A 57,049-nucleotide genomic window follows, 5' to 3' on the forward strand; every position below is an offset into this window, starting at 1 on the left:
CTTGCCAGGTACAGGCTTCGCCTTTCCGCAGACAGCCCGCCGGTTCGCGTTCGCCTTCGCATCGCTGGTGAGTCGGCGCAGCGGGTGCCCGGAGCCGGGCTTGCCGTAGTGCCCGCCCTTGCCCTGGATCCTGCGGATGTTCTTCGCGATGTCGGGCAGGGTGCTCATGGTCGTCAGGGTGGGTTTGTACTTCGGGAAGACGCAGCCGGGGCTCAGGATGCGGCGGGTGTTGGCCGCGTTCCAGAAGGAGTCGTCGCAGCGGAATCCCAGTGAGGAATACGAGAAACTTCCCAGGGTGTAGCCGGGCTTGCTGAACGTGAAGGTGTACTTGGCCGCGCTGCTGTGGATCTTGTTCTTCTTGACCCCGTCGCTGTAGTCGACCTTGCCCGAGAAGGCAGCCCCCAGCGTGTGGCTGGAGACGTGGCTGGTCGCCTTGCACGGGCTGCCGCAGGAGACCGATGTCGCCATCCGGATACCGCTGGCACTACCGGCGATCGCCGCCTTGCTGACGCGTGTGGTCTCCGACCACTTCAGCGACTTCTTGTTGAGCGTCATCTCGTGGCTGATCGTGAACGTCGCCCGCCCGACCTCCTTGCCGTTACGCAGCACCTGGACACTCGCCTGAGAGGTCTGGCACGCCACGCTCCGGTTGTAGACAACCGCGTTGACCCTGCACGTGGCGCCGGCGGCCGCGCCGGCACTGGCAGCCATGGCCGCCGGGCTCTGCGTCACCTTCAGCTCATTGTGGGCCGGGTCGGCCTGAGCCGCCCCCATACATGTACCCGCAACAGCCAGCGCCACGGCAGCGGTCACAGCCGTACGCATTCGTCCGAACAACAAAGTACTTCCCCCTCGCCGTCGTACCACTCAGGCACCCTGTGCACCCGTCATGACGACAGCGCGACGAAACTACGGCCGATCACTCCACCACACCCTGCCCATCCCGCCCAAACGACGAAATACCGCACGGGAATGGCCGATTCCTCTCACCTGCAGCAGAACGCACTCACCGCTCCCGAACGGGAGAGCACCCGGATCGCGAGACTCATTTCCGTTGTACAGCTACCGGCTCAAACTCAGGCCGGCGATAGGCCGCTAGTGTCCAGGTCCAGGTTGAACGGGTCCGGCAGTCGTACCACCGCACCGAACGGGTGCGGGCCGTCAACGCGGGTGTAGCCCAGGTGTCCGGGCTCGGAGAACAGGGTGATGCTGCCCTCGATCCGGTCGACGAGGAGGTAGAGCGGGGCCCGGTACTCGGCATACCGGCGCCGCTTCACGATCCGGTCGGATTCAGCGTTCGACTCCGACGTCACTTCCACGACGAGGAAAGTCTGATCGGGGAGCAGCGCCCCGCCGCCCCTGGCAAGTTCCTCAGGAACGACGGCGATATCGGGCACGTACCAGTTCGACGACCCGGGCAAGTCCAGGTTCCCGGACCCTTCAACACATCCGAGTTCGTCAACACGGTCCTCGAGCTGGCGGCGTACTACTCGGGCGGCCCGCTCGTGGTCCCAGGTCGGTGACACGGGCTCAATGATCCCCTCGATGATCTGGACACGGTCCCCGCGGATGTGCTGGACGGCGTATTTGAGCGCGCGTTCGGAATCGATGCCGTACGTGTAGTCGGGTGCGCTCGTCATCCCGCGTCTCCTCCTACTCAGCCAGTCCTGACAACTCAGGGTAGCGGCCAAGCACCCGTATCTGGGTTCAACCTCTACAAGGGCCGTGACGCGCACCGCCCCATCGCAACATACCGAGCGCCAGACCAGCCTGTGCGAGACCGTTGGTGGTGGTCGCCGCGGCGCAGCGACCACGCGGTGCGAGGCGAGCCGCGCGACGGTAGCCCTCGCACCCGGTCTCTCTGGTCTTGCTGGAGCGGCGGGGCCGGTCTGCCGCTCCAGCGTCGTCGAGTTCCGCCGCCAGCGCGGGTCGTAGTAATGGCGATCGCGTTGCGATACCGGCTAAGACCTGTCCCGTAAATGATCTCTGCCTGGTGTGGGCGTGGACGGTGACCAGCCCGACCGCTCGTCTATCCGGCGAGGTTGAGGTTGTGCAGGCGGGCGATTCCGAGCATGGCGTGGTGGATGCCATCGCCCTTGAGGCGGCAGTCGCGGAGGATCTTCCAGGTCTTCATACGGGCGAAGACGTGCTCGACGCGGGCGCGGACCTGTTTGTGGGACTTGTTGTGGGCGTGTTTCCAGTCGGGCAGTTCCTCGCCCTTGCGGCGCCGGTGTGGCATCACCAGCCCGGTGCCCGGATAGCCACCGTCGGCGATCGTCATGGTCTTACCGACGGCGGCCTTCGCGCCGGACTCCTCCCACGCCTTGCAGTCGTTGCGGTTGCCGGGCAGAGGCCGGCCGACCACCACAACGAGCCGAGTGTTAGCGTCGATAACGACCTGGTGGTTCGTGGAGTACCGGTAGTTCTTGGACTGCTCGGCGATGGTGTGGTCGCGGGTGGGCACCAGGGTGCCGTCCACGATGAGCACGGTGTTCTTACGGAACCGCTTGCGGGGCCGCAGCGCGAGCGACGACCGAGGTGATCGATGATGCGGTCAGCCGCGGACTTCGAAATACCGAAGAGCGGGGCAAGCTGGCGCAACGTCAAGTTCGTTCGCCAGTACGCCGCTACCAGCAGCACCCGGTCCTCCAGCGGAAGAGACCACGGGCGGCCCTTGCGCACCGGATCCGCACCCTCGCGGCGCAGCGCAGTCACCAACTTGCCGAAGATACGCGGGCTCAGCCCCGTGAACGGGGCTATCCAAGACGGCTCCGACGCCGTGATCACACCAGCCACAGCAAGATCATCTCACCTGTGACCAGCAGTTACGGGACAGGTCTTAGGACTTGTCCCGCCGCCGTAGGGTGCGCGCATGACACACGAGACCCAGCGGCTCGTTCAGGGCGGCGATTGCCGCGGAGGTGCTACTCCTCGACCCTGACGTGCGTGCTTCGCCAGCTCTGGTCTCGGAGCTTCCGGACCCGAAGTTCACCGAAATCGCAGCGTCGGGACGACGCTGGGACGCAACATCGATTCTCACGGTGACGCTGGTTCGGTGGTCCCGGAGTCCCCTGTGGCGGCCAACGAGATGGTCGGTGCTGAGCACGGCCCCGACGATGCGGGTGCTGGGCCACCCGCCAGGCTTCCGTCACGAGCTTGGCTGCCGGCCCATCCGTTCATCGCCGGGGAACGCACAGGTGTACCCACCCACGTCGGCCGCCCGGCAGGTGGCCGACGGCCGCCTGGCCGCCCGGATACGGGCGGTGCACCAGGAATCGGACGGCACCTACGGAGCCCCCGAGGATCACCGTCGAGCTCCGCGAGACGAACGGTGAGGCGGTCAACCACAAGCGGGTCGCCAGGATCATGCGGGAGTCCGGGATCGAAGGGGTCCGGTTGCGCCGCCGGCACCGCACCACCGTCAACGCCGCCGGCCCGGGACCATCCCCGCGGGCGCGGGGAGCAGCGCAGCGGTGCGGGCTGCTCGTTGATGTGCTGGGGACCATCCCCGCGGGCGCGGGGAGCAGTCACCTCCGGATCAGGGCCTGAGACCGAACCCGGGACCATCCCCGCGGGCGCGGGGAGCAGACGGCGGCGGCGATGCCGAGAGCTGGGATGAGGGGACCATCCCCGTGGGCGCGGGGAGCAGATCTTCGGCGGGAGCGCCTTGACCTTGGCGTCGGGACCATCCCCGCGGGCGCGGGGAGCAGTGGTTGAGCGGGACGGGGACGCGTGGACGCTGGGGACCATCCCCGCGGGCGCGGGGAGCAGCGCGCGGGGTTCTTCAGTTCGCTGCCGACCGGGGGACCATCCCCGCGGGCGCGGGGAGCAGTATCCCCCCTTGATCTGGTCGAACTCATCGACGGGACCATCCCCGCGGGCGCGGGGAGCAGACTGCGCGACCTGCGGTTTAGCCAGCCGCAGCGCTTCTTTCCGAGTAGTTTGACCGACTCCGACATACCGGGATGGAGTTGCAAAACTTCTCATCTAGCACCGAATCGCCTCCGTTTTGCGATCTTGCTCCATGTTTTCGGTCCTGGGGAGGGCGATTTGGCTTGAGCGCCCGGGCGGTGGATCAGTGTCAGGCCCTCATGGTCAGTCGGACGCCATGCGTGGTCGTGCGTACGAAAGGTGAAGCCTTGTTCATTGTTCGAGGTGTGGGCGAGTAGGGCTCGGCCTTGGCCCGCGTATTGCTGGACTTCGTTCCAAAGCACGTCGCGGATGCGGGCTGAGGGGTTGCCGATGAAGACACCCGCCGAGATTTCGAGGAGCCAGCGGGTGAGGAATCCCCGAAGCCCGGGCGGGCAGTTGGTGAGGACGATGACGGTCACCAGGTGACCGTTTCATCGGTTCCGTAGTTGACACCGGCTGCTACCTGGTGGCCTTGGTCGCTCTGGAGCGTGACTCGGTCGAGTTCGTCTTCTCCTGCGCTTGGTCTGTCGGGCAACAGCAGCTGTTTGATGTCGTTCACGCAGCGATCCAGGAGTCCGGTCGAATGGATGCGGTCGCGCAGTCCGCGGCGAGTGCGCTGGCCGACGTCCTGCTCGTCCTCGGCTGCGATGTCGAACGCGAGGGGAATACCGATTTCGGTTTTGTAGAGGTCGGCAACGTCCAGGACGAAGGACAGTTCGTGACCGGAGTGGACGAAGCCGAGTCCGGGGCTGCATCCGAGGGAGGCGACAACAGCGTGAGCGATGCCGTACATGCACTGCGCCGCAGCGGTGATCGCCTGGTTGACGGGATCACCGCTGCTGAAGTCGCCGGGTGTGTACTTTCTTCCCCGCCAACGGACTCCGGTACGCGCGGCCTGGGTTCGATAGCAGTCTTTGACACGGTCCCCTTCGCGGCCGAGGAACTGGTGGCGGGTCAGGCCTGCGGGGTCTTCGTCGGGGAAGCGGAGGCGGTACATGGCGCGGGCCACAGCGAGGCGGCTGCGCATGTTGGCCCACTGAGTGGCCTGGGCTTCGACGAGCGTGGCTGAGCGGCTCAGGGCTCTGCCGCCGGCGTAGTAGCGGACGCCGTGTTCTCCGACCCAGGCAACCGCGGCTCCGCTCTCCCCGAGGACGCTCATCGCCTGGTGGGTGATGCGGGTGCCGGGGCCGAGCAGGAGAGTTCCGATGGTGGCGGAGGGGATGTGTGTGGTGCCGTCGGCATCCTCGGCGGTGATCGCGTTGGAGTCGCGGTGGATGGTGCAGCGTTCCAGGTAGATGAAGGAGACGCGTTCCGCGGTGCGGGTGAGATGCCGCGGCGTGAGAGCGCCCCGTTTACCGACCGTTGTCACCTGTCCTCTCCCCTGACCCGGGGGGATGTCTGAACGGGGGCGAGAGTCATGAGCCCGCAGCCGTAGGCCTTGGCGCGGCCGAGGCCCTGGGTGAGGGTGCGGCGCAGTGCCTCGGGGTCGGTGACTTCGAGGCGCCCGTCGAAGGTCACGGTCACGACTTTCACCTGGTGGGCCGACCTGCTGTCGCGGGACTTGTTGAACGACAGTGCCCGTTCGTCTCGTACGGCCAGCTCGTAGCGGTCGCCGTGATGCGGATGGTTCTTGTGGGTGGTGCCGCCGGGCAGGAGCCGCTGGGTCTGAGGCTTTTCGACGACACGGAACCCGGCTCGTTCCTGGCGTTCGGGGTCGAGGAGCCAGCCCCTCTGGTGGACGGGTGTGATGTGGGCGGTGCGTTTGGTCGGCTCGCCGTCCTTGCGGCGGATGTGGTGCACCGGGTTGGCCGTGAGCCTGAACTCCCAGAGTCCGCCCGGCGTGAGGCGGTCGAGGAGGGGTGCGTACGGGCGGCTCTCCCAGCCGGGTGTGGCTGGGTCAAGGGCGGCAGCCGGCCACCCCGCCTGTTCCACGAGGTGGGTCAGGTCGGGCCGCCCCGGGCTGACGACGTAGAGGAAGACTTCGGCCCGCGCGTTGTGATCGAGGCGCCACAGCACCCGCGGGCCGGCTTCGGTGCCGCTGGTCGGCAGCAGGCCGGGAAAGGAAGCCATGACCGCCGCGTGCAGCGACTGCGGTGACGACAGGAGCCGGCGGGCTCCGGGGCGCGCGGTATTCACGCGGAAGCGAGTCAGATACATCAGTGGGTTTCCTCCTCCACCGCATCGAACGGATCATGCCGAGGCACACAGCGCGCGGCGGCCCAGCCCCGGTGCGCCGCTGCATACGGATTGGGGACCTGAACCGTCGCCGTGATCACGGAGCGCAGCGCGTGCCGCCGATGCGCGGCAGCGAAACTGAGGGGCTGGTCCCTCAGCGTGTCGCCGTGCTGCTCGTCCGCTTGTGGCTCGCGCAGCACGGTCAGGGACACGGCGTCATCGCGGCGGCGCGCCTTCTGATACCAGCTGGACGCGTGCCAGGGTTCGTCGCTCAGGGCCTCGTGGAGGCCGGTGTCGCGGATGCCGAGCTCTACGGGGAGGGCCGGTGGGCAGGAGCGCCGGCCGAGGAAGAGCGGATACACCGGGGCGCGCAGTGCGCTGTACAGGTCGTCCAGGAGGACTGGGTCTCCTTCGAGAGCTGCGACGAACACGGCGTCGGCGAGGTAGAAGCGCTCGGAGAGCGGCATCGATTTACCGGTCACCGCGTGATGGGCGGTCTGGAAGTCCCTGATCCGGGTGCCTGGTTGGTCCAGGCGCACGCCGAAGCGCAGGGCGGCCAGCTGGGCCAGCCTCGTGTCGTCGTCGCGGTCCAGGCCTCGGGCGGCGGCGAGCATGCCGATGACGCCGCTCTTGGTGGGGGCGGACTCGGTGGTGCGGCGCACGAAGCGCGCTGAGGCCCCCCACGCCTGCAGGGGGCCGGCCAGCCGCAGGAGCAGGACGCTCATGCGGGCTTGTCGAGACGCTCGGCAACGGTGCGGCCGACCGACTCGACCAGGTCCCCCAGACGCTCCGCCTCCGTGCCGAGCCCGGAGAGCTTCTCCGTGTTCGGGCCGACCCGCAGAACCCAGGTGACGGTGGACTCGTCGTCCCCGTAGGCGCGCTCCACGTCCGGGATGTACTCGGCCAGGCGCGCGACAGCCTCCCGAAGGTGACCGCTCTCGCCGGTGACGGGGTCCTCGAACGCTGCGACGTAGCTGATGGGCCGGGTGGAGCGGAGTTTGACGACCACCGCGTCGGGCAGGGTGTGGTGCCCGAACGTGTTGATCTTCCCGGTCGGCAAGGACTCGAGGAAGCTCCGCACGAACGCTTCGACCGCCCGCCGTACCGGCGTGGTGCGCTCCTCATCGTCGCGCAGCCCCTCACCGAGGTTCTCGGCGAGCTGGTGGACGCTGAGCGCCGCATAGCGGTAGAGGGTGGCCGAGTTGAAGTCGACGGTCCCGATCATCCCGGCCCCCGTCTCCGCCTCGGTGTTCTCGTCATCGACAGCGGTGTAGTAGTCGGATTCGTTTTCGACGCGGTGAACGCTGATGGCGTGCGCTACCTGAACGGCGGCGTCGACGTTGAAGTCCGCGGAGTCTGCAACCATGCGCCCGAACAGGGCGATATCGACCGAATGGCGGGTGTCAGCGATCTCCTTCGCGCGGGCCTTGTTGCCCTTGTCCTTGAAGAATCCCTTGATGTCCGCGGCACCTTCGATGGCCAGGGAAGCGAGGCCGTCGAGCTGACGGGCGCTGAGGAACATCAGATACTTCGACTCCGGCGCGGGCTGTTCAGCCGTGTCCTTGGCCGCATCCGCCTTCCTCTGGGGCACCACCATCTTGGAGCCCGTGGCCCCCTGGATGACTTCCGCCGCCAGCTGCAGCACCTCAGCCCCCTCAAGGTCAGGGGAAAGGGCCGTGATCCGAGCGGCGAGTACCTCGGCAACCTTCTTCGTACGCACACCGAGCTCGTTGGGGTTCAGAAGATTCTCGGCACTGAAGTACGTCCTGGTGGCCCGCTTCCATGCCTGGCTCGAGACGCGGGCACGGGGCACTCCCCCATAGACAGCAGACTTCGGCGCACCGGTGTCGTCCCGGTTGAGATTGCTGGGCGGCACCGTCTGCAGTGCGTGCACGTCGAGGAAAATACGGTTCACGAGGCGTCCTTGTCCGTGAGGTCGGTGAGGTGATCTGAGGCCGGTGTGCCGGTGCCGGCTTTCTGGGACGGCCGGTAGGAGTGGAACGACCGGCCCCATTCGCGGCGTACGGCATCGCGGCCGCCCGGCTCCTGCCACTGGTAGAGCTGTCCGGCCAACAGGGCGTAGTCAAGGGGGATGTCCCCGCCGTGCAGCAGCACGACGATGTCCCGCAGGCGCTGCGACAGCACGGTCAGGCCGGGCGCGGTCCCAGCGCGCACGAGCCTTTTGCGGACCGCCTCTCCTGCTTCGTTCGTGTCGCCGGCCCTCGTCGGGGGCATCAGCGCGCGCACACCAGCCCCCAGCCCCCGAGGCGAACCGGGGGCCTGCGCCCGGTGCATGGCCGTGCCGCGGGACTGCTGGTGCAGCGCCCACAGCGTCACAGCCACGTGCAGTGCGTCCTCCGCGCGAGTCAACTCTGCCTCGCTCAGCGGCCACAGCCCCTCCCCCGGCGTGGTGTGGAGGCCGCCGGTGTCAACAAGGCCCCAGAGGTCCGGTACCTGGGAAAATTCCTTGCCCGCACCGCGGCGCAGCCGTGCCAGCGCCCCGACAGTGAAGGACTGGTCGCCCAGGTAGCCGCGTTGCAGCGGGACAATGAGTTCCCCGGTCAGAGCTTCGACGCGCTGACGAGGAGTGGACAGGGCCTGGGTGGTCATACGGGCACCTTCGAAGAAGAGGCGGACCCCGGCGCGGGGCCGGCGCCCGGCTGCGGGCCGGCACTGAACGGGCTGCTGAGTGCCTTGTCAAGACGGAAGCGGAACCGTTGGTCGGCGAGGGCTGAGTTGAGCCATTCGGGGCCGTTCTTCGCTTCCACCACCCGGCCCTCCCAGGCAGCGTCGCCCGCCTGAGCGATGAGTTCCTCACTCAGATGGCGAAGGATCCGCAAGGTGCTCTTCTGCCATTGGGTCCGGTGGGCTGTGGGATCCTCGGCGGTCGCGAGTTCTGTCAGCCAGGTGCGGTAGGGGGCGTCGAGGGCGTCGAAGCCAAGAGCGCGTGCGGCAGACCGTCGCCCCTCAGTCTCACTGCCCGCTGCACGGGCAAGATCGGTGGCCAGGTCACCCAGTGCTGTAACGGCACGCTCCGCGTCGGATACCGCGTCGATGGCTTCACGTGCGTACTCGCGGTCCTCCCGGTGCAGGAGAACAACGGACATGACCAGGCGGTCGTCAACAATCTCGTCCACCACAGACTGCTGGGTCCCGTAGACACACCCCACGACCCGGGTACGGATGAGGTATCCGCGCGGCAACTCGCCTACGCTCACCAGCTTCGCGATCCACTCCAGGACCCCCGGCCTCAGCACCTTCGCGGCCTCGCCGCTATGCCCCGCCTCAGCACGCCCCACGACCAGAGCCTCGAGACCGCGCCACGCGGAGCGGCTCGGATCATGCTCGCGCGGCATGTAGACGAGCGCCTCACCCCGCTTCTTCTCCTGAGCGGCACTCCGACGCCAGGCGGTCATCGGCTCGTCGGTGTGCATGTTGTGCGGCCCAAGCGGATCGCCGTAGCCCAGGACAACGCCGTGCACCCCACCGGCATCGAAGTGAAACCGCACCCGACGCGTCTGCCAGGTGTACAAGTCCCGCACACCCGAAGGGCGCCGATGCACTCCGGGGCCCGGGCAGCACGGCTCGCGCCGCCAGGCCGGCAGGTCACCCTCACCGAACCGGACCCCGGCAGTGTCCCAGGCCACCAGATTCAGCAGCAGCGTCTCCCGAAGCGTCTGCCCCTCCGCGTACACCCCGCCCAGCGTCCCGGCCCACCCGACCCCGAGCGGATACACCTTGCCGCCCTTGACCCGCTCGTCGCCCTCGATGCCCGTCTTGATCCCGGAAGTGTCATACGCATGCGCGTGGACAACCCAGCGGGCCGCCTCCGCGAACCCGAGCCGGTCCACTGCCGGCATCCGGGAGGTGAAGAACGGCTCATTGTTCGGAACGTCCGCGACGATCCGGTTGAGAGAGAAAACCTCACCGCTCGGCGTGCGCAGCCCTGCGACCTGGAAGAACGGTGCGCTGGGGTGGAGCAGATCGAATCGGTCAAGGTACTCATCGAGGTAGCCCGCCACCGGCTCAAAGCAGTCACCGTCTTCCCATAACCGCGCCCAGTGCTCGGTATCACGTGGACCGTCCAGCGCATCGTGCGCGAGCGCGAGCAGCAGACGGACGAGGGCGAACTCCTGCGTGGGCAGGTCACCCACGACACTGCGGAGCTGACCGGCTTGCTCGAACACCTCCCGCAGGGACAGCTCCTCCTCGACACCATCCATCCGCAGCACCGGCACCCACGGCCGGGCCGTCAGATCGAAAGATAACTCCCCCACAGGGGTGGGCTGTTCGTCCATGTCAGTCACGGATCACCTCAAGACCGTCGCTCTGGCTGTATGTGAGTGAGAAGCCTGCCAGGCGGGTCTGACAATCCATGTCGAGCGCCAGAATGAGCTGTCCGGCAAGCCATGGACAGTCCTTGTTCTGCCACGCCGGCACATACAGCTCCTCGAGTTCCGTGATCGCCCGGTCCATGACCTCCGGCGACGAAAACTGCATCGGCAGACGTAACCCGCAGCCCGCCGCAGCCCGCGCCGCACTCGGATCCGGGACCCGCTCCTGCGGCAGCTCCAGGCCACCCTTGCCACCGGCAAGCCAGGGCAGCGTGCCCAACGACCCGTCCGCACGACGCTGAACGACCACGACCTCCAGGCTCTCCCTGCTGTCACGGACCTGAGCCCGCCCGGCCCGGGTGTCATCCGCATCCCCCGCACCCGCCGCGACCCACCCCACGATCGGATGCCCCACGGGGCCCACCGGCCCCAGCCGGAACACCTCCGCCCGCCCGGCCTGGTCAGCCTGGTGCTTCTCATGACGCCCCAACGCCACATCGAGCGCCGGCGCCCACGCCTCAGGGCCCACCGGCCCCTCCCCGTAAGCGCCCTGGACCAGCGGGCTGATGTCCCCGGGCAGCCGGACCGGCCGGCGCCCGGGACCCTCAAGGTGCGGGAGCAGGACAGCCGCCGCGCGTAGCAGCGCGTACGCCCCGTAGACCGCCACCGACCCCCGCACCGGCACGGGCACAACCCCACTCCAGTCCACACCGGTGACCAAGCACTGCGCCGCACGCAGCCGGGGAGGGCGCTGCGACTGACCTGCACCCCGGTGATGGCGGTGCAACCGCCCCATCCGCTGCAACATCAGATCCACAGGGCACAGATCAGTGACGAGCAGATCGAAATCCACATCCAGTGACTGCTCGGCGACCTGACTGGCGACCACAATGTGCCGCCCCACCGGCCGCCGGCCTGCCGCCTTCTCCGGCGGCCCGAAACGGTCCAGCAGGTCAGCATCCTTCGCCGCACGGTCCACATCCACGAAACACGAATGGGCGACCGTCACCGCCTCGGGACCGAACCGCTCCCGCAAGAACCGCCCCGTCTCCAGGACCCGCCGAACCGTGTTCCGCACGACCAGCACACAGCCACCACCAGCAAGCTCAGCCTCCAGCCGCCCGGCCAGAACCTCCTCACCGTCCTCCAGCGACTCCAACCGCACCTCGCCACCACGCGACGACGCCTGCGGACTCTCCACGACCGGACTTGTCTGCCCCGCAGCAACAGCAGTGATCAGCGGATACTCAACAGCCTCGGACAACACCTCAAAACCAGCAGCACCATCGACGCCGGCGTACGCCTGAGCCAACTCCCTACGACGGGCCGCGGGAAGCGTCGCCGACAACACCACCACCGGAACCCGGTACGCACCCAGCCACGACAGGACCCGGTCCAGATACACGCTCATATACGTGTCGTAAGCATGCGCTTCGTCAATCACCAAGACCTTCCCCGCCACCGCAAGATGACGCAACGCCAAGTGGCGACTCTTGAGCCCCGCGAAAAGCAACTGATCCACGGTCCCGGCAACGAACGACGACAGCATCGCCTTCTTACGCCCCCGCAGCCACGCATGAGCAACCAACTCCGCCGGAGCGCTCCCCTTCGCCTCACCCGGCCGCCACTGCTGCTCCCCACCGTCCACATCGACGGCGGCGACCGTCTGCCGGCCGGCACGCATCAAGCCGGCAAAAAGATCATTGAGCGCTGCTTTCGAGTGCGCGAGCAGAACAGAGCGCCGAACACCCTGCTCCTCCCCCGGAAGACAATCCAGCCAGTGCAGCAGCCGCGGGAACATCGCGTTGCCTGTCGCCATCGTCGGCAACGCGAAGAACACACCACCCGCACCCGAACGAGCCGCGAAAATCTCCGCAACCGCAAGCGCCGCTTCCGTCTTCCCCTCCCCCATCGGCGCCTCGATCACCAGCAGGCCGGCCTCGGGCATATCGGCCGCCACTCGCGCCGCAGCCTCCTGCACCGGCCTCACCTTCGCCCCCGCCGGCAGCTCAAAACGCGACACGAACAACTCCTGCACATCCCCTGGAGGATCCTGAGCACGCCACGGCGGCGGCAACCTCAACCCCCGCCAGGCCGCCGCCACCCTCTCCTCGCCGCTACGGGATTCCTGCGGAAAATACGGAAACAGATCCGGATTACTGGCAACCCAGTCAGCAACGATCACTATCGCGGTCAACAACACCTGCACCGGCTGGGGCAATACCACCGCCCGCCACACGCCCAGGCGCTCCCGCACCGCGTACTCGTCCGCGCAGGCATCCAGCAACTCCTCCTGCACCCGACGCCACAACGCCCGGCTCGGACCAGGCGTCCGCAACAGGTAAGGCCGGTCGAACAGGTCGTTCAACTGGCCATACTCGGGCGCCACTCCGTGATGGCCACCCGGCACCACCGCGAACTGCCCCGACTGCTTGACAGCCCAGCCGTGCCGCTCCTCCAGCCACTCCGCCAACAGCACCTGCCCGGCCAGGCCATGAGGAGCTATCCGACGATCTGGCCCGAACTGCCGATGGGTCCGCATCTCCAGGCCCTGGTCCCGCATACGATCGGCAAGCTGGTCCACCTGGCAGGCAAACGCCGGCGTCGCCTTCCCGATGTCATGAACCGCGGTCAGCCACACCACCAACCGGCGGGCATCCGCCAACCCACCCGGTAGAGCCTCCGCCACCAGCCCCCGCACATTCGCAGGCAACCAGTGGTCCCACAACAACCCAGCCACAGCGCCGCTGTCTGCCATGTGCCGCCACAGCGGCAGCCATCCCTCCGCATCCCGGTCATGCTTAGCCCACACCGAACGCGCCGGTCCCGTGAGCCGACCCCCAAGCCCCGCCCCGGGCTCCCCCTCAGCCGTCATGAGAGATAGATAGCAGGTAAATCAGACGTCAATACGGCCTTATGCAGAAAACGACCCAGCAAACGACACCGGACCTCGCTCACGAAGGCCGTATCATCCGGCCCTGAACGGCCCCACAACACAACAGATTAGCAACAAATGATCGTAATATACGCTATGCCGGAATTCTTGAAACTGCTCAAGAACAGCACCTCGCGAAGATAACGTCGCACGTCAGACAGTCTGCTCCCCGCGCCCGCGGGGATGGTCCCATACGGGCACCCAGCCGGTCCTCACATCCACGCTGCTCCCCGCGCCCGCGGGGATGGTCCCGCAACAGGCCCCGCCTCATGGCGGGGCCCGCACTGCTCCCCGCGCCCGCGGGGATGGTCCTACCAGCCGCAGAGAGCTGCTTTTGCAGCTCAGCTGCTCCCCGCGCCCGCGGGGATGGTCCCCTGGTGCCAGGCGGATATGTGCCATCGCTGATCTGCTCCCCGCGCCCGCGGGGATGGTCCCCTCGATATGGCCTACTGGCTGGGACTCCTCGTCTGCTCCCCGCGCCCGCGGGGATGGTCCCCAGCGGTCACGGTCTGCACGGAGGCGACGGTGCTGCTCCCCGCGCCCGCGGGGATGGTCCCGCCGAAACCGTCACCGTCGCCTCCGTGCAGACCTGCTCCCCGCGCCCGCGGGGATGGCCCCACACCCGCGACGCAGAGCGCCGTCACGACGATCTGCTCCCCGCGCCCGCGGGGATGGCCCCGATGCTTCTTCACCCTGGACGGCGGGATGGGACTGCTCCCCGCGCCCGCGGGGATGGCCCCTCCCACAACTGGCGGTAGTCCGCTGCTGCGGTCTGCTCCCCGCGCCCGCGGGGATGGCCCTCGCCGGTTTCTGCTGTACCCCCGGCGCTGGCCGGGCATCCCCGCGCCTGCGGGGATGCCCCCCGCGGCTGTGAAGCCCGCTGGCCGTGAAACTCACGTTCCCCGTGCCCGCAGGGGACGGTCGTTTCGGTGGCTGCCTGGCGCCATGAACGTAGGACTGCGAGCCGTATCGCTGGGGACATGAGAAGGGCGTCTGCTCAGGGGATCATGTGCTGGGGCCCGCCAGCGGAGCTTGGTCTATCGTCCGGTGTCTCTCGCCGCGCAGTAGATTGGACGGACTGCTCCTCGCACCGCGGGGATGGTCCCGTCCCGCGCTCGGGCGGCCTCGCACGGCGGCCCTGCTCCCCGCGCCCGCGGGGGTGATCCCGAGCAATACGTCGAAGTTCACCGTGCACAAGGCTGCTTCGCCGCGCCTGCGGGGACGGTCCCTTCGAGCGGACTCCCTCGGGTCCCCCGAAATCCCTGCTCCGTGCGCCCGCGGGGATGGCCCCACTGGCCGCGCGGGAAGACGATCCGCCGGAGGCAGGGCTGCTCGGCGTATTGCGTGCCAGTGCGCCGCTTGGGCTTCTTCGCCTGGGTGGCGTCGTTCTTCTTCGCGGCCTCCCGGGCTGAGAGCAGGGCCTGGCGTGCGAGGTCGACGCTGCTCACGCGATCACCATCCCCGTGACTTCGCCGTTCAGTTGCCGGGTGGCGAACTCGGGCAGCCGGTCCATCCACGGCGCGGACCGGGCCTGCTCGCGCAGCTGCCCCAGCCGCGTCGCCAGCAGGTACTGCGCGGTGCGCTCCCGGGCCGCGTCGGCGACCTTCGTCGCCGCCGCGATGGCGTCCGCGCCGTTCGGGTTGTGCTGAAACCAGCGTCGCCCCTGCTCGGTCCGGTACGCCCGGCGGGCCTCCGCCTCGGCTTCCTCGGTCCGGCACAGCCGCCCCAGCACGTTGCTGCGGTACTCCGGCAGCGCCGCTTCCACGGTCTGGAGGGCGGCGAAGGCGAACGCGGCCGCCGCAGCGACCGGGTCCGCGTCCAGCTCGCCCGGTTCCACCAGGTCGAGGAACTCCCGCCGGGTGCGCTCGATGTCGGCCTCCAGCGATGCCCGGACGTGGGCGGTGACGGCGTCGATGTCGGCCGGATCGTCCAGCACGGCCGACCAGGTCGCGGTGACCAGCCCGGCCTCCACGATCGCCGCCTCGGTCCGGCGCCGGTAGCCGCACGTCTCGCACAGCCCACTGGCCTGCTGCTGCCCGCAGTCCTCGCACGCCAACTCCTGACGGGCCACGTCGGCGGCCGCCGCGGCCTCTTGCTCGCGCTCCGCCCGCTCTGCCGCTGCCGCACGGGTCGCATCGCGCCGGGCCTTCTCCACGCGGGCCTGCTCTTGCCGCCACACGAGGTCCTCCGCCCTGACGGCCGCCTGCTCGCGCAGCCGCTCCTCGAGGACGCGCCAGCGCTCATCGTCGGACAGGCCGGGCAACTCCCGGTCGATGTCCGCGCCGACCCGCGCCCGGCGGGCACGGCGGATGTGAACCACGTTGGCGCAGTTCTCGCACCCGGTGCCGGTGTCGAGCCGGATCCCGTCGTCGCAGCGCCGGTCCGAGCACGAAGGCCGCTGCACCAGGCCCCGCCGGATCAGCCACCCGTACGGGTCGGTGACCAGGGCCTCGCCGCCAGTCTCCTCCAGGCGGCCGGTGAGCCGGTCCGCCAGCAGCCGCGGCGCACCGTCCGGCAGCGCCAGCAGACCCTCCAGGTGTGCCAGCTCCGTCTTCGCGGCGGCCTCCACCTGGTCCTGCTGCCAACCGCTCAGCCGCTCCCACAGCCACGTGACCGGCCCCAGTGCCACCCGCAGACGAAGATCAGCAGGCAGGCCGACCCGCCGCCGCTGCTGCGCCTTTTTACCACCCACGGCCTTCGGCCAGCCGCTGGCTCCAGCCCCGGCAGCGCGCTGTCCCACCCGCTCATCGACCGGGGACTTCTTCGGCTTTTCCCCGCGCAGCGGGCCGTCCTTCTCCACCGGAGACCCGGTCACGGCAGCGCCTACCTCGCCGTCGACGGCGAGGACCTCGCCCGCGCATACGCGCTCCGGTCGACGGCCTTCACCCCCACGGCCTTCGCCGGAAAAACCACAATCAAGCTGCGGAGGAACTACGGGAGTAACCACAGAAGCGTGGTCTGCGTGGAGCTCTGCACTACCGGGACGCTCCCGATCCACCGCATCCTCAGTGTCCTTAGCACCTCCGATCCCAGATGTACCAAGGGCACCAGCAGTATCGGCCGGAGCATGATCTCCGACTGCACCATCGGGACGCGCCGAAAACACGGCAGCGGAGCCCGAAACCGCCTCCACAGAGGCCAGCGTGCGGCCGTACGCACGGGCCACCGGCAGCAGCATGACCCGGGCCCGGCCGCGCATCCGCGTCGACGTCTTCCGGTGCTGCCGCGCAACGACACCGGCCTCCGTCAGCCGCGCCAGGACCTTCCGGGCCCCCGAGGGTGAGCAGCCCAGCAGCCGGGCCAGCGTCGCCGCCCCCCGCCCCTCCTTGACCTTCACCGAGCCGCCGCACAGCTGTAGCCAGCCCGATGCCCTCGTGGTCAGCACCATCAGCAGCAGCCCGAGCCGGTCGGTCGCAGCCCCCTTGCCCCTACGGCCGGTCAGCAACCCCGGCGGCGTCGGCTTCTTGCCCTCTGGCGTCCAGCCGTGCCCGAACAGCGCCTCGATGAGGTGCAGCAGCGTCGCCAGCTCCACCTTCGTCAGAGCCAGCGGGTGCCCCGCTCCCCCACTCTTGCGGGCGTTCCACAGCGGCATGACCAGGCAGTCCAGCCGAATCGGGTGCCCCTTCTCGTTCGTCACTACCTTCGTGTGCAGCCCGTCAGACGCGCGCAGCGGCGCCAGCACCCGGTGGTTGACCGTGGACCCGCCCACGCCCATCCACCGGCCCAGCTCCGCAACCCAGATCGACGTCTGGTTGTCGTTCTTCGCACCCTTCGGCGCCCGCGACTTCGCGTACAGCACCACCGCCGCGAGCCTCGCCACGTCCGACTGCCCGGCGATCGACGGGTCCGCCAGCAGTGCTTGGACCGCGGCGAGCAACCGCAGCCGCATCGCGCGACCGAGGCGCAGCGGGTCATCCAGGCCGCCATCGCCGGAGGCCGGCACCGACCGCAGCGCGGCCCGTTGCCGAGGAATGCCCGCAGAGCTGTTCGTGGCGTCGCCATACGGGTACGGCTGCATCGCGACGAGCGCCGCTTTCGACATCACAGGAACGCACCCCCGTCCACGCAGCACACGGGAATGAGCAGGAACCTGCTGCTGACCCGATCGTTGTGCGGGCCATGGCAGCCAAGAAGAACTCCGCCGCCCGCCGCGCCGGCGAAGCCGCACGCCGAGCCGCAGCAGCCCAGCGCATCGGCCCACGCCCCGTAAGGCCAGTCCTTCCGCAGCACCTCTACGACCTCAAACCGCCCGGTGTCTACTACCGCGAATGGGACACCCCGAAAGGCGCGGACGAAGAGGCGATGAAGAAGGGCAACGACGATTTCGGGCCGGACTCCGATGCTGCTCTCGGCATGCGATTCGTGCTGGAGTACCGCAGGACTTACGGGGTGCGCGTTCCGGTTATGGCCGCGCGTCAGCTCGATCAGTTCGTGGTCCGGACAGGCCTTGCGACCGACCTCGCTCAGACTCTGGGCGTCCCACCAGAAGAGGCCCGAGAACACCTGCACACCCTCCACGCGCGAGGAGTGCTCCTGATCGCCGACGACGGTTCCCTGTGGATGACCGTCCCACCCGGAGCCGACACGAACGACCACTGGGTGTTCGTGGAGAAGAAGGCGGACGCGCCACGGGAGCTCACCGTCGATTCCGACTGAGTTCGACAGCGCGGCTGGAGCGCGGGGGGCTGTGACTCGTAGCTGGCACTGGCGGGTCGTATTGCTGATCACACCTAGAAGAAGTGCCAAAAGCGGCTGCTGTGTGACAGATACAGACGGGACTTCTCGCGACGGCGGCTCGCTGCGAGCCGGAGCAGCCAGGCCGACAAGCCGATGAGGGGGGTGGTGCGGGCGGTGCATGCGGTGGATCTCCCCTGGTAGGGGAGCCGGAAGCAGCGGATGTGACCAGACAATCAGGGTAAAAAGGGGCCCTGTGCTGGCTATCTGGTGACGGATGCCTATCCTGGGGGTAGGTGACCACGCGGATCGCAAGATCCACTGGCATCACCCGGCAGGCGAGGTCACCCTCACTGCTAACGACTCAGGTTGTGAGGACTGCGAGTCGGTTTGCGATGAAGCGGGTCCCGTTGTGGCGACGGGGCCCGCTTTGCGTTTTATGGGCTTGATGTAGTCATCGCATCTTTCCGACTGACGTGGTGTTTGGCCTGGTATCAGCCGCTTCGGGGTACTTTGCGGCCAGGCGGTCCAGGAGGTGCGCGTATGCCTGCCGGTGCGGGGCGCGGGGCTGGGACGTGCCTGCCTCCCACCGAACGATGGCCAACCGCTGCACTCCGAGGGCCGTGGCTACCTGTTGCTGAGTCAAGCCGTCAGCCCTACGAAGGCGGGCACGGACAGCGGGCTCAGGTAGATCGGGAGGACGTTCAATCAGAGCATCGACGGCGTCCAACAGATTCGACATCGTGGCCCCCTTCTGGCGCGGCGATTGATCTACCGAAACATACATTGCCGAGATGGAGTCTGAGAGTAGGTGGCTCCAACGGGCGAGTCATCGCGGTCACTTGCGGCGAAGAGGCGAGGAGTCGTCGAGCGACCTTGTCGCGTGCCGCAGGAGCCGCCTGGGCGCCGTTCCTTTCTGTCGATCTGGTGAACGACTCGACGTTACCACCGTAAGTGGATAACGCTTAAGGGTGTGAAGATGTATGCGCCCTCGATCACTGCCAACCGAGGGCGCTCCTGCAGTCGCTACTGCACTCGCATCCTGTACCTCATGCGGTGCCGGTGCGCAGCCTTCGTCATTAGGGTGACCTCGATGGGGAGCCCTCCATCGGAGTACACGGCCCGGAACGCCACCAGGACCGGCATGTCCTTCGGTAGTTCGAGGGCGAGTACTTCTTCTTCCGTGGGGATCTCGGATGAGAGCTCGTCAATGAACTCGCGTGCGGGGTAGCCCATCTCGCTCAGCAGAGCGGGCGTGCCCCCGCGGATCCTGCGCTTCTCCATCATCGCCGTGTTCCTCGCTAGGCTCAGCGGGTAGTACGACCTTGTCAATTCGGTCGGGTCGCCATCCAGCGTGAGGATCTGTTTCCGCAGGACGGCGTGGTCTCCCTCTTCCAGTCCCAGGGCTTTGGCCACTTCGAGTGGTGGCTGCACGACCTCTACTTCGATTAGTTGCGAGCCCCCGGCCTGGTTGCGCTTCGTGGCTTCGGTCATCCACTTGTAGGGTTCGCCGGGAGCGGCCGGGGTCATGAACGTCATCGGTTCGAGGGGTTGCTGTCCGTGCTGGCGGACGAAGACGCCCTTGCCAGGAAGTCCCTCCAGTAGTCCCTCTGTTTTCAGCATCTGGAGCGCCTTCTGGATGGTCGTGTTGGCGACGCCACCGTGCTCTTCCATCAGCTCAGCTGTAGACGGCAGTTTGCTTCCCGGTGTCAGGTCTCCACGGGTGATGAGGCGTCGCAGGTCAGCGGCGATCTTCTGGTGCGGTGATCTCGGGTCCTTGTGCTCCCTTGGCATGGTCAGTTGTCCTGCTTCCGGAGGAGTCGGTAGTTGAGGTGCCGATGGGGCGGCATGGTCATTACGGAGGCCTCAAAGGGGATTCCGTCTGCCGTTTGGGTGATCCGCATCAAGCTCAGCACGGGACTGCCCGGTTCGAGTGAGAGGGCTTCCGACTCCTGAAGCGTGGCAATCCGCGTGCTCACATCCTCAAGCACGGCCGCGCCGATGTATCCCATGTCTGCAAGCAGGCTCACGGCGCCACCGGGGATCTTGCGAAGCTCTGCGAGGGGGGTGCCGGCTGCGATCGAAGCCGGATAGTACGAGTCGGCCAGTTCCACCGGAGACTCGTCCAGCAGGATCAGCCGGCGTCGCACGATGATGTCGGCGCCAGCGGCCAGGCGGAGCGCGCTCTGCAGTGCCGCGGTGGGCTGGAGGGTCTCGACGCTCAGCGTCTTCTGCCCGCCCCGGCGCCCATGGCTGGCCGCTTGATCGGTCCAGGCATCTGTTTGTCCTTCCTCTCGCGGCGCTACGTACGGGGCCGAATCACTCACCCACGCTTCGTCCGACATCGCATCCCTCCAGCTCGTGGAGCTCTGACCTTACTTCCTTGAGGCTCTCACCATTATGGCTCGCCTTAAGGGCTTGCGTCTTAAAGTAGTATGCGCTTAAGCTGTCACTCATGGAAGCCACGGAGACCACAGAATCGGCAGAGGGGGCGCAGCCCGGAGGGCTCAACGCCCGATCGGGCCGCTATGTCCGGGTCAGGTGGATCGCCGAGTATTTCGACGTCAGCCTGTCCACGATCTATCAGGCCATCGAGGCGGGCGAACTGCCCGCGGTGGCTATCGGGCTCGGCAACAAGAAGACCCTTCGCGTGCACCAGGACGACTTCGAGGCGTTCGAAGTCAATTGCCGGGTGCCGCTCCGCAGTGGCAAGGCGCACTCCCCTGCGGTCCTTGGCCGGGGCGAAAGCCGCGAGCTAGCTCTGTAGCCGTTCCGCAGCCCTGTTGGTGAGCGCTGAGAACTCCCCGGCTCCGGCAGCGAAATCATCATGGCCGCAATACCGCAAAACAGCAGGAGTCACTGCTCTTCGGAGCAGCGGCAGTGGGGTGAGCCGAGCTCCCCCGGCCGAGGCGCCTGTACCGAATAGCTCCACCTGATTCGCCCCGATGGCGCTGCTGCGCTGTCTGCCGCGCCAGGACCACAGCCGAAGGGCCGGCCTGGCGCGGCAGAGAAGGCAGCACTCGCACCCACCCCTGTCAGGAGGATCCGATGCCCCGCATTCGTCCCGGTCGTAACCGGTCCAAGAACACCAACCGCCGTGCGCCACTGCTGCTCAGCACCATGGCACCGGAGGACTTCAACGTCCGTCCGGGCGAAGTGAAGTCGATCTCCTGCCCCGACTGCCGGACCTGGCGCCGGATCATGGGCGACACGGTCCTCAAGATCCGCGAGCACTGCATCTCCGACAAGGTCGCGGAAGGCAAGAAGCACGCCCCTTGCCTCGGCACCGACCAGGTCGTAGTCATCGACATCGATGTACGGAGGTGGCAGGCCCGGCAGGATCGTCTGCTGCGGGACGCGATGCCCCAGGACAACCGGCGCGCGGCCCAGCAGCACTACAAGCCCCTCCCTGCCCCGGCCGCTCCGGTCTCCCAGATCGCGGCGGAGATGATGCTGGAGTCGACGCGCCAGTCCTACCTAGCCCACCGCAAGGGGTGCAGGGACTGCACGAAGGGCCAGCACTGCACGGACGGTGAACGCCTGGCGCGCCGCTTCGCACGGGTGGTCGTGAAGTCGCCCAACCACCACCGCGAGGCCAATGAGCTCCTGGCCCGCCAGGAAGCGCGCACAGCACGGCAGCACGCTCAGAAGCGGTCGGCGCTGCGCGGTGAGCAGTGGGCCAAGTGCAGCGAGGCTGTCGAGAAGGCGAACAACCAGTGCCGCGAGCGGGAGTCGGACACGCTCTCCGAGTTCCGCGCCCCCGGCCTCCCGCTGGCGCCGCAGGACGTGAAGGCGCACGACCAGCGACAGGCCGAACTGGGCAAGCGATACGCGCGGACTGCCTGACCCGCGTACCGATACGAATGACCACGGCCGCCATCCCTGCCCGGGTGGCTGCGGCTCCTTCCTATTTCTGATCCCGGCCGGTCACCACCTGGTGGCCGGTCTTCCTTTGAGCTGAGGACTCCCATGGCTATGACTCTGGATGCCATCTACGCCCGCTACTCCGCTCGCCTTGCCGCTTACGTGGCTGGCCGTCTGGGTGAGGGCCTGGCGGACACGGACGACGTGATCCAGGACGTCTGGGTCCACGCCGCCCAGCTCCTCGCACGCCCCGAACCGGCTGCGGCTTGGACGGTGCTTACGGGACTGGCTGATCGTGCTGTCGCAGCGCACCAGACGGTCGCGCACCGCGACATGGAGGTCCCGGTCGGTGCGCTGATGCCCGCAGCGCGCGTCTTCGCTGTTTCGGTGGTCGCCCCGGCATTGCCTGCCTCTGTGGAGTGGGCCGCTCCCGAAGAGCTGCCGGACTTTGAGGTCGCCTCCCGAGCCGCTGCTTGAGCTGACGCCTTTTGCCGGAACCGCGCCTCGGCGCGGCGTCGGTAATGGGCGCCGGACCCCGGCCCCAGTCCCACCACGCAAGCGCGCCGCCCAGGAAGTCGAGTCCTGGGCGGCGCTTACAGGTCCCCGCGAAAGGAACACCTGTGAGCACGATGATCGCATGGCCGTTGAAGGCCATCGCCGGCGCACTGAGCGCGACCGGCACCTGTCCCGTCTGCCACGGCACCTTCGAGACGTGCCGGTGCAAGTCCCGGCTCGTGGGTCGCGCCGGGATCGCCGACGACATCCGTCGCGAGGACGACAGTAGGGGTTACGAGCGGGACGAGGCCGACCAGTTCCACCAGCTCGTCGACCGCCTGGTCGTCACTGGTGACGACCGCGCCCGGGCAGCCGGACGCCGGGCCCGCCGCACCCTCGCTGAGATGGCACCCGGGTACACCCGGCAGCCGATCCTGCGCCTTACCCGCCCGCTCCCGATGGCGGGTGCGAACGACGCATGCCCGCTCTGCCACCGCTGGAACTGCGATCGCACCAACTGCCCCCCGTCCCGCTCCGCAGCGGCGAGCGCGGCGGCGGTGGCCCGATGAGTTCTTGTGGACACCCCCCAAGGCTCGTGACGGTCAACAGCATCGGCTCCGACGGAAAGCCTTACCAGTCGGTGCGGCACGAGCCGTGCACCTGCGGCGGCGGTAAGTAGGTGCATCACATACGGCGCGCCCGGGTCGCGCAGCACCTCGCGGCCCGGGCCGTTGCTGTTCGCGGTCTGTCCCATCCTGCTACTCAGCTATTGCTCGCGGCCGCCGCTCTGGCGGCCGCGAGTGCCTGGGATGCCGGTCACCGCGTAGCCGACACGCACCCCGCTCAGAAAGGCCGTCGTGCCACCTGACGGCCTGTACACCCGCTACATGCAGGCCACCACGGCCAACAGCACGACTGTTCCGTGTGCCTGACGAGACCGTGTCCGACGGGAGTAGCACTCGCGGAGCGGCTGGCCGGGCTTCAGGACGAGTACCTCCAGCATCAGCGTGACCCTGACACCTCACCTCACCTCACCTCAACGAAGAGGACCGACATGAGCACATTGTCCTTTTGTTGACGGCTGCCTGATCCGCCCGCACCGACCGCCCGATCCATTGGCGGCCGGATCGGGCGGTGACTGGGAGCCGGACAGCCCGGACCGCGATCAAAGATGAGGCCCGCATGACGAAGACGATTTTCACTGACGAGACGCTGCGCTTGGCCGCTGAGGCCATGGGCGAGTACAGCCGGTCTATCTGGGTCGGCCCGTCCGGCGAGCAGGTCACCGGCGAGCAGGTCGCCTGCCACTTGGAGGCCACCCGCGCTCTCCTGGACCGGGATGGCTGGGTCCGCACCTACACCTCCGTCGCGACGAGCGCCGACCGTACTGGCGATGAGACGGCGGTCACGGACAGGTTGAGCGAGGTGTTGCACCTGGTTCGCAACGCATTCGGGCCGGGCGACCTCCGGTGGCCGCTGTACAGCGCGCTGCTGGAGATCTCCGCCAGCGCGGACGGCGACGGGGACACAAAGTGTGTGGCCGGGCTGGTGTTGGACCTGGTGATCCAGACCCATACCGGGTCGGACACCGCGAAGGCTATTGCGTGGTCGGAGCGGATGCACCGTACGGCCGAGGACATCACGGCTCTGCTGATGGCAGGCGCCCGGTTCGCTCGCGCATACGGGCCCGGCGTCATCGCCGAGGGCCTGGCTGCTGCCTGAGTCGACCGGCTGTTCGCAGTGTGGGAGGCCGGTCTTCCCGTACGCCTGCTGGCCACTTGCTCATAGCACCACGGCCCCCGGAGTCCACGGCATCGCGGAGGAGTGGGTGGGGAGGGCCGCTCCAAGCGGCACGCCGCCCGCACCGCGACCGCGCTCAACGAACTGTTCGCCACGCAGCAGCTGTTCGGCATCGGCTCACCCGAGGCGCTCACTGAAGCCGCCAAGCTCCAGCCGCTGATCGACCGGTGCCGCCACTTCGGCATCACGACCGCCGACCTTCGCCGGCACGGCGCGCGGTTCCCCGAGAGGTAAGTCCGCGCCCGAACCGCGGAACCGCGGAATATTGGGCGCCCGTGCCCCGGGCGGCCGCCTCCAGCTCCTGGACAGTCCAGGAGCGGTAGCACGAAGGAGCCCTGATGGCCGGGATATTGGCCCGCTTTACCAGCCCGCTGCGCCACATCGACGCCGACCCGGACCGGCTGGTCCATGAAGCGCACCAGCTACTCCAGCGCGCGGAGGAGAACCACGGAGCGTGGGCGGCGATGACGGCGTACACCGGCATGGCCACGGTGAAGATCCAGCTCGCCCAGTACCTCAAGGAGCACCGCGACTGACCGTCGCTCGAACTCCCCGCCGCGGTCCCGACCGCCCAGCCGTGGCGACGCCGGAGAGCCGAAATGGCCCGGCAAAAGCAAGAGGCCCCGGCTAGGGGGCCTCTCCTTTGTTCTCGCGATCCGCTGACAAGGAGCGATTCGCATGGTCAACGCTACCAGCGGGGGCGCCCGATGAGTACAACCGTCGCCCCGGCCCCCGACAAGACTACGACGGACGTGGCGCGCAGCCCGCTGTCGGCGCTGCTGGCCACGGTCATTGCCGTGGTCGCCACCGTCCTCGCCCTGTTCGACCTGTTTGCGAACGGCCTGTGGCCCACGTGCCTGCACTTCGCTGTCGGTCTCGCCGTGTTCGGCGCGGTCCGGCTCTGCGTGGGCCTGGCCCTGGAACCGTTCTTCTCGACCGACGACCCGGAGCGCAGCACATGACCGCCGTCGACTTCCGAAAGCCCGACGTGATCCGCCCGGACGGCGACGACCTGTGCCCCTGGGACGTCCCGGCCGGCCCTCCCGACAACGACGCCCAGGAGCCGGAGCAGCCCGACGCCCCGGAGGCCGGCCCCGAGCCGGAGGGCGACCCGCGCACCATGCGGCTGCTCGCAGTCATCGCCGGAGTCGGTGGCCTGGTGCTCGCCGGGATCGGCTTCACCGGCTCCTACAACACCCTGCGGCACCTCGCGGAGGGCAAGGGCTTCGGCCTGTTCTCCTACGCGTTCCCCATCGGGATCGACGCGGGCATCCTCGTGCTGCTCGCCCTCGACCTGTACATGATGCGCAAGCGGATGCCGCTGCCGATCCTGCGCTGGGCGGCCCACGGACTCACCGCCGCCACGGTGGCGTTCAATGCCGCCGCGCCGCCGGGGCCGGTGATGGATGACCCGCTCGCGGCGTCCATGCATGGCGTCATCCCGGTGCTGTTCGTCGTCGCGGTGGAGGCCGCCCGCCACTACATCGGCCGGATGGCCGACCTGCTGGCAGGCGAAACCCCGCTCGGGTCGGTCCCGCTGACCCGGTGGATCCTCGCCCCGCTGTCTACGCCCCGCCTGGCCCGCCGGATGCGGCTCTACAACCTCCCGTACAAGGAGGTCGCCGCCCAGCACCAGCAGCTCCGGATCTACCGCGAGGGGCTGCGCCAGAAGTACGACAGCAACGAGCAGAGCTGGCGCAAGGCGGCAACACCGAACGAGATGCTGCCGTTCAAGTTGGCCCCGTTCGGGTTCAGCGTGGAGCGTGCCCTGGGCGTGCCGCTGGATGAGGAGACCAAGCACATCCAGCGGGCGGCACATGCGGCCGTTCAGCGTGCCGAGGCCGAGATTCAGCGAGTCAAGACCGATGTTCAACTCGGAGAGGCTCGCATTCAAGCGGAGGTCGACAAGATCCGCGCCGAGGGTCGGCTGAAGATCGCCAAGGCCGAAGCGGAACGAGAGGCTCAGGCGGAGATTCAGCGCGCCGAAGCCGATGCTCAACTGCGCGAAGCCAAGCGTCAGCACGCGCTCAAGCTCGCGGAGGACAAGGCCGCGGCCGAAGCGCAGGACCTTGCCGACGAGACCGAGAAGCGCCGCACGCTCTCCCGGATCGAGCGGGAGAAGGTGCAGGCCAGTTGGGGTCTGGAGCAGCAGCAGATGACCACCGAGGCCACCGAGCAGGAGCGCCGGATCCAGGCCGATTCCGCCGCGCGCGCCCAGCGCGACGAGGTCGCCCGCAAGGCCGGCCTGGCGGAGCAGCAGCAGCGCCTGGCGCTGGCCCTCGCCGGAGAGAAGAAGGCCCTCGAAGAGGCCGCTGAACACGAGCGGAGGGAGGCTGAACACCGCGCCGAAGCGGTGAACAAGGACCTGGAAGCACAGCGCGGCACCGAGGAGATCGCCCTCTCCAAGGCCCGCACTGAGGCTGCGATCGAGGAAGCCGCTGAGCGTCGGGTGCGTGCGGCTGAACACGAGGCGCGTGCGGTTGAAGCCGCCGCGCTCGCCCGCATGACCCAGGTCGACTGGGACGTGCACCGCGTCGTCGCGATGATCCAGGCCCGGGGCGAGAGTGCGGTCACCGTCCGCGTCATCGCCGACGAGCTGGGCGTCTCCACCGGCTCCGCGCAGGACCGCAAGACCAAGGCCGTCGACCTCCTCAAGGGAGGCGGCATTGAGGTTCCGGAGCAGGCCGCAGCCTGAAACGGAACCTGATCAAAGGGTCCTCCTGGTACCCACGGTCGTCCCTCGCGCCACCCTCTCCGGCACCCGCCGGTCGGGGTGGTCGCGGGGGTCGGCCGCGGCCGCCAGGCCGACCGCTTCACCCGCTCCACCCAGCGCGATCCGGCCCGAACAGCGGCCCGGAAAGCACCTTTTGCACCCCGACCCCGCCGTTTACGGAAAGTAGCGGCGAGGCGAGGCGAAGCGAGGCGACGCGAGGGGGAAACCCCCTCCCAGCCCCCTGCTGAGCCCTCCAACCGGGGGGTGACGGGGGTGTCCGCCCCCGCGTCGCGTCGCCTCGCTTCGCCTCTCCGCTACGCATTGTGAGGAGTTCCGTCGTGGCAGACACCGCGACCGCGCCCCCGGACGCCACCAGCGACAGCACCACCACCGAGGGCACGGACACCGCCGAATACACCGTCGTCAACGAGCCCGAGGCCACCACCGACCCGGCCCCGGACAAGCCGAAGACCAGCCGAGGACGCCCCCAGGCGCTGCCCCTCCTGGTCCACGGCACGAACGCAACCGGAATCGCCGCAGGCATCGCCTACGGCGTCGCCGGAGTCCCGGGACTCATCGCGGCCGGCGCGGCCGGAGCAGCCGTCGGCGTCGCCGCGCTGGCCGGGAAGAAGCGCTCGAAGGTCTCCGCCGCACGTAAGGCCGCAGCCGCGAACCGCTCCGGCGGCGGCTCCGGCCGGGGCGGTGGGGGCGCGGGCAAGGGCGGCCTCCTCGGACGCGGCGGTGGTCGCGGCCGGGGAGGCGGCGGTGCTGCCGGTGGCGGCGGCCGGATGAACGGACGCGGCGGCCGGATGAACACCGGCTCCACCGGGGCCGGGACCAAGAACCGGCCCGGCGGCGGGCGCCACGGCGCAGGCGGCGGAGCCGGGCGCGGCCCCGGCGGGTCGGGCGGCGGCAAGCACGGCCGCGGCGGCGGCCTGGGCGGTCTGCTCGGCAAGGGCAACCGCGGCAAGGGCGGCGGCGCGAACAGCCCCGGCGCCAACACCCCCAAGGGCGCCGGCGGCGGCAAGAACAACCCCGGAGGAAAGGGCGGCGCCGGTCAGCAGTCCCGCACCGGCAAGGCGTGGCAGACCCTCAAGGGCTGGGGCAACAAGATGCGCCGCAACAACGGCGGCGCGAACACCGGCTCGGGCGGCTCCGGTTCCTCCGGCGGCTCGGGCTCGGGCACCGGCGGGAGCGGCTCCGGCTCCGGCACCAAGACGACCACGCCCGCCAAGACCCGCCTCGGGCGCGCGCTGCAGAAGATGCGCGGCTGGGCGGGCAAGCTGCGCCGCTCGAAGAAGAAGAGCGGCTCCACCAGTTCCGGCAGCAGCGGCCCGACCACGGGGCGCCTCTACCGGCTGCGCCGCGTCGCCGCCCGCAAGCTCGGGCACTGGGCGCGCTGCGCCGGCGCCGGATTCCTCGCCGGACTCGGAGGGCTGCTCACGCTGCCCCTCGGACTCCTGTGGGGTGCCTGGCGTCTGCTCACCGGGCACCGCGACCCGCTCCACGGGTTCGCGTACCCCGTCCGCACCGCCGGACGGATCTGGCGGTTCTTCTTCCGCCGTTCCAAGGCCCGCCATGACAAGGAAGCCAAGGCGGACACGCTCAATCTCAAGGTCAACAACCCGAGGAAGGACACCGATCCCGTGACTGGACCCTCTCTGGCCGCAGGCACCACGGTGCTGGACGGCAACACCAGCAAGTTCGCGATGGCCATGCGCGCCGCGCACTCCGCCTACACCGGCTACAGCCCGCGCAGCATGATGGAGGTCGCTGCCGAGTACGCGGGCCTGCCCAACGGCATCCGGGCTGCGGCGCTGGCCGTGCAGCAGATGGCCGTCAACGCCGACCAGAAGTACCCGTGCAGCAAGAAGGCGCTGGCCAAGCTGAGCGAGGCATGCGCGAAGCTGGTCGCCGCCGCGGCCCGCGCGGACGGTATGGTCGCCTTCTTCCGCATGGTCCACGCGTTCGACATCGAGCGGATCGTCGCCCCGAGGACGAACGAGTGGATGTGGAACGTCACCCCGAACGGGGCCGATGCCCCCGAGGGCGCGATGTTCATGCCCGGCCGCATCGAGTCCGGGTGCGTCCTGATGGCCGTGCTCTACCGGACGTTCGAGCCGGTCCACATGATGCAGGTTGGCAGCGAGTTCCAGGGCATCGCCTACGGGCTGACCGCCCTGGCCGACTGCGTCCAGGTCCTGTACGAGCGCACCAACGCCCTGTACCCGGTCGACGACCGGGTCACGGATGAGATCGGCAAGCTCGTGTCGATGATCCGGGCGGCGTCCGACGACGCCGACATAGCCGCGAAGCTGTTCGTGGAGGACCACCACCGGGAGATCAGCCACAACATCAACCCCCGCAAGGGCCCGGCTGCCGAGTCCATGTGGAACACCCCCCGCTGACCGAAGCGGACCCGAGCACGACCAGCACCACCAGGAGCCGGTGGCCGACCCCGAACCCCGGGGCCGGCCACCGGCTCCCTTGCTGCCTATCGCCTTGCTGACCCGCCCCTCGCCTCACCGAACAGGAGACCTCCCCCATGTCGATGCGTCACTGGGACTGGTCGCTGCCCAGCGGCCACACCACCTTCCTCGGATACGCCACGGAGACCGCCATTTCCACGGTGGCGCTCGCCCCGATCACCGGACTGCCCTGGCAGGCAGCCGCCCTCACCCTGGGCGGTGCGGCCGCAGCCGGGACCGTCCACGACCTGCGCGTGGGCACCACGGTGGGCACCCTCACCACCCGCGCCATCTCCTGGCTGACCGCGTCCGCATGGGCGTCCTGGGCGCTGGCGACCGCGCCGCTGACCTCCACCGGCTGGGCGACCGGCGTGGGCCTGGCCACCATCGGCATCGCCGCCAACGCCTCTGCCAACCGCACCGAGTCCACCCGCTCCGAGCGCAAGAAGCTCCTCAAGCTGCGCCGCGAGTCCGTCGGCATCCTGCGCGACTGGGAAGACCGCATGGCCCGGGTCGCGCGGATCGAGAACTGCCACGGCAAGGAGGTCGAGCACTGGCCCGGCAAGGTCGGCTACACCGTGGAGATGGACCTGCCCTCCGGCGGCACCAACGTCGACGACCTCAACGGCTACGGCCCGAAGTTCGCCAGTGACCTGCGCCTGCCCGATGGCTGCGGAGTCGAGCTGTTCCCCGGCGCCAACCGCGGCACCATCCTGATCGAGGTCACCCTCAAGGACGTCATCACCGCCGACATCCCCTACCCCGAGGACTACTCCGAGATCAGCCTCACGGAGCGGTTCCCGTTCGGCATGTACCGCAACGGCGAGTTCGCGCTCGGCAGCCTCTGCAACGACTGCGGCATCCTCGTGGGCGAGACCGACGCGGGCAAGACCAACACCCTGCGCGTGGTCACCGCCCAGCTCGCCCGGATGCCCGACGCGCTGATCTGGGCCATCGACACCACCGGCGGCGGCGTCGCCCTTCCCTGGATCACCCCGTGGGCCACCGAGGGCCTGGCGTCCGCGCCGATCGTCGACTGGATCGCGCACACCGATGACGAAGCCCGCCTCATGCTCAAGATGGCCGCCGAGATCATCGCCGCCCGCAAGGCCGGCTACCAGCAGCTGATGCGCGAGAAGAAGTCCGACAACAAGCTCCCCATCAGCGCGGAGATCCCCGGCATCGTCATCATCACCGACGAGACCGCCTCCCTGCCGTACGACATCAAGGAGATGATCGACAAGATCGAGCAGGAGGGCCGCGCGATGCGCGTGCGCATGCTTGTGGCCGCGCTGCGCGCCACGCAGGACGCCATCACCGCGATGATGAAGCTGATGTCGAAGTGGCGCGTCGGCATGACGGTCTCCGACCCGGAAGAGCTCGCCTACCTGTTCCCCGGCTACATCAAGATCGACCCGAAGGACGCGCCCGTCGCCGGGTCCGGGTGGAACATGCACACCCGGCTCGGGCCGAAGAAGCCCACCGCGATGAAGGTCTGGCGCCTGGTCGATGAGCTGATGGACACGATCTGCGCGGCCACGGCCGGGCGGCGCCCCAAGCTCGATGACCTGTCCGCCGCCGTCGACATCGGCGAGCACTACCCGCAGCGGTGGGCGCGAACCCTGCCCGACCTGTACAAGGGGCAGAAGCTCACCGAGTCCGCGCAGCACGCCGTCGACAACGCCGGTGAGATCATCGCCGCCGCGACGCTGCTCGCCGCCGACCCGGTCCCGGCCGGCACCGGGGCGGCGGCCCCGGCCGCTGCGGCTGTGGTGCCTGCGGGCTTCGAGGGCTTCGGCGGTGCGGCGGAGCTGTTCGCCGCCGTCACCGCGCAGCTGGACCCGAGCATCGTGCCGGGCGCCGCTCCCGTGGTCCCGGCGCCGGTCGCTGCCCCGCAGGCGGCACCGCTCCCCCGCCCCACCCGCCCGGTCGACCCGCGCGAGCAGGGCTGGGAACTCCTGGTCGCCGCCGGCGAGACCGGCTACACACCGAAGCTCCTGCACGAGGCGCTCCAGCAGCTCCTGGGCGACGCCATCCCGGCGCAGCGCACGGTCGGCGGCTGGCTGCAGACCTGGGCCAAGGACGGCAAGGCCATCAAGGACGACTCCGGGCAGTACACCCGCTACATCGTCCGCGAGGCCGCCGCCCAGCAGCCCAGCACCGCCCCGGCCGCCATGGCCGGGCCGGAGGCCGCAGCCCTGTCCGAGGGCATCGACGCGGCCCTGGCCCTCCAGGCCGTCGACCTGATCGTGTCCACCCAGTTCGGGTCGGCGTCGATGCTCCAGCGCAAGCTGCGCATCGGCTTCGCCCTCGCCCAGAACCTGATGGACTTCCTCCACCAGCTGGGCATCGTCGGACCCTCCGACGGCTCCAAGGCACGCGAAATCCTGGTCTCGACGGACGACCTGGAGGCGACAATGATGAGGCTGGCCGACGAACTCGGCTACACCGCCCGAGACTTGGGCGCGATGGGCCTCGCGGCTGCCGCCGCTTCGCACACCAAGGAGTGACAGTGACCATGGTCGAGACCGCGGATGAGGAGATCGAGCGCCTGGAGGCCGAACGGCACTCCTACAGCGAGACGTTCCGGAACACCTCCGAGACCGACGCCATCACCCGCGCGCACCTCCAGTCGGAGATGGACCGGCGCACCGCCCGGATCCAGGAACTCCAGCAGCACCAGCCGCTGGGGTTCTTCGCCCGCTGGGGCCTGCGCGGCGCCTCCCTTGCCCTGCTCTGGGGCGCCTGGGAGATCGGCCCGTGGTGGGCGAAGGTCGGCTGCGTCCTGCTCGCCGCGTTCCTCGCCTTCTACAGCCTCGGCTGACACCTCACCGCCCCGCCTTCGGCCCGACCCGGGCCACCAAGGACCCGCCCAGCCATCCGGCAGGGCGGGTCCTTCGCGTTCCCCATCCCCCGTCAAGGAGCACCCTGTGGAACCCCGCGACCTCACCCTCACCGAGCACCAGCAAGCCCCGCCCGCCCCGCCGGCCACCGGCATGCCGACCGTCGGCCTGCCGTACGAGGGCCTGGAGAAGATCTGGGAGCTGTTCCCAGATGCACGCCCCGGCAGCCTCCCCGCCCCGGCCCCGCACACCGCCGGACTGCCCACCGACGAGGCGTACATGGCCCGGGTCTACGACCTGGTGCGCAGGGAGGAAGCCCTCAACTACCTGCGCACCCAATACCAGCAGGCCGCGCTCGCCCCGGCCCCGGTCTACTCCCAGATCGTGGCCCCGGCTCCCGCCCCGGCGCTGCCGCCCACAGCCCCGGCCGGCCCGCAACGCGCGGTGCCGGCCTTCGTGTGGAAGTACAGCGCCATCGCCCTCTCCACCGGCGGCGGCATCGCGCTGGCCGGGATCGGCGTCGGTGCCGCGGCTCCCACCCTCGCCCAGCTCCCCGCCATCCTCACCGCGACCGGCCAGGCCGTGATGAGCCTGGCCGGACTGTTCGTGCTGGTCTTCCTCGCGCTCGCCGTACGCGGTGCCTCGTCGAGCAGCGGTGGAGGCGGCACCACGGTCAACATCCGCAAGGCGGTCTTCCGGCGCAACAAGTTCCACGGATGACCGGGCTGCCTGCCTCGCCCCCCCCGCCCACCCTGGGCGCCGGGGACGGGGCAGGCCGCCCGGCCCGTATAGCCACCCTGCGTTCGAGAAGGAGCACTCATGAACAACACGGTCAGCACCCCATGGACAGGGCCCGTATCTGACGCCTGGGACGCCGCTGCGGACCAGCTGCAGTCCTGGGCCGACAGTATCGACTGGGCGGCCTACGCCCAGGCCGAGGCCCAGTACCTGGCCTGGGCGGCGGCCGCCCTCACCGAGCTCACCGCATACGCGAATGAGCTCCCGGACGCAGAACTCGCCGCGCTCAGGGCAGACATGATCGCTCACCCCAACCACCCCGGCCGGCCTAAGACATGGTGCGCCCGGTACTCCGCGTCCCGGCTCGTCGAGCACACGTCGGTGCGGATCGTCGACCTCACCCAGGGCAACCTCGCGCAGCTGAAGAAGCTGGGCACTGCGGCGAGGGACGTTGGCCTGGCCGCAGTTGCCCAGGGGCTGATCCGCGATCCCGAGGTCACCGAGTTCCTGGCCGGCCCGTGGATCCGCCGCGGACATCCGTTCCCGCGCACGGGGCGCGTGAGCTTCGACGACTTCTCTCTCACGAAGGACAACTGACCATGAACGACGACGCGATTGACACCCTGCGGTCCCCGGAGCAGCTGCTGGTGGAGCTGTCCGAGCGAGAACACCGACTCACCCGGAGGAGGCAGACGTGCGTGCCCACGAGTCTGACTCGACGAGTACCACCGAGGACTTGGTCGACGTCGACCCGTACACGCCGGAAAAGCCTCCGACGACGATCCCCGTGTACAAGCGCATCGAGGCTCCCGAAGGACTCGCCACCAAGCGGCAGTTGCGGGACATGGGGCTCCGCCCCGGCGGCCAGCAGGTCGCGGCAGAGGTCGAAAGCCGCGGCCCGAGGAACGGCTTCCTGCCCCGAGTGCGGCCGCCGCTTCTTCCACTGCCTGCGTACCTCGCTCGGGATCTGCCTGGAGTGCCATGAGGGCACCCCTGCCGACCCCACCTCTTACCTCAACGGGCCGGCCAGTCCGATGGCCGCCTGACCTGCGACGCCCACTTCACCCGATGAAGGAGCCCTTCATGACCGCCAAAGGACGACCCGCGGTGCACGCGATGACATGGGACAGGAACCGTCTGCTGGCCGCAGTGAAGCGGCGGATCGCACTCTCCGCCGCGATCACTGTGTTTCACGCAGACGTGGTGGTCGCGTGGGCGGCCGGGGTGCTGTGCAGCATCGTCGCGTACGGCGGGATGGCGGCGCCGCTGTGGATGTCAGCCGCCATGGCGGTCGTGGTCTACCTCGGGGTGTGGCTCGCCGCAGGACCGCTGTTCTGGGGGCTGGCGGCGAACTGGTCGGTCCGGATCAGGCGGTGGGGCGCGCCGGAAACGGTGTACTCGCCTCCCCCGCCGGTGGATCACGTGGCCGAGCTGCTGGCCTCGAAGCCGGCCCGGCAGGTGCCCGAGCAGACGTCGCGGTCGACCGAGCCCCGGCCGCTGAAGCCGTACGAGCTGTCGGGCTGCCAGCCGTGCTGGCGGTGCGGCGAGCCTCCGGTGGAAGGCAGGCATGCCTGGGAGGACCGCGGCCCGTACCAGCTGCTGTCCAACCACACCTTCAAGTGCCGCAATGGCCACCGCTGGACGAACAGCACGGACGGTGGCTGATCTGACGGCTCCCTGTGCCGCCCCGCCCCGTTCACCGGGCCGGGGCGGCGCGGAGGACCGGACAGCCAGCCCGGCCCCCTACCCACCAGATAAGGACGATTCCGCATGTCGCACCGCAACGCCGCCGCCTTCGCCGCCCTGCTCTGCCTGACCCGCACCGGAAGCAAGCTCGGTGATTTCTGGATCCAGAGCGATTTCTGCGCTCAGGTGAAGGGGGCCTCCGACGACCATCCGGTGACCTACAGGGACCCGGCCACCAAGAAGACGACGACGCACGGCACCGTCGACGGCCGTAGGGGCATGCCTCCACCACTGCCTGACCTACACGGCTACCCAGGCCATCGTGGCCGGGGCCGGCGCCCGCGCGCTCGGTATCCGGATCCACCCGGTCGCCGCCGCGGCCGCGCTCGCCGTGTCCTTCGGAACCCACTACGCCGCGGACCGCCGCGTCCCGGACAGGGGCCTCCTGGAGAGGCTCGCCACCAAGACGGGCAAGGGCGGCTTCTACAAGCTGGCCGACTCCGGCATGAACGGCGCCTCCACCTTGACAGCGCCTGGCACCACGGCTGGGAGACAGTGGCGGCGCTCATCGCCGCCAGCAAGGCCACCACACGGTGACCGGCCGTTCCCGTACACGTCTGGACCGGGTCCGCGCCTCGGCCGGGATCGTGAAGCTCGCTGTCCAGCAGATCGAGGACGAACTGGGCGGTCCGGTCGACGCCGAGTTCCTCGCCGGGACGCTGCGCGAGCTGTTCGACGACGCCTTCCCGCAGGACGGCGTCCTCGGATCGCTCAGCCAGCTCCTGACGGTGGCCTCCCGAGCCGCCGCGCTCACCCCGCTGGACGGCGAGGACGCAGAGTCCGCCGCCTGCGCGATCGAAGAGGCTGCGGCCTTCGTCGCCGACTCCACCGGGATGCGCCTTCACCTGGCCACCTCCACCCTCCACCCGCAAGGAGAACGCTCGTGAAGATCACCTTCGAAGGCACGATGCAGCCGCTCGACACGACCATCCCCGACCCGGCGCTCATCGTGATGATCGGGGCGTCAGGCAGCGGGAAGAGCACCCTCGCGAGCACCTGGCCCGCCACGCAGGTCCTGGAGCTCGACGCCTTCCGGGCGATGGTCTCGGACGACGCCGGCGACCAGTCGGCTACCCAGGCAGCCGCCGACCTCCTGCACACCGCACTGGAGGCCCGCCTCGCCCGCAGGCTCACCACGGTCATCAGCGCGACGAACACCGAGGTCCACGTCCGTAAGGACCTGCTGGACGTCGCGCGCGCCCACGGCGTGCCCACCGTCGCACTGCTCGTGTCCACCCCGGCCGACCTGTGCGTCAAGCGGCAGGCCGATCGCGACCCGGCCCGCGCTGTGCCCGAGGACGTCGTACGCCGCCAGCACGCCGACGCCGTCAACGCGTTCCCGCAGCTGCGCGTCGAGGGCTTCGACCACGTCGTGTTCGCCGACAACATCCACCGCCTGGAGCCGCTGCTCCAGCGCGCCAGCGACACCCGCCGCCGCGAGTTCGGTTGGGATGGCGGCGATGGCCTGGGCGAACTGCTTCTGGTTCGCCGCGTCTTCGGCGCGGACGTGCTTCCGCTGTGGCGGTGGCGCGAGGGATCGCAGCTCGCCGGCGGCGATCGCGTCGGCGAGATCAGCCTCGGACGCAACCGCCTGGTCCTGGCCCTGCGCACCGACGTGGACGGCGAGGGCGACCTGGGCTTCGACCTACTCGTGTGCTGCCCGTACGACGACGACTGCAACGCCCCGGCATGGCAGGCCGTCCACTCGGTCACCGACCTGCTGACCGCGCACACCAGCACCACCGGGCCGCACCCGGACAGCGTCTGCACCGTCCACGGCGGGCCCGACGACGTCGACCAGGACGACGACCCCGAGGGCCGCGCCGACCTGGAAGCGCAGTACGCGGACGCGGTCCGCGAGTGAGCCGCGCCGCCGCCGGGCCGCGCCCGCACCTGCTCACCGCGGCCGATCTGGCACGCACACCGCCGACGCCTCGCCGAACAACCAGAACCCGGCGCGACCCCGCCTTGCGCACGCCGTCCCCGGCCTCCCCGGCCACTCGCCCGCTGTTATCCCAGGAAGGACACCACGCATGAGCATCACGATCACGAACACGTACGGCACCGTGCACAACGTCAGCGAGACCAACCCGGCCCACGTCACGAGCTGCGACTCCTACCGGCTGCCCCTCGTCGCCACCATCACCCCCGGCAACCCGGGCTACGAGGACATGGTCGAGATGCTGAGGGAGAACGGCCACGACACCCGGCCCGAGGGGTACGGGATGATCTTCCTGGAGTCCGAGGAATTCAGCGCGACGTACTTCGGGTCGATCGAGCAGATCGAGCGGTACAAGCGCGAGAACGTCGACGGCACGGCGACCTTCGACGCCTCGCAGGGCGTCATGTACGCAAAGTGGCCACACGGCAAGGGCTGGGACGACTTCCTCCCCCGCGTCTTCTGGAACTGGGCTGGGCGCGGCGGGATCGCGGACGGTGTCGGTCTCGTCACGGCCTTCGGGCACACCGAGATTCCGGGTGCGGAGGTCATCGTCTTCGAGTTCGAAGGCAAGTGGCTTCCCGACAGCGAGCCTCAGCAGCTGGTCACCTACCACTGCACCGGCTGCCACCTGGACACCTTCCACGACAGCGGGCACGTGCACGAGAACACCGGCCCCAGCAGCCGACGCTGGGCCGCCCGCCAGGCCCGCCAGCACCTCATCAGCGCCGCCCGGCACGGCGTCGGCGACACGAACAGTGCCTGCCGTCCCAACAACGGCGAGATGCTGCGCGTCGTGAACGCGGTTGCCCGCGACATGTGGGGCACCACGGGCAACGCCCTCCCGGACACCGACGACGCGTACTGCGCCACCAAGGGCCCCTGCTCGATCATCCGCGAATTGCGTGCCGGCTCCCGCCCGCCCGTCTACCGCGCCTGACCGCTGGCCCGCGCACCCCGACCAGCATCCGGTTATGAGCGGCCCCGGCCGCCAATACCCCCTTGTGGAGGACCACATGGCTCGTAAGCCTGTCACCTGGTACATCGCCACCCCCGCCGACGGCATCATCGAGAAGTCGCGCCAGGCCGGGACCCCGGTGAACCTCGCCACCGCCGTGGGCGACGTCATCGACCACCCCAACCCCTGCACCAACCTGTGGTTCGACGAGAGCGCCTTCTCGTACTTCCGCATGGTCAAGCGCGTCGGCGAGGCGCTGGAGGACACCAGCATCTGGCCCGTCACCTGGCCCGTGCGGCTGTGGATCGTGGAGCCGCTTGGCGAGACCGGCAACTGGAGCCAGCGCTACTACCCCTACCGACTGCTCTCCCACCAGATCCGCGTCATCGAGGAGACCGACGCCCACCGCGCGCTCGGTCCCGCCGGCCGCGACGTCCTGAACGTCATCCAGCAGGAGATCCCCGAGCGGGCCGCGCGCTGGGCTGCGGACTGGGACGCCGACCCCGAGGGCATGCGCGACCGGGAGTGGGACTGGGAGCAGTGCGGCGGCCCCACCTGCGGCAGCGGCCGGTGGGCGGACTCCCTTGCCATGGCGGTCTCGCATAACCGCCGCGAGTCGGCCGCCCAGACCTGGATCGAGCACCTCGCGCGCAACGCGGTCGACCAGGCCCTCGCCGACACCGACGCCAGCATGATGGCGCGCTGCTACGCCTACGGCCGCGCTACCGGCTGCGCCGTCGCCGCCCAGCACCAGGCCCGGTTCGAGCCGTACGTCCTCGACACGTTACGCGGGCTCGGCCTCGACTCCCCCGCCGTGGCTGCCTGACACCTGAGCCAGCAAAAAAGCATCCTCGAAAGACGCGAATCACTTGAAGAGCATCCTTTGAGGATGCATTATGAGTGGGCGGGGGCCACCCGGCCGCCGCCCACTCCGGCAACTACGCCTGTTTCCAGGACTTCCCGGGACTGCCGCGTCCGGACCCTCGCCCTACACCGCGACCGTCACGCCAACAGGGGCGACCCGCATATCCCGATCACCGGCCAACACCCCTGAAAAGGAGCCCCTATGCCCCTCAACACCAACACCATCGACGATCTGTTCACCGGCCTGGAAGCGGAATTCAACGGAACCCTCCACCGCGACGACGCTTACGCGGTCCTGCTGCGCCTGCTGAATCACGCACGGTCGATCGCGGACCGCACCACGCCCACCGAGCTGTGGGCCATCCTGCAGACCATCCCCGCATCGGAGCCGTTCGGCGGCCGGACACGGCTGGACCAGCTGCTGCTTGCCGCGGAACGCGACAACGAAATTCGCCGCACAGCCACCGGCCACATCCTGCTGCGCCTGGACGCGCCCTCCGGCGGCGGGCCCGAGCACGTGTGGGTCCGTCTTGAAGGGCGCTGCGTGGGAACCGAGGTGGAGATCACCGGCGCGGATCCGTGGCCGAGCCACCAGATGGACGCCCCGGGCAAGGCATGGTGGCGCTGCACCGGCTGCCGCACCCACAGCGGCAGCTTCGCTCTGGACTTCTGCCGCATCCGCGAGACGGCCACCGAACACGTCCACAAGTGCCGTGCCCTGCCCGCTCCCCCGGCCTAAGCACTGTTTCTGAGCCATCACGAAACAAGGAGAGATCCATCATGAGCGACATCACTGAGGCCATCCCCACGGAACGGCGCTGCTGGTCGGTGAGCTGGCCGGAGTACACGCCCGTGGACATCACACCGCCTGAGCTGCGGCCGTCGGCGCTGACCCACCACGTGCCCGAATGGGCTGAGGGAGCGCCCACACCCGCCGACGTGCACGACTGGGATCAGCGCCGGCACTCCGCGCTCGTGCCGTTCGAGCGCGATGAGCGGGGCTGGCCGCTGCACCCCCACGGCCGCACCGGCCGGACCGGCCGCAACCTTGGGAGGTGGGGTGAAAACCAGGCAGCCGACCCGATCGTGGTCGCGGGCAGCGGCCGGCAGCGGCGACTGCTGCTGATTACCCGGAGCGACATCGGGGTGGAGGCCATCCCGGGCGGCATGGTCAACCCGGACGAGATCGCACCAGCCACCCTGGTCCGCGAGCTGCGGGAGGAGACCGGCCTCGACCTCGCCGACCATCAGCCGGTCATCCTCGGCCAGGACCTCGTGGATGACTGGCGCCAGTCGGACCATGCCTGGATCGCGTCGACCAGTGCGCTCTTCCAGCTGCCGGTAGAAGTCGACGCGGTCGCGGCCGATGACGCAGTCGATGCGGGATGGTGGCCGTTCGGATCTCTGGCCCAGCTCGACTCGGAGATCACCGCCGCCGGACGCACCCTCTACGCCGCGCACCGCCCCCTGCTCCAGCGCGCCCTTACCCACCTCAACACGTAGAAGAACGACTGCCGGGGCGGCCGCCTTCCGGCAACCAACCATCACCGGCCGCCCCGGGCCACCCAACCCGATCCAACGGAGCAGGGGGCAAGATACATCGTCCCTCGTATCCACCTGGAGCCACCCATGACCCCCCGACCCGACGACGAGGCCCGCACCGAACTGCGGGACCTGGTCGCCAAGGCCAGCAAGCACCGCGACGATGAGCACGAGCGCGTCGAGACCGAGTTCTGGCAGGAGATCGACGCCCTGCAGGGCAGCTACCACGGCGCCCAGCAGGACATCGCCGTCGCCCTGGACGTCAAGCGGAACCAAGTCTTGCGGCAGACCAAGCGCTACCGGACCGCCGACCAGGAACCTGGCGCTGTCGACTGAACAACCACCCGCCCGTTCCGGCCCGGACCACCCGGGCCGGAACGGCCCCACCGTCTCCACAGCGACTGCGGCCTGACGGGCTTTTACGCCGCCCCGCTCCAGCTGGATCCGACTACGCGGTGGTCTTTCACGCACCATGGTCCTGCGCCGCCCCACGAGGTGTACAACGCCGCGCCCGCCGCGCAGCAGGCGGGGCCCCAGCAAGTGCCGGACAGCTGGAGAGCGCGGGCTGCGGGCCGGCTGGGGGATGGAACAGCCCGCCGTAAAGGCCGCCCGCTGGGACACCCGCAGCGACTTCGCGCTGTAGCTACGCCCCGGGACAGACGTTCAAGGCGTCCAAACCAGTCCGCCTGCCCCGGGCCACCCATCCCGTTCGAGACGAGAGGGAAATCCAAGTATGGACCCCGTCAAGCGTGTTGCGACCCCGACCGGACAACGCGCCCTCATCTTCACCATCCTCGCGATCCCGCTCACCGGCTGGACCCTTCACGCGCTCACCCTCCACCGGCGCCTCACAGCCGAACGCCGCGACCCGCTCACCGGAGCCCAGCGTCGTGCCGCGTTCGAGCGCCGCGCCCAGCGACTGCTCGCCCGCCACCGGCAGGACTCCCTGGTCTGCCTGATCGACCTCGACAATTTCAAGGGCCTCAACGACACCCACGGCCACGCCGCCGGCGACAAAGCGCTCGCCGCGACCGGCGAGCGCCTCGCCCGCTGGGCCGGACCGCACGGAGTAGTCGGCCGCCTGGGCGGCGACGAGTTCGCCGTCGCGACCCGCGTGGACACCCGGGCCGGGAACGACGCGATGGAGCGACGCCTCCTGGGGTTGATGGGCGCGCTGCACGAGCCTGTGCTCACCGAGGCCGGCCCGCTCCCCCTTGCCGCGTCGGTGGGCGCCGCCGTTCCCGACTACCTAGGCATTCACGCCTTGTCGGCCCTACTGCGTGGCGCGGACGTCTCGATGTACCGGACCAAGCACAGCGGCCGGTACGGCTGGGCGGAGATCGAGGACCTCGACGCTCCGACCGTCAACGGCCGCCGGAGCGGGCGCCCCGGCACCACACTGCTGGAGCGTGCAGCATGACTGCCGAACTCGACGGCGGAGACTGGATCCGCGGAATCACGATCCGCCAGCCCTGGGCCACCTGCATCCTTGCCGGGAAGACCACGGAGAACAGGCCCGGCAACTGGCCCTGGCGCGGCTGGTTCCTCCTCCACGCCGGGAAGCAGCTGGACCGCCTTGCCCTTCGCGAGCCGCTGGTGGCCACCACGATCCGCGGCCGCGAGCTCCACTTGGGCGCGGTCATCGGCGTCGCCCGGCTCATCGACTGTCACCTGGACCAGGGGCCCGAGTACTGCCCCGGTCCCTGGGCAGAGCGGGACGTTCACCACCTGGTCCTCACCGACGTCCACGAATTGCCGCTGCCGGTGCCCGCCACGGGCGCGCTCCCGGCGTGGAAGCCGGAGCAAGACCTCGTGGACCAAGTCCTCCAGCAGCTGCCCCACCTGCGGCTGTGACCCGCAGCAGCAAGAAGCCGCCGGGGGCCGGGCCTGGTCCCGGTCCCCGGCGGCTTGCTGGACTGGCGTGACAACCAGCACTTCGACCGCTGGTAGGGCCGCCTCTGCGCCCTGTGTGAGCAGCCCACGCCGATGCGCTCCCCCCACTCCGGGGAGCCCGTGCGTAAGAGCTGCGCCGAACGCTGGATCACCGCGAATCCCACAGAGGCCCGCCTCGGCGGGTTCGCCTCCGACGTCCAGCCCAAGCGCCGGCGCGACGACGGATCCGCCTGAACCCCTCCCACCGGAGGCCCACATGAGCAGCACCCCACAGCACGACGCAGATCACGCCCTCGCCTATCCCGAGCCGCCCGCCTCCCCTCCCTGGCGCCACCACGGCGCGAAGGCCCGGCCGCTCACCGACGCCCAGAGGAAGCGCAACTGCGAGCTTCTGCTGCTCGCCCAGCGCCAGCACCGCGTAGAGGAGCCGACGTGTTCACCGACATGAAAGAGGCCCCTCGAAGCGGAGGCCTTCGAGGTCAGCCCGCCCGGCAGAGGCCAGAGCGCCGCCGCCTGTCTGGTGGTTGCTCGCCAGGCTCGCGGCAAGGACGACCTCGCTGACCTGCTGGGTGCCCCTCGGTCTGCCCTGCGACGAGGACGACCTCGTACGCCTGCTCCCCCACCTCACCTCCCCCAACGATCCGACGACCGGAGACACGATGCCCGTCAACGCCTTCTCCGCCACCGCCGCCTCCATGCTGAAACGGGCGACAGCCCCGCCCGCGTCCGCGAGACCCTCGGAGAGTGAACTTGCCGAAGCCCTTATTACGCCGTAATAGTCGTGTGGGACCAGGAGACATCCGCGCTGGGGCGGATCGGCCAGTCGTGGTGAGTGGGCGCAACGCATGTGTCCTTGCGAGCAAGCAATTATTACGGCGTAATACGGTGGGTCCTGGCCTGGCTGGGGTGATCTTCCTTCAGGTCCCCTCGGGTGTTCTGTCGCAGCAGTCCTGGGGCTTGCCTCGCTCTTTTCTGGGAAGACGAGCCCGAACTCCGAACACGGTGAACGTTCCCGGTCGGGGCACTAGCCGTTTTGCGCGGCTGACCACAGGCGGAAGGCGTTCATCTGTCACTCCCCCACTGTGCTGCGGTGAGGCATCGCGGTATTACGCCGTAATAGTCGTGCGCAGGCATCCGCGCAGAGTCAGGTAGACCGGAGCCTGCTGAGAGCGCGTGAGGCCGAGGTCCTCGGGGCGGGCGATTATTACGGCGTAATACGGTGGTCCTGCCCTTGCTGGATGACCTCCTCTCAACTCCCCGCTGGGAGCTGGTCTGGGGCGAGGCAGCGTCTTGCATGGAGGCCAGGGCGGTTGGCGTCGTCCTGTGGGCTGCCGAAGGTTTGCAACCTTCCGCCGTCCGCAGCTGCCCGCCGCGCTGTAGAAGCGCACCTCAGCTGGACCGCCACTCTGACACCGCCCGGGCCGGAGTCAGCGGATCGTGCCGATGAACTCGGGGAACGTGAAGCTGTCGTCGGTGTCGTCGTTGCTGCTCCGCTGAACCCGGATCACGATCTCTTTGCCGTACTGCTTCTCCAGGGCGTTGTCATCGGTCTTCACCGTGCTGACCCCGGGAGCGAGCCGGCCTTCGAGGGGTGCGGCGCCGTTATCGAAACCGGTCGAGGCAGCCTCACCGCCGTTCGTCGCCCCTTCGATGATCGTGTCGATGTCTCCCAGGTCGGCCAGTTGCTTGCCGTTGTTGGTCAGCTTCAGCTTGACCCGGAACTCCGTGTTCTTCGGGTCGGGGCCGCCCTCGTCCGCGGTGAAGTCAGTGAAGGTCTTCGCCTCGACGACCGTCACCTTCAGCCCGTCAGGCCACGTGTACGTCTTACCGAAGGCCAGCCCTGTACTGGGGCCTCCGTCTCCGCCAGTGCCGGCCCCCGCCTTGCCAGAGCAGTGCTCGACCCAGTCGGCTTGGCTGAGGCTGGTGTCCGAACAGTCCACCGACGGCACCTTGGGACTGACCTTCGACACCGGGGCCTTGGGCGCGGCCTCCGGTTCGGTGCTGGCGTGATCACTGCCACCGCACGCAGTGAGAGCGGCGGTAAGGACAAACGTGGTGGCAGCGACAGTCGCCGCAGTACGGGTACTCATGATTCCCCCCAGGGATGGATCGATGGTTCACCGTAGGGCCTCGTGTGTAGAACATGTGTGTCTTGTGTCGTATTCGTGATGACAGGCAGGCTCTCGCACCTCTGTCCTACGATTAGTGGCAACAAATTGGGTGACCCTGTCTACCGGGCCACTCAGCCTCCCGTGGCAGCGCCAGCATCGTTCGTGCGGGTCCAGTCGTGGCCGAACTACCCGCAGCAGCATGAGATCTACGACTAACTCTCCTGGGCCTTCGCGGTTCGGCTACCGTCCCGTCCATGCTCATCCCTCTGCCCAAGGCGATCGACCGGTACAAGCAGGAGCCGGGCGCGCCCGGCAACGCGTACGACTGGTACCGGCGGTCAGCCCAGCGGGACAACAAGGTCTGGATCCACGACCGCACAGTCCCGGTGGTGAAGGTCGGGCGTCAGTGGATGGTCGACGATGGCCACCTGGATGCCGCCCTGGCTGCGATGGCGAAGGCGCGTGCCCTCCGCGCCCAGCGGTCTGCGGAGTACTGCCGTCACGTACTGCACCCGGGCACCGTGGACATGGATGGCGGCCGGTACCGCGTCGTGGGCGCGTTCCATTTCGTGTGGAGCGACATGGCCATCGCCGTGCAGCGCAGCAACGGCTCCTGGGTGTGCAATACATGCTGGGCGCCGGCCTCGGAGGAGCACGGCGGCGAGGAGTGCCATCGGTGCCGGGACTGGGGTTCGTGCAGGACGAATTGCACCCTGACCGGGATCAGCTGCCGCACCTGCGGGGTATCGCAGGCGGCATGAGCAGCTGCCCGAGCGCCGGCCGGTCGCGCTGACGCGGGCGCCAGCATGGACTCCCATGAGGCCACCGCAACCGGCTCCCCGGACACGGACGGCCAGCCCTCCGTCGAGCAGTAGCCAGCCGCCGAACCAGCCCCGCCAGACCGGCCGCCCTCTCCGTGGGCGAGCACAGCTGGTGCAGGTCGATTATTACGGCGTAATACGGCGATCAGGTGAGCGCTGCTGGTGGTGGCGTCGGTGCCCTGGAGCGGGTTGGTGTGGTTCGCGTAGGCGACGACTGGGGAGAGAGTTCCGACTCGCTATCCGGTCGACGTAGTGCTGACTCCCCCAAGTCTGAATCCCATCCTTCGCGTCCCTAGCGTCGCCTGGAGTGCGCGCACGTCGAGACCCAGAGGACGTAGTCGTTGGTTGACCAGTGCCGTGCGTCCTTGTCGAAGTACCGGGGGAGCAGTCTCAAGGCCGACTCCCATTGACATCCGGACGCTCCGCGTCTTCCAACTGGTTTGTATGTATGGCCCGGTCGGCTGAGGGAAGGGGCTTGGCAGACAGTGCTCTGGTGAGGTCGCGCGGCCGGGGTCGGCCGGGGGAGTTGCGGCTCTACTCCAGCTGTAGTTCGCGTAGGCCGGAGACCTGGGGCCTCCAGGGCCGGGCTCTGTAGGCGGTCCACCTCACATCAGGGAAGGGCGCGTGATACGGCGCTCCTGGATCTCGACGCCCCGCTTTGTGCGAATGGACAGGTGCTGTACCTCGTCTGGGGGGCTGCCTCCAGGACGGTGAGCCGGTGTATCTGGTAGCGAGATCGGGCTGTGGGGGCTGAAGGATGGAAGGAGGTGAATCTGTAGCTCGTCGACTATTACGTCGTAATAGAGGAGCAGCTCGGTTGGTAGGGGTTGTTGTTCGACCGTGGGGTGCTTGAGCACTTGGCTTTTGCGGGTGGAGCAGATCCGTTACGGGTAGCCCGGGGGCCTGGTGGGGACTGGCTCGCCGTCGGAGGCCCCTTGCGGGCAACTGGTCATTGGGCGGGCCAGATGGGCAGGCGGGGTGTGGCGGTCGGTGAACCGGTGGGTGGGGGAGTGGAGGCGATGGTTCGTCACCAAGGTGACTGATGACCAACATCTAACGTGGTGATGCTTGAATCGATCTTTGGTGTTAGTAAGGTGTCTTCATGACTTCGCCCTCCCCGAACGACCGCGAGAAGGTCGTCTCGAAACTCCCAGGCGGGCTGCAGCAGGATCTGAAGATCCGCACTGCGCAGCACCGCGTCGACATTCAGCACGCTGTTGAGGCGGGCATCGCAGCCTGGCAGGGACTGGGTTCGAACCTGGCCCCTGTTGATACGGCTGGAGCCAGGTCGTTCTCCACCTGGCTCCCCGAGGGGCAGTGGGAGAAGTTCCGCGCTCACTGCGCAGCCCGCGGAGTGTCACTCATTCAGGGGCTGTCCCAGTCTGTGGCGCTGTGGCTGGAGAGGAATCCCGCTCCGACGGTTCAGCGGCCAGTGATCCCGCGCCGAATCATCGTCTGCAACCAGAAAGGCGGAGTAGGCAAGACGGCCATCACAGCAGGGACCGGGGAGGCTCTTGCGGAGGACCCCAACCAGCTGTATCCGGTCCGGATCTCGAAGCATTTCGCGGCCGTCCTCGCAGGTGCTGATGGGACCGCCCCCGACAGTGCGGAGGCCGACTCGGCTCTGAACTATGAGGACCTGCCCGGGCTCGGGCTGCGGGTTCTTCTCGTCGACTTCGATCCGCAGGGTCACCTCACCAAGCAGCTCGGCCAGCAGCCGCTGCCGATCGAGGATGACAGTCTGACCAAGTACATGGCAGGGGAGGGCAAGGGCGACATCCGCGACCTCATCGTCGCGATTGAGGAGGAACGCTTCGGCGACCGCCTGCACCTCCTGCCCGCCTGCACGGACGCGTTTCTCCTGGACGTGAAGCTCTCCGGTGTCCGTGCCCGCGAAGCTGCCCTTGAGCGTGCGATGGCCGTGGTCGAGGCCGACTACGACGTACTGATCGTGGACTGCCCTCCCAGCCTGGGGCTCAGCATGGACGCCGCCGTCTACTACGGCCGGCGCCGGCCCGAGGAAGCAACGGGCAACTCCGGTGCTCTGGTTGTCGTTCAGGCCGAGGACAGCTCCGCCGATGCCTACGATCTGCTGACGACCCAGATCGAGGACCTTCGTGACGACATGCAGCTCGAGCTCGACTACCTCGGCATTGTGGTCAACCACTACGACGCCCGCCGCGGATACATCGCTACGTCCTCCCTCGAGAACTGGATGGACATAAAGGATCCGCGAGTGGTCGGTGTCATCGCCGACCTCAAGGAACAGAAGGAGGCGGTCCGCGTGAAGCGCCCGCTGCTGGCCTATGCCCCCCGCTGTGACCAGTCCGTCGGAATGCGCGCCCTCGCCCGGGAGATCTCATGAGCAAGGCAGCATCGTTGGGGTCCGGTTCCTCCTTCCAGCGGACGCGTCCCATCAGCTCCCGTCGAGCCGCTGTGAATGCGGCGACTAACGCACCGACCGAGGGCACGCCGCCCCCCGTTGAGCTTGAAGTGGGGCTGATCAGCCTCAACCCGCTCAACCCCCGCACATCGCTGGGCGACCTCACCGACCTCGCCGGCAGTATTCGCGATCACGGGCAGAAGACCGCGATCAGTATCATGGGCAGGTTCGCCTATCTCAAAGCGAACCCCGACCAGGCCGAGGATGCACTCGAAGAGGGAACGAAGTACGTCGTCATCGACGGCAACTCCCGCTTGGCCGCCGCACGCGAGGCGGGAAACAAGACCGTCAAGGTCATGCTGGACGACGAGCTGGGCAGCAACCCCGATGAGATCCTCGAATCGGCCCTGGTCGCCAACATCCACCGCAACGACCTGGACCACCTCGACGAGGCAAACGCCCTCCAGCAACTCCTCAAGGTCCACGGCACGCAGGAAGCCCTCGCCGCACGGCTCCACCGATCACAGGGCTGGGTCTCCCAAAGGCTCGCCCTGCTCGGCCTGAACGACGATCTCAAGGCCAAACTGCAGAGCGGCGAGGAGCCAGCCGACCTGCTGCGCCGCGTGGGCAACAAGAAGGCCGATGAACAGGAAGAGCACCTGCGACGGCTGAAAGCGAAGAAGGCCGAGGAAGACAGTGAGAAGGAGGCACGCCGAGCGGCCCGGCGAAAGCAGCCTCAGGATGAGCCTGTCGGAACCGAAGCTGACAAGCGGGGGAATGCGCTAGCCGACGGACGCCCGCGCGGCGAAAAGCAACCCGACGCCGAAGAAGTGGCGCCGCGGAAAGAGACGATCCCTGACCCGCGCACGACGACGAAGCCGTCTGCCAGCATCGCGCCCCCGGCTAAGCCGCAGATCAAAATGCCCTGGGGCGACGAGGAGGCGGTCGGTGAGATCATGCTGGCGAAACTGAGTGAGAGTCAGTTCAGTGCGCAGATCCGTTGGGGGGCCGCCAGACTGTCCGAGCATCAGCGCGAGCTCCTCATCCAGGAACTCATCCAGCAGCGCGAAAACAACGCAGCCTCGATGCAAGCAGCAAAGGTGTGACTCCACTGAGTTCGGACGTGTCCTGCATCCAGCTGCATTCAGGATGCAGGACCCTGTCGATGACCGCCCTTGGCTCCAAGCGGTCTGACGGACGAAATCGCATGTAGCGCGCAAAGGTGACGGAGCGTAGCTAAAGGTGGCCTCCAGAATGGCACCTTAGGCGGCCGAACTCTGGGCCCCCGGTGTGATCGGGCCTTGGGGTGTTTGGCAGGCCGTCACATCGGCGTATGCGGCCTTTTGTATTGCCGGGGCGCGCCTTCCGCCCTGTAACTCTCCTGAGCGGTCGTCACACCACGTCTGGACTCCAGAGCCGGGGAGCATATCCGGGGACCAGAGACCTTTCGTATGAAGTCCGATGGAGGCCCAGTCGTCGGGGCGTGCCTTCCCGGTCACCTGGATCCGTGGTGATCATTTCCCAAGGCCGCAGCGTGAGGGTGTGTTTCAGTAGTGGCGATACGAAGTCGCGCCATGCGTTCCCGGTGGTGGAGCCAGTCTCGCCATACGTCACGGCGGTGCTCGGATTCCTGAGGCAGAAGTGCCGGCAGGACACCGCTGACGACACTGGCCGCAGCGATGAGGGCAGCAACCCAACCGGGCGTACCCGCATATGTCTTGTCGGCCAGGGCAATGGCCCCAAGGCCGACGGGCGGGGCAGCCCAGATGATGAGGCGGCGTGCAGCGGGGCGGGCGCTCATAACGGTGGTCCTTCGGGCTCGGAGGCGGACGCGCCAAATGCGCGCGCGGGGCGGAGCGTGCAGCAGTCCCAGCCCATGCGCCGCGGGCAACGGATCTGACAGCCCGAAGAATGGGGGAGCGGGGGGTTAGCGGCGCAAGCCCCAGCGGCAATCCCAGATTGCGCACAGGCAAATCCGAAATTCAATGCCACGACCTGCAGGTTTTCGGGCCAGGGCCTGAATGACAGTCCCTGCCCCGATAAGGGGTTAGCGGTGCAACTCCTCCTCGGCGGCTGGACTCTGTGGGGGCGCCTCCGCCACGCAGGACCGGTACGGAGGCGCCTCTGCTGTGTGGGCAGGCTTACGCCATGGGGTTCGTTCCGGGAGAACGCAGTTCGCGACGACGGCGCTGCTCGGCGGCCAGACGCCGAGCCTTGCATCGCACCCGCTTGCCGAAGGCTTCCGGGTCCGTGGCGCCAGCACATGCCGCAGCCTCCACCCAGGTAGTGCCCTCACCCTCCGCGTACGCGAACACCACCTGCTGTTCAGCCGAGGTCAGGCCGCGCAGGACAGCATTGAGGCGCTCGTCCTCGAACACCCTGCCCGCCACGCGCTGCAGCAGGTCGACGTCGGCCGCGACCAGGTCATACAGCGACAGTCCGTTTCCGAGGGCGACGTCGAGGGACAGGACCCGGCCATGCCGAGTCTTGCGCCGCCACACTGGTACCAGCTGCCGGTGCAGCATGTGGGCCTCCGCTTTCAGCGCCGCTACAGCGGTCGAGGACAGCCTGCCCTCGGACCATAACGGTGCACTCCAGCCGCCGAGCAGGGCAGTCGAGATCGCCTCACGCCACCGGTCGCTGCGGGGGACGAGCAGGTTGTTGGCCGCAAGTCTGTCCACGCACCGCTCTTGCACCTCTTTGGCCAGCTCCCGGGTGAGCAAAGCTTCCTGAACGCTCAGTGCCGCGGAGAGGTCAGGAGCCATCTCCGACGGAAGACCGGGGATACGGTAAGTCACGTCGTACTTCTCCGTGTCGTGCAGCCGCTTGCTGACGGATACATCGACCAGGGCAACGCCGGATTCCGTGCCTGCTATGGCCTTTGGCCTCTTGTGCCCCTCGTTGGTGAGGAGTGCGGTGATGTGTATCCCGTGGAAGCTAGGACCGCCCCAAACAGACGGATCGTGCTGCGTTGTATGCGGTGCCTTATTTAGGGTCCTGGGTGTGGGGTTGCTGTGAGAGATGGTCAACCTGCTGCCTTCCTTGCCTAATGAGGTGTCTTCACCTATCGGTCTTGGGCAGACCGGCTGGCGTCAATATTTCTTGAGCCCCTGCTGGTGATCTGCATCACGCCCAGGGCTGTGACTTGGCTGGCTCAGGTCGCGCTGTGTTCCAGGGGCCGGAGATGTCCGTAGCCAGGGCATACCCGGGGCTGTCGTCCAGAAGTTCCTTTGCGCCGGTTGTAACGCTGGTCGATGCGGGAGCCCTTGCGGTCGGCGCACCGCTGCCTCCGGTCCTGCCGGGCGTCGGCTTCGCGAGCACGTCACAGCGTCGCCCTTCGTGCGGCGACCGCCTGTGCGCGGTGCAGTTGAGGGATGCCCGCCGACGGCAGTAAGAGCGTGGGGCCGCGGCGCGGGAGACGCAGCGGCCGGTGTGTGCCCGCTGCGGGGAGGAGTTCACCGATGAGCGCTGGCAGTCGAGCCGGTCGTCCCGATGGCGTGAGGGAGACGAACTGTGCTGGCCGCGGCTGGACGCACAGCATGAACAGGTGAGGGCGGAGAAGGCCGCGCGCCGCTTGGCGGAGAATGCCGGCCCGGGAGGTGGCCGAAGCGGAGGTGAAGAAGAACTGGCCTGTTCGGCCGCGCCGGTAGCCGGCACGCGGGCGGGTGTCCTGAGGGCGTCTTGCCTGCTACCGGTCCAGGGCGGAAGGATCAGATGCGGACCATCCACAACTGAGGGGGAGAGCACGGTGAGCAACAAGCTGCTGGCACCGGACGGCTGGCTCGTAGTGGGGCTGCCCTGGCCGGAGCAGACCCAAGATGGCTGGGGTGAGTGCGCGGTGGCTGTCGCCCCGGAGATGATCCCCCGCCACCTCGTCAGCAAAGGCGCCGGCATCGCGCTCGATCTCGCGACCGGCCTGGCCCGCGATCCGAACGACGGGCCGGGCAAAGCTGTCTTCTTCTCCGACGTCACCCTCTGGCTCGACAAGCAGGGCAAGGACTGGGCGGATTTCGGAGCCGACTACGAAGCCGTCATCGATGAACTCGTTAAGGCTCCGGTCCCGCAGCTCTACATGGCGCTCGTCCAGAAGGCCCACGCGATCCTGTGTGACGCCAGCCGCGATGGGGTGCGCCTGTATTACGCGGGCGGCGACGTCGAACATGTCACCCCGCAGGTACGTGCTGACGTTCACGCCGCTATCACCACGAGCCTGGAGCGGGACTGGCCGCCCTACATTCAGAGCCTCATCGACCGCGGCGCACTCCAGACCCGATAGCCACACGAGCACGGGCTCCGATCTCTCTGGGGGGATCGGAGCCCGTCGACGTTTATGGGGGCCGGGGCCACGGTGCCAGCCCGGCAGCCTGGAACGTTCGTGACTCGGGCTCGCCTCAACCACTCGGCAAAGCTCCACGGAATCGGTTACGGCCTCCGAGGCCAGAGGGCAGGCTTCGTCCTCCGTCCTCGCGCCGCCGACGAGGTCTGGGCTGATGGCTTCGGCGAGGCAAGTATCGCTTCACGGCCGTTGGCTGAGGCGGGTCATCACCTACCCGTCCATGCCGGCGGCCGTTGGCACTCCCAGCTGGTGATCTCAAGTACGTGAAGGCGTGAGCGGACCGATCACACCGTGAGAGTGTGAAACCCGTTCATCATCACGCCAGCACAGGGAAAGGCTCCAGCAGGTGGCCGCGGGGACCAGGATTCAACTCAGCCGTACACACCGGATACTCATCGCGCTCGTGGTCGCGGGCGCGGTGATCATCGCCGGGATCGGTTTCGTGGGTTCCTACGCGGCCGTGCGCGAACTCGCCCAGGAGAAGGGCTTCGGCTCCTTCTCGACGGTCTTCCCCATCGGTATCGACGCGGGGATCTGTGTGCTGCTCGCACTGGATCTGCTGCTGACCTGGATCCGTATCCCGTTCCTGCTGCTGCGCCAGACCGCGTGGCTGCTGACGGCCGCGACGATCGCGTTCAACGGCGCCGCGGCCTGGCCCGACCCGCTGGGGACCGGGATGCACGCGGTGATCCCGGTGCTGTTCGTGGTCTGCGTCGAGGCGGCGCGCCACGCGGTGGGCCGGATCGCCGACATCACGGCCGACAAGCACATGGAGGGCGTGCGCCTCACCCGCTGGCTGCTCGCACCGGTCCCCACCTTTCTGCTGTGGCGCCGGATGAAGCTGTGGGAGCTGCGCAGGTACGACGAGGTCATCAAGCTCGAACAGGACCGGCTGATCTACCAGGCCCGGCTCCAGGCCCGGTTCGGGCGCGCGTGGCGGCGCAAGGCGCCGATCGAGTCGCTGATGCCGCTGCGGCTGGCGAGGTACGGGGTTCCGCTCGCGGAGATGGCCCCCTCCGGGCTGGCGGCCGCCGGCATCGGTGAACCCGGAGCGCCGGCAGGGCACCTGGGCTTCGACCCTGCGGAACTGGCACACGCCGCCCTGACAGAGCGGGCCCTGGAGCCCGCACCATCCATCGAGCAGAACCGCCAGGCGGCGCCGCCGGCGGATGAACCGCCGACCGGGGGAGCGGCGTTCGAGCCAGTTGGGTTCGACTTCGACTACTCCTCCGAGTTCCGCCAGTACGTCGCCGCGTACGACACAGTCCCGACAGACCGCCAGTTCTCCTTGTACCTCAGAGATTTCCACGGGGTTGTCGACCCGCAGACCGGCGATGTCATCCCAGAGCAGCGGATCGGGCCACACCTGGAGGAACTGCGTGGCGCCTTCCAGGAGGCGTTCCCGGAGGTCTACCTCCCCGACGACCTCCCCGCACCATCGCCGTGGTTCGAGCCGCGGCCCGACCAGCCCGCGGAATTCGAGACGGATTCTGGTTTGCCCACCGCCGACGTTCCGGCTGAGCCTCACGCTGACCCTGAGCTCGAGCCCGACGCACCGGGGCGGCCGGCGCAGGCTGAGCCCTCCACGCGGGAGCCGGTGCTGGCGCCGACCGGATCCGCGGTCCCGGACCAGAGGGATGGCGGGGGAGTGCCCCAGCAGTTGTCGATCGGTGGTTCGTTCCAACGATCGGCTCCGTCCCAGCCGGATACAGAGTCGGCTGCTCCCTGGGTGGCTGCGGTGACCGACACGGGGGAGGCGACCGCGCGGGCGGCGGAGCCGGAGCACCAGGAGCCGGAACTGGATGCAGAGGAGCAGCGGATCCGGATGGTCGCCGGGTGGCTGGCCGAAGCGGAGGAGAGCAACAGGAAGCTCTCGGGCGCTGAGGTCGCGCGCCGTCTCGATGTCTCTCCGCGTACCGGCCAGCGTGCTCTCGGAGCGGCGAAGAAGTACCGGGAGGAGCAGTTGCGGCAGCACGGTCGCGCCCATCTCCGGTCCGTCGCTGATCGATGACCGATCCGTCTCCTGTGGCCCGATGACCGACTGCGGTCGTCGGGCCACCGTCATGTTCCGGCACCGCCGCGTGGCCGATCGGATCCGTCGGTGCCGCTGGCCGACTTGGCCGTGACCGATTCGGCGGGCCGTGACCGATGGGGCCGTGACCGGTTTCCGCGGGCCGTGACCGACAGGCTCGTGACCGATTCCGCGGACCGGGGCGGTGGCCGATCCGTGTTCACCGGTCATCGGCCATGACCGAAGACGCGGGATCGGCCATGGCCGAGTAGCCGCTGCTGTGCCGTGTCGATCGGTCATCCGGCACGTGATGAAGAAGGGCTTGCCCGCCCCCCGAGGGGGCTTGCCCACTGTTGCACGGCCCGGTCATGAGGGGGCTTGCCCACCCCCTGAGAGGGCTTGCCCAACCGGCGAATCCGGCACTTTCTGCCTGTGACCTGCGCCGTTCGGGAAATGGGCAAGCTTTCGGGCAAGCCCGGGTGAGGAGAGTTCACGGCACGAGATCCGAGAGGAGCTGTGCCGTGCTCAACCTGTACTCCGCCCCGACCGCTGGCGGGATCTTCGACCGCCTGGACGCTGACTGGGCGACTCTGTGCGCGGACACCTCCGTCCAGAACGCCGTGGCCGATTGGCTCATGGCCGACAACCTGGCCGATGACGTCGCTGCCGTGACCGATTCCTGGGTGCGCACTCTGGGTCCCGCGCAGCTGCTCGCGATCCTCAAGCCGCGTACTGCGCACCTGCCGGATGAGCTGGCCGATGCCGTGCTGCGGGCCCTCCTCGTGCGCGCCGCCGGTCATGACCGATCGGCCACGCTCGCTGCTCGCATCATCGTGCAGGCGATGATCCCGGCCGCGGTTCGTATGGCTCGCGGTCAGGTCCGCCCCTTCGGCGGCCGGTCCTTCGAGCACATCGGCCACGTGACGGTCGTCGCTCTCTTCGAGGTGGCGTGCTCTGGCCGCATCCACCACCGGTCCGGCCGGCCGGCCGCGAACATCGCACTCGACGCTCTGAACCGGGTGTGCCGTGAGATCGCCCTCGAGTGTGAGGAACTCGGAGAATCCCTGGACGTCGCCGAGGATCTCGCCGACTCCGCACCCGGGCCTGCTGTCTGTGCCCGCGCGAGTTGGGTCAGCACCGCCGCGGCGGCCGCAGGACTCGAACCGGAACTCACCCGTGACGAAGCGGAAGTGAGCCGTGCGCGTCTGGAGCTCCTTGAGCTCGTCCTGGACGCGATGGAGGCCGGCACCCTCTCACCCGACGACGGGCGGGCGATCGCCTGGCACTACACCACCACTCCCGTCCCGGACGCCCGGGCCGCTTCTCTCGCCAACACCACCCCCGCCGCATGGCAGCGCCGACGCAGCCGCGCCGTGCAGCGGCTGAAGACCAGCCTCCAAACGGCCGCTTGACCCTCCCTGATCCACCCACCCCGATACGAACGGAGTACCCATGACCCCTCTCAAGAAGAATCTGGACGCGGACGAGGAGCGCGTCACCCGCGCCCACCGGCTACTGATCGGCCTCGGTGCCGCCCTCGTCCACCACCCGTTCGACGTCGCCACCCACGAGAGGCTGCGCGCCTTCCTGAGCGATGACGCCGAGACGGTCCTGATGTCCCTGCGCGTGCTGGAGCAACGGCCCGAGGCCGAGCTGCGCAAGCGGATCGCTGAACTCTCCGGCCACCACCTGCTTCCGCTCGGGGGCACAGCGTGAAGTCGCCCCTGCGGCCCCAACGGGCAAGAGGTGCCGGCACGGAGCAGGCCGACGCGAACGAGCAGGGCTGGTTCGTGGACGAGATGGGAGAAGAGGACAGCCACAGCCAGGAGGCGTATCCGGCAGAGCAAGGAGGCTGGGCGACTGCCTCGGTGGGAGCCGTGGCCAACACCGTGGCCGTGATTCGGTGGACTGCCTGGGTCCTGCTGGTGTCAGGGCCTCTGCTGGGACTGCTCGCCCTCGCCAGCCAGCCGAGTGTGACCGCAGCGCCCCCGCCGGCTGTACAGAGGAGCCGCGGTGCGGAAGGCCAGGCGGGCCCGGCCGGCTTCGCCGCCCTGTATGTGACGGCGTACGTCGCAGCCGGGCAGGGCACCGAAAGCTCGCTGAGCCCGTACTTCCCAGATGTCCGTGACCTCACCCTGAGCGCGAAGCCCGGGTCACAGAAAGCGGAGCAGGCAGCCGCAGTGCGGGTGAAGCAGATGTCCGCCGGCTATTGGTCGGTCACGGTCGCCGCGCGGATCCCTCCCACCAGGGGATCGAAGACGAACGAGTCCGCCAGCAACACCGCTGAAGAAGCAGATCAGCCCGCCGGCAACGCGCTGCGGTACTTCCAGGTCCCGGTCAAGGAGGCCGGCTCGGGCGCCCTGGTCGCGGTGGCGTTGCCCGCCGAGGTCTCGGCCCCCGGCCCGGGAGCGTCGCCGGAGCTCGACTACGGGCTCGCAGCCCCGGCCCAGTCCTCGGATGCGGCGGTCAAAACGCTGCAGGGGTTCCTGGGCGCGTATTTGACCGGCGGGAGCGACGACGTGGACCGCTACCTCGCCCCGCAGACGCATCTCTCGCCCATCTCGCCTGCGCCGTACAAGCAGGTGCAGATCGTCCAGCTCGCCGAGCACGGCACCGACGAGCCAGGCAGCAACTGGCCCGCAGGCAAGGCACTGCCCGACAGGGCACAGCGCCAGCTGCTGGTCACCGTCGATGCCACCGGGACTGACGCCCAGACACGGCCCCTGACCTACGCCATCGCACTGGAAGCGCGCGCCGGGCGCTGGGAGATCTCATCCCTCGCCGCGGCGCCCGCTCTGAAGACCGTTCCGGCCACGGCCGGGCAAGAAGGAGAAGCCCCATGATGACAACGCACGCAGTACTGGCGGCCGGAGAGCTCGGCGACATCAGGACGCTCGGCGCGAACCTGAAAGACATCCTCATCAACGTGATCGTCCCGCTGATGTGCATCGCCTTCGTGGTCTGGTCGTGGTTCAAGACCAAGTCGGCGGTGACCGCTCTGGTCGCCTGCGTCGCGGCAGGGGCGGTCTGGTGGGGCGTTACCAACCTCGCGACGCTACGCGACAAGACCGGTGAGGACCTCAACCCGTCAGGCCAGTCCCAGTCGGCCGTGGTGCACGTAGTTGCCGACATTCCCGGCACCCTCCCCGCGGTGCGAGGTGAGCAGTGAGTACCGCGACGGCCGGGGGAGCGGACAGTGAGGTGCTGGTCGGGCGGTGCTACACCAAAGCCCGACGGCACCCTTTGATGATCGGCAGGATTCCCGGTGGGCGGGGGCGCCTGTGGGGCGGCCCCTACACGGTGCCGCAAGTGATCGTGCTGGTCGTCTCGTTCCTGCTGCTGATCCTCACCCGCCCGCTGTGGGCGCATTTCGGGCTGGTGGACGTTCTCATCGCTCTCGGTGTGCCCTTTGGGCTGTCGCTCCTGGTGCGGCATATCCACATCGACGGGCGCAATCCGCTGGCGGTGGCTGCCAGCGCGGTTGGGATGCTCGC

55 protein-coding genes, 2 pseudogenes and 2 CRISPR repeat arrays (2 of these 59 cut by a window edge) are annotated in these 57,049 nt (G+C 68.6%); of the genes and pseudogenes, 39 read left to right on the top strand and 18 right to left on the bottom strand.

Annotated features, from left to right (window positions below; all coding sequences use genetic code 11):
- The 3 genes and pseudogenes from OHB13_RS38165 to OHB13_RS38175 form a co-directional block, all read right to left on the bottom strand.
- Positions 1-732, bottom strand: the 5' portion of a protein-coding gene (locus OHB13_RS38165) for a NucA/NucB deoxyribonuclease domain-containing protein (RefSeq protein WP_328380650.1). Its footprint begins 177 nt before the window's first position; the window shows 732 of its 909 coding nt (coding positions 1-732); its start codon is at positions 730-732; its stop codon lies beyond the left edge, outside the window.
- 344 nt (positions 733-1,076) lie between these two features.
- The gene (locus OHB13_RS38170; RefSeq protein ID WP_328380652.1) at positions 1,077-1,640 is read right to left on the bottom strand and encodes a Uma2 family endonuclease; all 564 of its coding nucleotides are present in this window, start codon (positions 1,638-1,640) and stop codon (positions 1,077-1,079) included.
- 389 nt (positions 1,641-2,029) lie between these two features.
- A pseudogene (locus OHB13_RS38175) lies at positions 2,030-2,796 on the bottom strand (transposase).
- Between the two features lie 410 nt (positions 2,797-3,206).
- Between OHB13_RS38175 and OHB13_RS38180 the strand changes: the two are divergent.
- Positions 3,207-3,423, top strand: a pseudogene (locus OHB13_RS38180) (IS3 family transposase); the annotation flags it as partial.
- 14 nt (positions 3,424-3,437) lie between these two features.
- Positions 3,438-3,893: direct repeats of the CRISPR family, unit length 29 nt; unit sequence GGGACCATCCCCGCGGGCGCGGGGAGCAG.
- Between the two features lie 90 nt (positions 3,894-3,983).
- Here the strand turns inward: OHB13_RS38180 and cas2e are convergent.
- The 10 genes from cas2e to OHB13_RS38230 all read right to left on the bottom strand — a co-directional run bounded on the left by cas2e (position 3,984) and on the right by OHB13_RS38230 (position 17,398).
- Positions 3,984-4,331 (bottom strand): type I-E CRISPR-associated endoribonuclease Cas2e, encoded by a 348-nt coding sequence (gene cas2e, locus OHB13_RS38185; RefSeq protein WP_328335828.1) that lies wholly within the window; start codon positions 4,329-4,331, stop codon positions 3,984-3,986.
- Positions 4,328-5,281: a type I-E CRISPR-associated endonuclease Cas1e gene (cas1e, locus tag OHB13_RS38190; protein ID WP_328380654.1), complete on the bottom strand. Its 954-nt coding sequence runs from the start codon at positions 5,279-5,281 to the stop codon at positions 4,328-4,330. Before cas1e ends, cas2e begins: the two co-directional genes overlap by 4 nt.
- Positions 5,278-6,069: a type I-E CRISPR-associated protein Cas6/Cse3/CasE gene (gene cas6e, locus OHB13_RS38195; RefSeq protein ID WP_328380656.1), complete on the bottom strand. Its 792-nt coding sequence runs from the start codon at positions 6,067-6,069 to the stop codon at positions 5,278-5,280. The genes cas1e and cas6e overlap by 4 nt, the downstream gene beginning before the upstream one ends.
- Positions 6,069-6,812 (bottom strand): type I-E CRISPR-associated protein Cas5/CasD, encoded by a 744-nt coding sequence (cas5e, locus tag OHB13_RS38200; RefSeq protein ID WP_328380658.1) that lies wholly within the window; start codon positions 6,810-6,812, stop codon positions 6,069-6,071. Before cas5e ends, cas6e begins: the two co-directional genes overlap by 1 nt.
- Entirely contained in the window at positions 6,809-8,002 is a 1,194-nt protein-coding gene (gene cas7e / locus OHB13_RS38205) for a type I-E CRISPR-associated protein Cas7/Cse4/CasC (RefSeq protein ID WP_328380660.1), read from the bottom strand. The genes cas5e and cas7e overlap by 4 nt, the downstream gene beginning before the upstream one ends.
- The gene (gene casB / locus OHB13_RS38210; RefSeq protein ID WP_328380662.1) at positions 7,999-8,697 is read right to left on the bottom strand and encodes a type I-E CRISPR-associated protein Cse2/CasB; all 699 of its coding nucleotides are present in this window, start codon (positions 8,695-8,697) and stop codon (positions 7,999-8,001) included. The genes cas7e and casB overlap by 4 nt, the downstream gene beginning before the upstream one ends.
- Positions 8,694-10,385, bottom strand: a complete 1,692-nt coding sequence (gene casA / locus OHB13_RS38215; protein WP_328380664.1) for a type I-E CRISPR-associated protein Cse1/CasA — start codon at positions 10,383-10,385, stop codon at positions 8,694-8,696. Before casA ends, casB begins: the two co-directional genes overlap by 4 nt.
- A gap of 1 nt (position 10,386) precedes the next feature.
- Positions 10,387-13,296 carry a CRISPR-associated helicase Cas3' gene (gene cas3, locus OHB13_RS38220; RefSeq protein WP_328380666.1) on the bottom strand — a complete coding sequence of 970 codons (2,910 nt, stop codon included), beginning with the start codon at positions 13,294-13,296 and terminating at the stop codon, positions 10,387-10,389.
- A gap of 222 nt (positions 13,297-13,518) precedes the next feature.
- Positions 13,519-14,157: a CRISPR direct-repeat array (repeat unit 29 nt; unit sequence CTGCTCCCCGCGCCCGCGGGGATGGTCCC).
- Positions 14,158-14,540: 383 nt separating this feature from the next.
- Entirely contained in the window at positions 14,541-14,804 is a 264-nt protein-coding gene (locus OHB13_RS38225; protein ID WP_328380668.1) for a hypothetical protein, read from the bottom strand.
- Entirely contained in the window at positions 14,801-17,398 is a 2,598-nt protein-coding gene (locus OHB13_RS38230; RefSeq protein ID WP_328380794.1) for a hypothetical protein, read from the bottom strand. Before OHB13_RS38230 ends, OHB13_RS38225 begins: the two co-directional genes overlap by 4 nt.
- Before the next feature lie 77 nt (positions 17,399-17,475).
- Here OHB13_RS38230 and OHB13_RS38235 point away from each other — a divergent pair, with 77 nt between their 5' ends.
- Entirely contained in the window at positions 17,476-18,012 is a 537-nt protein-coding gene (locus tag OHB13_RS38235; protein ID WP_328380670.1) for a hypothetical protein, read from the top strand.
- Between the two features lie 472 nt (positions 18,013-18,484).
- Here OHB13_RS38235 and OHB13_RS38240 read toward each other — a convergent pair whose 3' ends face one another.
- The 3 genes from OHB13_RS38240 to OHB13_RS38250 all read right to left on the bottom strand — a co-directional run bounded on the left by OHB13_RS38240 (position 18,485) and on the right by OHB13_RS38250 (position 20,375).
- Entirely contained in the window at positions 18,485-18,817 is a 333-nt protein-coding gene (locus OHB13_RS38240; RefSeq protein ID WP_328380672.1) for a helix-turn-helix transcriptional regulator, read from the bottom strand.
- Between the two features lie 239 nt (positions 18,818-19,056).
- Entirely contained in the window at positions 19,057-19,824 is a 768-nt protein-coding gene (locus OHB13_RS38245; RefSeq protein WP_328380674.1) for a GntR family transcriptional regulator, read from the bottom strand.
- Between the two features lie 2 nt (positions 19,825-19,826).
- Positions 19,827-20,375 carry a GntR family transcriptional regulator gene (locus OHB13_RS38250; protein WP_328380676.1) on the bottom strand — a complete coding sequence of 183 codons (549 nt, stop codon included), beginning with the start codon at positions 20,373-20,375 and terminating at the stop codon, positions 19,827-19,829.
- Positions 20,376-20,485: 110 nt separating this feature from the next.
- Here OHB13_RS38250 and OHB13_RS38255 point away from each other — a divergent pair, with 110 nt between their 5' ends.
- From OHB13_RS38255 to OHB13_RS38385, 27 genes are all read left to right on the top strand, one after another.
- Positions 20,486-20,797, top strand: a complete 312-nt coding sequence (locus OHB13_RS38255; protein WP_328380678.1) for a helix-turn-helix domain-containing protein — start codon at positions 20,486-20,488, stop codon at positions 20,795-20,797.
- 281 nt (positions 20,798-21,078) lie between these two features.
- Entirely contained in the window at positions 21,079-21,876 is a 798-nt protein-coding gene (locus tag OHB13_RS38260; RefSeq protein WP_328380680.1) for a hypothetical protein, read from the top strand.
- A 123-nt stretch (positions 21,877-21,999) separates the two neighbouring features.
- On the top strand, positions 22,000-22,371 hold the full coding sequence (locus OHB13_RS38265; protein ID WP_328380682.1) for a hypothetical protein: 372 nt from the start codon (positions 22,000-22,002) through the stop codon (positions 22,369-22,371).
- A gap of 143 nt (positions 22,372-22,514) precedes the next feature.
- Complete coding sequence (locus OHB13_RS38270) at positions 22,515-22,958, top strand: hypothetical protein (protein ID WP_443063011.1); 444 nt, start codon at positions 22,515-22,517, stop codon at positions 22,956-22,958.
- Between the two features lie 613 nt (positions 22,959-23,571).
- On the top strand, positions 23,572-24,111 hold the full coding sequence (locus OHB13_RS38275) for a DUF6197 family protein (protein WP_328380684.1): 540 nt from the start codon (positions 23,572-23,574) through the stop codon (positions 24,109-24,111).
- Positions 24,112-24,213: 102 nt separating this feature from the next.
- Positions 24,214-24,423, top strand: a complete 210-nt coding sequence (locus OHB13_RS38280) for a hypothetical protein (protein ID WP_328380686.1) — start codon at positions 24,214-24,216, stop codon at positions 24,421-24,423.
- 104 nt (positions 24,424-24,527) lie between these two features.
- Positions 24,528-24,725: a hypothetical protein gene (locus tag OHB13_RS38285; RefSeq protein ID WP_328380687.1), complete on the top strand. Its 198-nt coding sequence runs from the start codon at positions 24,528-24,530 to the stop codon at positions 24,723-24,725.
- 216 nt (positions 24,726-24,941) lie between these two features.
- Positions 24,942-25,151, top strand: coding sequence for a hypothetical protein (locus OHB13_RS38290; protein ID WP_328380689.1), 210 nt, complete (start codon positions 24,942-24,944; stop codon positions 25,149-25,151).
- Entirely contained in the window at positions 25,148-26,884 is a 1,737-nt protein-coding gene (locus OHB13_RS38295) for a DUF2637 domain-containing protein (protein ID WP_328380691.1), read from the top strand. Before OHB13_RS38290 ends, OHB13_RS38295 begins: the two co-directional genes overlap by 4 nt.
- 356 nt (positions 26,885-27,240) lie before the next feature.
- Positions 27,241-29,310, top strand: a complete 2,070-nt coding sequence (locus tag OHB13_RS38300) for a hypothetical protein (protein ID WP_328380693.1) — start codon at positions 27,241-27,243, stop codon at positions 29,308-29,310.
- Positions 29,311-29,447: 137 nt separating this feature from the next.
- A complete protein-coding gene (locus tag OHB13_RS38305; protein ID WP_443063012.1) occupies positions 29,448-31,880 on the top strand; it encodes a DNA translocase FtsK in 2,433 nt (810 codons plus the stop codon).
- A gap of 8 nt (positions 31,881-31,888) precedes the next feature.
- Positions 31,889-32,194, top strand: a complete 306-nt coding sequence (locus OHB13_RS38310) for a hypothetical protein (RefSeq protein WP_328380800.1) — start codon at positions 31,889-31,891, stop codon at positions 32,192-32,194.
- Positions 32,195-32,300: 106 nt separating this feature from the next.
- A complete protein-coding gene (locus OHB13_RS38315; RefSeq protein ID WP_328380695.1) occupies positions 32,301-32,933 on the top strand; it encodes a hypothetical protein in 633 nt (210 codons plus the stop codon).
- Between the two features lie 99 nt (positions 32,934-33,032).
- Positions 33,033-33,548: a hypothetical protein gene (locus OHB13_RS38320; protein WP_328380697.1), complete on the top strand. Its 516-nt coding sequence runs from the start codon at positions 33,033-33,035 to the stop codon at positions 33,546-33,548.
- A 97-nt stretch (positions 33,549-33,645) separates the two neighbouring features.
- Positions 33,646-33,936 (top strand): hypothetical protein, encoded by a 291-nt coding sequence (locus OHB13_RS38325; RefSeq protein WP_328380804.1) that lies wholly within the window; start codon positions 33,646-33,648, stop codon positions 33,934-33,936.
- A 98-nt stretch (positions 33,937-34,034) separates the two neighbouring features.
- Positions 34,035-34,616 (top strand): hypothetical protein, encoded by a 582-nt coding sequence (locus tag OHB13_RS38330; protein ID WP_328380699.1) that lies wholly within the window; start codon positions 34,035-34,037, stop codon positions 34,614-34,616.
- Positions 34,617-35,230: 614 nt separating this feature from the next.
- Positions 35,231-35,584, top strand: a complete 354-nt coding sequence (locus OHB13_RS38335) for a hypothetical protein (protein ID WP_328380701.1) — start codon at positions 35,231-35,233, stop codon at positions 35,582-35,584.
- Positions 35,581-36,561, top strand: a complete 981-nt coding sequence (locus tag OHB13_RS38340; RefSeq protein WP_328380703.1) for an ATP-binding protein — start codon at positions 35,581-35,583, stop codon at positions 36,559-36,561. Before OHB13_RS38335 ends, OHB13_RS38340 begins: the two co-directional genes overlap by 4 nt.
- 169 nt (positions 36,562-36,730) lie before the next feature.
- Positions 36,731-37,576 carry a hypothetical protein gene (locus OHB13_RS38345; protein WP_328380705.1) on the top strand — a complete coding sequence of 282 codons (846 nt, stop codon included), beginning with the start codon at positions 36,731-36,733 and terminating at the stop codon, positions 37,574-37,576.
- A gap of 76 nt (positions 37,577-37,652) precedes the next feature.
- The gene (locus OHB13_RS38350; RefSeq protein WP_328380706.1) at positions 37,653-38,420 is read left to right on the top strand and encodes a hypothetical protein; all 768 of its coding nucleotides are present in this window, start codon (positions 37,653-37,655) and stop codon (positions 38,418-38,420) included.
- 240 nt (positions 38,421-38,660) lie between these two features.
- Positions 38,661-39,197 (top strand): hypothetical protein, encoded by a 537-nt coding sequence (locus OHB13_RS38355; protein ID WP_328335779.1) that lies wholly within the window; start codon positions 38,661-38,663, stop codon positions 39,195-39,197.
- Positions 39,198-39,238: 41 nt separating this feature from the next.
- Positions 39,239-39,961, top strand: coding sequence for an NUDIX domain-containing protein (locus tag OHB13_RS38360; protein WP_328380708.1), 723 nt, complete (start codon positions 39,239-39,241; stop codon positions 39,959-39,961).
- Positions 39,962-40,087: 126 nt separating this feature from the next.
- A complete protein-coding gene (locus OHB13_RS38365; protein WP_328380710.1) occupies positions 40,088-40,336 on the top strand; it encodes a hypothetical protein in 249 nt (82 codons plus the stop codon).
- A 397-nt stretch (positions 40,337-40,733) separates the two neighbouring features.
- Positions 40,734-41,420, top strand: coding sequence for a GGDEF domain-containing protein (locus OHB13_RS38370; protein WP_328380712.1), 687 nt, complete (start codon positions 40,734-40,736; stop codon positions 41,418-41,420).
- On the top strand, positions 41,417-41,854 hold the full coding sequence (locus tag OHB13_RS38375) for a hypothetical protein (protein ID WP_328335775.1): 438 nt from the start codon (positions 41,417-41,419) through the stop codon (positions 41,852-41,854). The genes OHB13_RS38370 and OHB13_RS38375 overlap by 4 nt, the downstream gene beginning before the upstream one ends.
- A gap of 295 nt (positions 41,855-42,149) precedes the next feature.
- Positions 42,150-42,341 carry a hypothetical protein gene (locus OHB13_RS38380; RefSeq protein WP_328380714.1) on the top strand — a complete coding sequence of 64 codons (192 nt, stop codon included), beginning with the start codon at positions 42,150-42,152 and terminating at the stop codon, positions 42,339-42,341.
- A 76-nt stretch (positions 42,342-42,417) separates the two neighbouring features.
- Entirely contained in the window at positions 42,418-42,669 is a 252-nt protein-coding gene (locus OHB13_RS38385; RefSeq protein ID WP_328380716.1) for a hypothetical protein, read from the top strand.
- A gap of 651 nt (positions 42,670-43,320) precedes the next feature.
- Here the strand turns inward: OHB13_RS38385 and OHB13_RS38390 are convergent.
- Positions 43,321-43,983 (bottom strand): hypothetical protein, encoded by a 663-nt coding sequence (locus OHB13_RS38390; protein WP_328335773.1) that lies wholly within the window; start codon positions 43,981-43,983, stop codon positions 43,321-43,323.
- A 275-nt stretch (positions 43,984-44,258) separates the two neighbouring features.
- Between OHB13_RS38390 and OHB13_RS38395 the strand changes: the two genes are divergently transcribed.
- The 3 genes from OHB13_RS38395 (at position 44,259) to OHB13_RS38405 (ending at position 48,314) form a co-directional block, all read left to right on the top strand.
- Positions 44,259-44,765 carry a hypothetical protein gene (locus OHB13_RS38395; RefSeq protein WP_328335772.1) on the top strand — a complete coding sequence of 169 codons (507 nt, stop codon included), beginning with the start codon at positions 44,259-44,261 and terminating at the stop codon, positions 44,763-44,765.
- A gap of 1,162 nt (positions 44,766-45,927) precedes the next feature.
- On the top strand, positions 45,928-47,190 hold the full coding sequence (locus OHB13_RS38400; protein WP_328380718.1) for a ParA family protein: 1,263 nt from the start codon (positions 45,928-45,930) through the stop codon (positions 47,188-47,190).
- The gene (locus OHB13_RS38405; protein WP_328380720.1) at positions 47,187-48,314 is read left to right on the top strand and encodes a ParB/RepB/Spo0J family partition protein; all 1,128 of its coding nucleotides are present in this window, start codon (positions 47,187-47,189) and stop codon (positions 48,312-48,314) included. Before OHB13_RS38400 ends, OHB13_RS38405 begins: the two co-directional genes overlap by 4 nt.
- Before the next feature lie 1,035 nt (positions 48,315-49,349).
- On the opposite strand, the gene OHB13_RS38410 is transcribed toward OHB13_RS38405, so the two are convergent.
- Positions 49,350-50,006, bottom strand: coding sequence for a hypothetical protein (locus OHB13_RS38410; protein ID WP_328380722.1), 657 nt, complete (start codon positions 50,004-50,006; stop codon positions 49,350-49,352).
- 950 nt (positions 50,007-50,956) lie between these two features.
- Between OHB13_RS38410 and OHB13_RS38415 the strand changes: the two genes are divergently transcribed.
- The 7 genes from OHB13_RS38415 to OHB13_RS38445 all read left to right on the top strand — a co-directional run.
- On the top strand, positions 50,957-51,484 hold the full coding sequence (locus OHB13_RS38415; protein WP_328380724.1) for a hypothetical protein: 528 nt from the start codon (positions 50,957-50,959) through the stop codon (positions 51,482-51,484).
- A gap of 406 nt (positions 51,485-51,890) precedes the next feature.
- Complete coding sequence (locus OHB13_RS38420; protein WP_328380726.1) at positions 51,891-53,555, top strand: DUF2637 domain-containing protein; 1,665 nt, start codon at positions 51,891-51,893, stop codon at positions 53,553-53,555.
- A 521-nt stretch (positions 53,556-54,076) separates the two neighbouring features.
- The gene (locus tag OHB13_RS38425; protein WP_328380728.1) at positions 54,077-54,967 is read left to right on the top strand and encodes a hypothetical protein; all 891 of its coding nucleotides are present in this window, start codon (positions 54,077-54,079) and stop codon (positions 54,965-54,967) included.
- Positions 54,968-55,007: 40 nt separating this feature from the next.
- Positions 55,008-55,271, top strand: a complete 264-nt coding sequence (locus OHB13_RS38430; RefSeq protein ID WP_328380730.1) for a hypothetical protein — start codon at positions 55,008-55,010, stop codon at positions 55,269-55,271.
- Positions 55,268-56,398, top strand: coding sequence for a conjugal transfer protein (locus OHB13_RS38435; protein ID WP_328380732.1), 1,131 nt, complete (start codon positions 55,268-55,270; stop codon positions 56,396-56,398). The genes OHB13_RS38430 and OHB13_RS38435 overlap by 4 nt, the downstream gene beginning before the upstream one ends.
- Positions 56,395-56,724 (top strand): hypothetical protein, encoded by a 330-nt coding sequence (locus OHB13_RS38440; RefSeq protein ID WP_328335763.1) that lies wholly within the window; start codon positions 56,395-56,397, stop codon positions 56,722-56,724. Before OHB13_RS38435 ends, OHB13_RS38440 begins: the two co-directional genes overlap by 4 nt.
- Positions 56,721-57,049, top strand: partial view of a hypothetical protein gene (locus OHB13_RS38445; protein WP_328380734.1) — the 5' portion only. The gene runs 340 nt beyond the window's last position; only the first 329 of its 669 coding nucleotides appear in the window; its start codon is at positions 56,721-56,723; its stop codon lies beyond the right edge, outside the window. The genes OHB13_RS38440 and OHB13_RS38445 overlap by 4 nt, the downstream gene beginning before the upstream one ends.

Source organism: Streptomyces sp. NBC_00440 (assembly GCF_036014215.1).
Lineage (GTDB): Bacteria > Actinomycetota > Actinomycetes > Streptomycetales > Streptomycetaceae > Streptomyces.

Bases quoted from the DNA above. Each gene is read 5' to 3' on its own strand.
- OHB13_RS38350 (WP_328380706.1), top strand. From the start codon at position 37,653: ATGGCTCGTAAGCCTGTCACCTGGTACATCGCCACCCCCGCCGACGGC.
- cas6e (WP_328380656.1), bottom strand. From the start codon at position 6,069: ATGTATCTGACTCGCTTCCGCGTGAATACCGCGCGCCCCGGAGCCCGC.
- cas5e (WP_328380658.1), bottom strand. From the start codon at position 6,812: ATGAGCGTCCTGCTCCTGCGGCTGGCCGGCCCCCTGCAGGCGTGGGGG.
- OHB13_RS38360 (WP_328380708.1), top strand. From the start codon at position 39,239: ATGAGCGACATCACTGAGGCCATCCCCACGGAACGGCGCTGCTGGTCG.
- OHB13_RS38310 (WP_328380800.1), top strand. From the start codon at position 31,889: ATGGTCGAGACCGCGGATGAGGAGATCGAGCGCCTGGAGGCCGAACGG.
- OHB13_RS38265 (WP_328380682.1), top strand. From the start codon at position 22,000: ATGGCTATGACTCTGGATGCCATCTACGCCCGCTACTCCGCTCGCCTT.
- OHB13_RS38375 (WP_328335775.1), top strand. From the start codon at position 41,417: ATGACTGCCGAACTCGACGGCGGAGACTGGATCCGCGGAATCACGATC.
- OHB13_RS38380 (WP_328380714.1), top strand. From the start codon at position 42,150: ATGAGCAGCACCCCACAGCACGACGCAGATCACGCCCTCGCCTATCCC.
- OHB13_RS38285 (WP_328380687.1), top strand. From the start codon at position 24,528: ATGGCCGGGATATTGGCCCGCTTTACCAGCCCGCTGCGCCACATCGAC.
- OHB13_RS38170 (WP_328380652.1), bottom strand. From the start codon at position 1,640: ATGACGAGCGCACCCGACTACACGTACGGCATCGATTCCGAACGCGCG.
- OHB13_RS38250 (WP_328380676.1), bottom strand. From the start codon at position 20,375: ATGTCGGACGAAGCGTGGGTGAGTGATTCGGCCCCGTACGTAGCGCCG.
- OHB13_RS38240 (WP_328380672.1), bottom strand. From the start codon at position 18,817: ATGTATGTTTCGGTAGATCAATCGCCGCGCCAGAAGGGGGCCACGATG.
- OHB13_RS38305 (WP_443063012.1), top strand. From the start codon at position 29,448: ATGTCGATGCGTCACTGGGACTGGTCGCTGCCCAGCGGCCACACCACC.
- cas3 (WP_328380666.1), bottom strand. From the start codon at position 13,296: ATGACGGCTGAGGGGGAGCCCGGGGCGGGGCTTGGGGGTCGGCTCACG.
- OHB13_RS38320 (WP_328380697.1), top strand. From the start codon at position 33,033: ATGAACAACACGGTCAGCACCCCATGGACAGGGCCCGTATCTGACGCC.
- OHB13_RS38390 (WP_328335773.1), bottom strand. From the start codon at position 43,983: ATGAGTACCCGTACTGCGGCGACTGTCGCTGCCACCACGTTTGTCCTT.
- OHB13_RS38260 (WP_328380680.1), top strand. From the start codon at position 21,079: ATGCCCCGCATTCGTCCCGGTCGTAACCGGTCCAAGAACACCAACCGC.
- OHB13_RS38345 (WP_328380705.1), top strand. From the start codon at position 36,731: ATGAGCATCACGATCACGAACACGTACGGCACCGTGCACAACGTCAGC.
- OHB13_RS38395 (WP_328335772.1), top strand. From the start codon at position 44,259: ATGCTCATCCCTCTGCCCAAGGCGATCGACCGGTACAAGCAGGAGCCG.
- OHB13_RS38405 (WP_328380720.1), top strand. From the start codon at position 47,187: ATGAGCAAGGCAGCATCGTTGGGGTCCGGTTCCTCCTTCCAGCGGACG.
- OHB13_RS38295 (WP_328380691.1), top strand. From the start codon at position 25,148: ATGACCGCCGTCGACTTCCGAAAGCCCGACGTGATCCGCCCGGACGGC.
- OHB13_RS38245 (WP_328380674.1), bottom strand. From the start codon at position 19,824: ATGCCAAGGGAGCACAAGGACCCGAGATCACCGCACCAGAAGATCGCC.
- OHB13_RS38400 (WP_328380718.1), top strand. From the start codon at position 45,928: ATGACTTCGCCCTCCCCGAACGACCGCGAGAAGGTCGTCTCGAAACTC.
- OHB13_RS38355 (WP_328335779.1), top strand. From the start codon at position 38,661: ATGCCCCTCAACACCAACACCATCGACGATCTGTTCACCGGCCTGGAA.
- OHB13_RS38255 (WP_328380678.1), top strand. From the start codon at position 20,486: ATGGAAGCCACGGAGACCACAGAATCGGCAGAGGGGGCGCAGCCCGGA.
- casB (WP_328380662.1), bottom strand. From the start codon at position 8,697: ATGACCACCCAGGCCCTGTCCACTCCTCGTCAGCGCGTCGAAGCTCTG.
- OHB13_RS38365 (WP_328380710.1), top strand. From the start codon at position 40,088: ATGACCCCCCGACCCGACGACGAGGCCCGCACCGAACTGCGGGACCTG.
- OHB13_RS38275 (WP_328380684.1), top strand. From the start codon at position 23,572: ATGACGAAGACGATTTTCACTGACGAGACGCTGCGCTTGGCCGCTGAG.
- OHB13_RS38330 (WP_328380699.1), top strand. From the start codon at position 34,035: ATGACCGCCAAAGGACGACCCGCGGTGCACGCGATGACATGGGACAGG.
- OHB13_RS38430 (WP_328380730.1), top strand. From the start codon at position 55,008: ATGACCCCTCTCAAGAAGAATCTGGACGCGGACGAGGAGCGCGTCACC.
- OHB13_RS38235 (WP_328380670.1), top strand. From the start codon at position 17,476: ATGGCAGCCAAGAAGAACTCCGCCGCCCGCCGCGCCGGCGAAGCCGCA.
- casA (WP_328380664.1), bottom strand. From the start codon at position 10,385: ATGGACGAACAGCCCACCCCTGTGGGGGAGTTATCTTTCGATCTGACG.
- OHB13_RS38230 (WP_328380794.1), bottom strand. From the start codon at position 17,398: ATGTCGAAAGCGGCGCTCGTCGCGATGCAGCCGTACCCGTATGGCGAC.
- OHB13_RS38440 (WP_328335763.1), top strand. From the start codon at position 56,395: ATGATGACAACGCACGCAGTACTGGCGGCCGGAGAGCTCGGCGACATC.
- OHB13_RS38370 (WP_328380712.1), top strand. From the start codon at position 40,734: ATGGACCCCGTCAAGCGTGTTGCGACCCCGACCGGACAACGCGCCCTC.